The 57,671-nt window shown below is 56.2% G+C and carries 49 protein-coding genes (2 of these 49 cut by a window edge); 24 read left to right on the top strand and 25 right to left on the bottom strand.

The genetic code is table 11. From position 1 onward, the window contains the following. From V1587_RS00555 to V1587_RS00510, 10 genes are all read right to left on the bottom strand, one after another. Positions 1-225: the 5' portion of a carbonic anhydrase gene (locus V1587_RS00555; protein WP_371899222.1), read on the bottom strand. 516 nt of this gene lie to the left of the window's left edge; only the first 225 of its 741 coding nucleotides appear in the window; its start codon is at positions 223-225; the stop codon falls past the left edge of the window. 128 nt (positions 226-353) lie between these two features. After that, positions 354-1,235 carry a 50S ribosomal protein L11 methyltransferase gene (prmA, locus tag V1587_RS00550; RefSeq protein ID WP_032639765.1) on the bottom strand — a complete coding sequence of 294 codons (882 nt, stop codon included), beginning with the start codon at positions 1,233-1,235 and terminating at the stop codon, positions 354-356. Positions 1,236-1,246: 11 nt separating this feature from the next. Continuing rightward, the gene (gene panF / locus V1587_RS00545; RefSeq protein ID WP_371899213.1) at positions 1,247-2,698 is read right to left on the bottom strand and encodes a sodium/pantothenate symporter; all 1,452 of its coding nucleotides are present in this window, start codon (positions 2,696-2,698) and stop codon (positions 1,247-1,249) included. Then, entirely contained in the window at positions 2,688-2,930 is a 243-nt protein-coding gene (locus tag V1587_RS00540) for a YhdT family protein (protein ID WP_032650447.1), read from the bottom strand. The genes panF and V1587_RS00540 overlap by 11 nt, the downstream gene beginning before the upstream one ends. Positions 2,931-3,036: 106 nt before the next feature. Then, positions 3,037-4,386 (bottom strand): acetyl-CoA carboxylase biotin carboxylase subunit, encoded by a 1,350-nt coding sequence (gene accC / locus V1587_RS00535; protein WP_023333644.1) that lies wholly within the window; start codon positions 4,384-4,386, stop codon positions 3,037-3,039. A 10-nt stretch (positions 4,387-4,396) separates the two neighbouring features. After that, the gene (gene accB / locus V1587_RS00530; protein ID WP_010436174.1) at positions 4,397-4,858 is read right to left on the bottom strand and encodes an acetyl-CoA carboxylase biotin carboxyl carrier protein; all 462 of its coding nucleotides are present in this window, start codon (positions 4,856-4,858) and stop codon (positions 4,397-4,399) included. A 21-nt stretch (positions 4,859-4,879) separates the two neighbouring features. Next, the gene (aroQ, locus tag V1587_RS00525; protein WP_024906320.1) at positions 4,880-5,332 is read right to left on the bottom strand and encodes a type II 3-dehydroquinate dehydratase; all 453 of its coding nucleotides are present in this window, start codon (positions 5,330-5,332) and stop codon (positions 4,880-4,882) included. Between the two features lie 234 nt (positions 5,333-5,566). Beyond that, complete coding sequence (msrQ, locus tag V1587_RS00520) at positions 5,567-6,166, bottom strand: protein-methionine-sulfoxide reductase heme-binding subunit MsrQ (protein ID WP_371899211.1); 600 nt, start codon at positions 6,164-6,166, stop codon at positions 5,567-5,569. Continuing rightward, positions 6,167-7,168, bottom strand: a complete 1,002-nt coding sequence (gene msrP, locus V1587_RS00515; protein WP_371899210.1) for a protein-methionine-sulfoxide reductase catalytic subunit MsrP — start codon at positions 7,166-7,168, stop codon at positions 6,167-6,169. A gap of 77 nt (positions 7,169-7,245) precedes the next feature. Beyond that, a complete protein-coding gene (locus V1587_RS00510) occupies positions 7,246-8,220 on the bottom strand; it encodes an MDR family oxidoreductase (RefSeq protein WP_371899209.1) in 975 nt (324 codons plus the stop codon). Positions 8,221-8,402: 182 nt separating this feature from the next. Between V1587_RS00510 and csrD the strand changes: the two genes are divergently transcribed. The 8 genes from csrD to tldD all read left to right on the top strand — a co-directional run bounded on the left by csrD (position 8,403) and on the right by tldD (position 20,673). After that, entirely contained in the window at positions 8,403-10,343 is a 1,941-nt protein-coding gene (gene csrD, locus V1587_RS00505; RefSeq protein WP_371899208.1) for an RNase E specificity factor CsrD, read from the top strand. A 281-nt stretch (positions 10,344-10,624) separates the two neighbouring features. Continuing rightward, positions 10,625-11,668 carry a rod shape-determining protein MreB gene (gene mreB, locus V1587_RS00500; protein WP_000913396.1) on the top strand — a complete coding sequence of 348 codons (1,044 nt, stop codon included), beginning with the start codon at positions 10,625-10,627 and terminating at the stop codon, positions 11,666-11,668. A 62-nt stretch (positions 11,669-11,730) separates the two neighbouring features. Next, entirely contained in the window at positions 11,731-12,747 is a 1,017-nt protein-coding gene (mreC, locus tag V1587_RS00495) for a rod shape-determining protein MreC (RefSeq protein WP_032650442.1), read from the top strand. Continuing rightward, positions 12,747-13,235 carry a rod shape-determining protein MreD gene (mreD, locus tag V1587_RS00490; protein ID WP_028016994.1) on the top strand — a complete coding sequence of 163 codons (489 nt, stop codon included), beginning with the start codon at positions 12,747-12,749 and terminating at the stop codon, positions 13,233-13,235. Before mreC ends, mreD begins: the two co-directional genes overlap by 1 nt. Before the next feature lie 9 nt (positions 13,236-13,244). Then, the gene (locus V1587_RS00485; protein WP_371899207.1) at positions 13,245-13,838 is read left to right on the top strand and encodes a nucleoside triphosphate pyrophosphatase; all 594 of its coding nucleotides are present in this window, start codon (positions 13,245-13,247) and stop codon (positions 13,836-13,838) included. Further along, complete coding sequence (gene rng, locus V1587_RS00480; RefSeq protein WP_010436156.1) at positions 13,828-15,297, top strand: ribonuclease G; 1,470 nt, start codon at positions 13,828-13,830, stop codon at positions 15,295-15,297. The genes V1587_RS00485 and rng overlap by 11 nt, the downstream gene beginning before the upstream one ends. Before the next feature lie 42 nt (positions 15,298-15,339). Next, complete coding sequence (gene yhdP / locus V1587_RS00475) at positions 15,340-19,143, top strand: AsmA2 domain-containing protein YhdP (RefSeq protein ID WP_371899206.1); 3,804 nt, start codon at positions 15,340-15,342, stop codon at positions 19,141-19,143. A gap of 84 nt (positions 19,144-19,227) precedes the next feature. Next, positions 19,228-20,673: a metalloprotease TldD gene (tldD, locus tag V1587_RS00470; RefSeq protein WP_371899205.1), complete on the top strand. Its 1,446-nt coding sequence runs from the start codon at positions 19,228-19,230 to the stop codon at positions 20,671-20,673. Positions 20,674-20,762: 89 nt separating this feature from the next. On the opposite strand, the gene aaeR is transcribed toward tldD, so the two are convergent. Beyond that, entirely contained in the window at positions 20,763-21,689 is a 927-nt protein-coding gene (aaeR, locus tag V1587_RS00465) for an HTH-type transcriptional activator AaeR (RefSeq protein ID WP_371899204.1), read from the bottom strand. 179 nt (positions 21,690-21,868) lie between these two features. Between aaeR and aaeX the strand changes: the two genes are divergently transcribed. From aaeX to V1587_RS00440, 5 genes are all read left to right on the top strand, one after another. Beyond that, complete coding sequence (gene aaeX / locus V1587_RS00460) at positions 21,869-22,072, top strand: p-hydroxybenzoic acid efflux pump operon protein AaeX (RefSeq protein WP_003860416.1); 204 nt, start codon at positions 21,869-21,871, stop codon at positions 22,070-22,072. Between the two features lie 7 nt (positions 22,073-22,079). Beyond that, a complete protein-coding gene (aaeA, locus tag V1587_RS00455) occupies positions 22,080-23,012 on the top strand; it encodes a p-hydroxybenzoic acid efflux pump subunit AaeA (RefSeq protein WP_023309394.1) in 933 nt (310 codons plus the stop codon). A 5-nt stretch (positions 23,013-23,017) separates the two neighbouring features. Next, positions 23,018-24,985 carry a p-hydroxybenzoic acid efflux pump subunit AaeB gene (gene aaeB, locus V1587_RS00450; protein WP_371899203.1) on the top strand — a complete coding sequence of 656 codons (1,968 nt, stop codon included), beginning with the start codon at positions 23,018-23,020 and terminating at the stop codon, positions 24,983-24,985. Between the two features lie 90 nt (positions 24,986-25,075). After that, complete coding sequence (locus tag V1587_RS00445) at positions 25,076-26,530, top strand: NAD-dependent succinate-semialdehyde dehydrogenase (protein WP_371899202.1); 1,455 nt, start codon at positions 25,076-25,078, stop codon at positions 26,528-26,530. A gap of 45 nt (positions 26,531-26,575) precedes the next feature. Next, positions 26,576-26,848, top strand: coding sequence for a barstar family protein (locus V1587_RS00440; protein WP_063143598.1), 273 nt, complete (start codon positions 26,576-26,578; stop codon positions 26,846-26,848). Between the two features lie 62 nt (positions 26,849-26,910). Here the strand turns inward: V1587_RS00440 and yhcN (V1587_RS00435) are convergent, their stop codons facing one another. The 3 genes from yhcN (V1587_RS00435) to argR form a co-directional block, all read right to left on the bottom strand. Continuing rightward, on the bottom strand, positions 26,911-27,177 hold the full coding sequence (yhcN, locus tag V1587_RS00435) for a peroxide/acid stress response protein YhcN (RefSeq protein ID WP_008502838.1): 267 nt from the start codon (positions 27,175-27,177) through the stop codon (positions 26,911-26,913). 111 nt (positions 27,178-27,288) lie between these two features. Continuing rightward, positions 27,289-27,552, bottom strand: a complete 264-nt coding sequence (gene yhcN, locus V1587_RS00430) for a peroxide/acid stress response protein YhcN (protein ID WP_371899201.1) — start codon at positions 27,550-27,552, stop codon at positions 27,289-27,291. A 375-nt stretch (positions 27,553-27,927) separates the two neighbouring features. Then, positions 27,928-28,398 (bottom strand): transcriptional regulator ArgR, encoded by a 471-nt coding sequence (argR, locus tag V1587_RS00425; protein WP_008502836.1) that lies wholly within the window; start codon positions 28,396-28,398, stop codon positions 27,928-27,930. Positions 28,399-28,795: 397 nt separating this feature from the next. Between argR and mdh the strand changes: the two genes are divergently transcribed. Further along, positions 28,796-29,734, top strand: coding sequence for a malate dehydrogenase (gene mdh / locus V1587_RS00420; protein WP_023309387.1), 939 nt, complete (start codon positions 28,796-28,798; stop codon positions 29,732-29,734). Positions 29,735-29,791: 57 nt separating this feature from the next. Here the strand turns inward: mdh and degS are convergent, their stop codons facing one another. From degS to zapG, 3 genes are all read right to left on the bottom strand, one after another. Further along, a complete protein-coding gene (gene degS, locus V1587_RS00415; RefSeq protein WP_371899200.1) occupies positions 29,792-30,859 on the bottom strand; it encodes an outer membrane-stress sensor serine endopeptidase DegS in 1,068 nt (355 codons plus the stop codon). Between the two features lie 91 nt (positions 30,860-30,950). Further along, entirely contained in the window at positions 30,951-32,318 is a 1,368-nt protein-coding gene (gene degQ, locus V1587_RS00410) for a serine endoprotease DegQ (RefSeq protein ID WP_032653656.1), read from the bottom strand. Between the two features lie 171 nt (positions 32,319-32,489). After that, complete coding sequence (gene zapG, locus V1587_RS00405; protein ID WP_008502832.1) at positions 32,490-32,888, bottom strand: Z-ring associated protein ZapG; 399 nt, start codon at positions 32,886-32,888, stop codon at positions 32,490-32,492. A 189-nt stretch (positions 32,889-33,077) separates the two neighbouring features. On the opposite strand from zapG, the gene zapE reads away from it, so the two are divergent. The 5 genes from zapE (at position 33,078) to sspB (ending at position 36,778) form a co-directional block, all read left to right on the top strand. Next, a complete protein-coding gene (gene zapE, locus V1587_RS00400) occupies positions 33,078-34,202 on the top strand; it encodes a cell division protein ZapE (RefSeq protein ID WP_371899199.1) in 1,125 nt (374 codons plus the stop codon). A 289-nt stretch (positions 34,203-34,491) separates the two neighbouring features. Further along, positions 34,492-34,920 (top strand): 50S ribosomal protein L13, encoded by a 429-nt coding sequence (rplM, locus tag V1587_RS00395; protein WP_003860434.1) that lies wholly within the window; start codon positions 34,492-34,494, stop codon positions 34,918-34,920. 15 nt (positions 34,921-34,935) lie between these two features. Next, positions 34,936-35,328 carry a 30S ribosomal protein S9 gene (rpsI, locus tag V1587_RS00390; RefSeq protein ID WP_003860436.1) on the top strand — a complete coding sequence of 131 codons (393 nt, stop codon included), beginning with the start codon at positions 34,936-34,938 and terminating at the stop codon, positions 35,326-35,328. Between the two features lie 308 nt (positions 35,329-35,636). After that, positions 35,637-36,275 carry a stringent starvation protein SspA gene (gene sspA / locus V1587_RS00385; RefSeq protein WP_014885418.1) on the top strand — a complete coding sequence of 213 codons (639 nt, stop codon included), beginning with the start codon at positions 35,637-35,639 and terminating at the stop codon, positions 36,273-36,275. A gap of 5 nt (positions 36,276-36,280) precedes the next feature. Next, positions 36,281-36,778 carry a ClpXP protease specificity-enhancing factor gene (gene sspB, locus V1587_RS00380; RefSeq protein ID WP_024906337.1) on the top strand — a complete coding sequence of 166 codons (498 nt, stop codon included), beginning with the start codon at positions 36,281-36,283 and terminating at the stop codon, positions 36,776-36,778. A gap of 29 nt (positions 36,779-36,807) precedes the next feature. On the opposite strand, the gene gltD is transcribed toward sspB, so the two are convergent. Continuing rightward, positions 36,808-38,226, bottom strand: a complete 1,419-nt coding sequence (gene gltD, locus V1587_RS00375; protein WP_371899198.1) for a glutamate synthase subunit GltD — start codon at positions 38,224-38,226, stop codon at positions 36,808-36,810. A gap of 9 nt (positions 38,227-38,235) precedes the next feature. Next, entirely contained in the window at positions 38,236-42,696 is a 4,461-nt protein-coding gene (gene gltB / locus V1587_RS00370; protein WP_371899197.1) for a glutamate synthase large subunit, read from the bottom strand. A 687-nt stretch (positions 42,697-43,383) separates the two neighbouring features. Here gltB and V1587_RS00365 point away from each other — a divergent pair. Continuing rightward, a complete protein-coding gene (locus V1587_RS00365) occupies positions 43,384-44,325 on the top strand; it encodes a TIGR01212 family radical SAM protein (RefSeq protein WP_371899221.1) in 942 nt (313 codons plus the stop codon). On the opposite strand, the gene V1587_RS00360 is transcribed toward V1587_RS00365, so the two are convergent. After that, positions 44,305-45,807 carry a helicase HerA-like C-terminal domain-containing protein gene (locus V1587_RS00360; RefSeq protein ID WP_395314484.1) on the bottom strand — a complete coding sequence of 501 codons (1,503 nt, stop codon included), beginning with the start codon at positions 45,805-45,807 and terminating at the stop codon, positions 44,305-44,307. The two genes, V1587_RS00365 and V1587_RS00360, sit on opposite strands and share 21 nt — an antisense overlap. Positions 45,808-45,944: 137 nt before the next feature. On the opposite strand from V1587_RS00360, the gene V1587_RS00355 reads away from it, so the two are divergent. Beyond that, positions 45,945-47,591 carry a dihydroxyacetone kinase subunit DhaK gene (locus tag V1587_RS00355; protein ID WP_371899195.1) on the top strand — a complete coding sequence of 549 codons (1,647 nt, stop codon included), beginning with the start codon at positions 45,945-45,947 and terminating at the stop codon, positions 47,589-47,591. A 92-nt stretch (positions 47,592-47,683) separates the two neighbouring features. Here V1587_RS00355 and V1587_RS00350 read toward each other — a convergent pair whose 3' ends face one another. The 5 genes from V1587_RS00350 to pepA form a co-directional block, all read right to left on the bottom strand. Next, on the bottom strand, positions 47,684-48,703 hold the full coding sequence (locus V1587_RS00350) for an NAD(P)-dependent alcohol dehydrogenase (RefSeq protein ID WP_371899194.1): 1,020 nt from the start codon (positions 48,701-48,703) through the stop codon (positions 47,684-47,686). Positions 48,704-48,786: 83 nt separating this feature from the next. Beyond that, positions 48,787-49,290 (bottom strand): GNAT family N-acetyltransferase, encoded by a 504-nt coding sequence (locus V1587_RS00345; RefSeq protein WP_198886065.1) that lies wholly within the window; start codon positions 49,288-49,290, stop codon positions 48,787-48,789. 123 nt (positions 49,291-49,413) lie between these two features. Further along, positions 49,414-52,269: a valine--tRNA ligase gene (locus tag V1587_RS00340; protein ID WP_371899193.1), complete on the bottom strand. Its 2,856-nt coding sequence runs from the start codon at positions 52,267-52,269 to the stop codon at positions 49,414-49,416. Further along, positions 52,269-52,712, bottom strand: a complete 444-nt coding sequence (holC, locus tag V1587_RS00335; protein ID WP_008502815.1) for a DNA polymerase III subunit chi — start codon at positions 52,710-52,712, stop codon at positions 52,269-52,271. The genes V1587_RS00340 and holC overlap by 1 nt, the downstream gene beginning before the upstream one ends. 125 nt (positions 52,713-52,837) lie before the next feature. Next, positions 52,838-54,349, bottom strand: coding sequence for a leucyl aminopeptidase (pepA, locus tag V1587_RS00330; protein ID WP_371899192.1), 1,512 nt, complete (start codon positions 54,347-54,349; stop codon positions 52,838-52,840). A gap of 266 nt (positions 54,350-54,615) precedes the next feature. On the opposite strand from pepA, the gene lptF reads away from it, so the two are divergent. From lptF to arcB, 3 genes are all read left to right on the top strand, one after another. Then, complete coding sequence (gene lptF / locus V1587_RS00325; protein ID WP_213328852.1) at positions 54,616-55,716, top strand: LPS export ABC transporter permease LptF; 1,101 nt, start codon at positions 54,616-54,618, stop codon at positions 55,714-55,716. After that, on the top strand, positions 55,716-56,798 hold the full coding sequence (gene lptG / locus V1587_RS00320) for an LPS export ABC transporter permease LptG (RefSeq protein ID WP_371899191.1): 1,083 nt from the start codon (positions 55,716-55,718) through the stop codon (positions 56,796-56,798). Before lptF ends, lptG begins: the two co-directional genes overlap by 1 nt. Positions 56,799-56,933: 135 nt before the next feature. Further along, positions 56,934-57,671: the start of an aerobic respiration two-component sensor histidine kinase ArcB gene (gene arcB, locus V1587_RS00315; protein ID WP_371899190.1), read on the top strand. 1,596 nt of this gene lie beyond the right edge of the window; only the first 738 of its 2,334 coding nucleotides appear in the window; the start codon lies at positions 56,934-56,936; its stop codon lies off the right edge, out of view.

The raw sequence follows: 57,671 nt of genomic DNA, 5'->3' as shown, positions 1-57,671 counted from the left end.
GCCATCAATGTAGTGCGTTTTAAGCGGAGGGAGATGGGCGTGAGCGGTCGAATCAATATTAATCGGAGACTGGTTCATTCCGCTTTGACAGGTCTTGTATGCCTCGTCCAGCTCGCCCCAGTGTTCCGGAGAACCTTCCCCTTCGTAGCTCCAGTGTGATGCAAATGCTGAAGCCGAGATCATGCTCAGCGCCAGCAGCGCTGCCTTGCCTGTAATGTGTTTCATCATATTCTTCCGGTGAATTTTTATAATACAAATCAGCATGATTTGTAGGGTTATTTTACCGAGGAATGGCAGAGGAAGAGAGGATTATCAGCGGGAGAAAGGCGTGGTCAGATGACCACGCCAAATGCTTATTTTTTACGACCGGTAATACGGCACCACTCTTCTTTCTCCACCACCGGGTCGAGAGCGAAAAGATCGGCGTAGGCTTCGCACACGCTGTCCGCCTGGCTTGCCAGGATACCGGAAAGCCCCAGCAGACCGCCCTCAACGGGCAGCACGCTGATTAACGGGGCCAGCTCGCGCAGTGGGCCCGCCAGAATATTTGCGACCACCACATCGGCTTTCATGGCGTCTGGCTGTGCGTCAGGCAGATACAGCTCCAGACGATCGGAGACGCCGTTACGCTCGGCGTTATCGCGGCTGGCCTGAATCGCCTGCGGATCGATATCGATCCCGATGGCTTTTGCCGCGCCCAGTTTCAGGGCCGCAATCGCGAGGATCCCGGATCCGCAGCCGAAGTCGATCACTGTCTTACCGTCCAGATCCAGACCATCAAGCCACTGCAGGCACAGCGAGGTGGTTGGGTGAGTGCCGGTACCAAACGCCAGGCCCGGGTCAAGCATCACGTTGACTGCATTCTCGTCCGGGACGTCGCGCCAGCTTGGGCAGATCCACAGACGTTTGCCGAACTGCATCGGGTGGAAGTTATCCATCCACTCGCGTTCCCAGTCTTTGTCTTCCAGCTGTTCGATTTTGTGCACAAAGCCCGCGCCGAGCAGAGGATGATTCTCCAGAATCGCGACAACCTCTTTCATATCGGTTTCGGCATCAAACAGGCCAATAACGTCGGTATCACCCCACAGGCGGGTTTCGCCCGGCAGCGGTTCAAAGACCGGCGTGTCATGCGTGTCCTGGAAGGTGATAGAGACCGAGCCGGCCTCCATCAGCGCATCGCTCAGTTCCTCGGCGTTAGCGCCGGTTGTGTTCAGTTTTAGTTGGATCCACGGCATGGCAAAACTCTTTATTTATCAGTAGAAATCATAGCGGGTTGTGGGACAGGCTGACCGAAACGGTTCCCCACCACAAACGCCAGTAAACTTAGCAGTAGCGAAGGCACAATCGGATGGAAGCCCAGGTACTGAATCTTAAACGTTGCAAGGACGGCATACAGCACACCGCCGACGATCATGCCGCTCAGCGCGCCCGCCGCGTTTGCGCGTTCCCAGTAGAGCCCTAACACCAGCGGCCACAGGAATACAGCTTCCAGCCCACCAAATGCCAGCAGGTTCAGCCAGATGATCATCTCCGGCGGGCGCCATGCGGCTAACATCATCAGAATGCCGAGCACCAGCGTGGTCCAGGTCGAGATGCGTTTCAGCTTTTGCTCATTATGCATTTTAGCCGGACGCGCGCTAAGCCACAGATCTTTGATGATAGTGGCGGAAGCCTGAAGCAGGTGCGCGTTAACGTTGGACATGATGGCCGCCATCGGTGCAGCAAGGAACAGCCCGGCGGCCCACGGCGGCAGAACCTGCACCATCAGCGTAGGGATAACCTGATCTGGCACGGTCAGGTGAGGTAATACGGCCCGCCCCAGCGCGCCCGCCAGATGCATGCCCAGCATCAGAAGGGCGACAACGACGGTACCAATCACAATCCCACGGTGAACGGCTTTGCTGTCTTTATAAGAGATACAGCGCACGGCGGTGTGCGGTAGACCGATAACCCCGAAGCAGACCAGCACCCAGAAGGAGGTCATAAACGCGGGCGTCAGGATATCGTCAGCACCATGAGGGCTGACCAGTTTAGGATTGATCTGTTCCAGCGTTTGCACCGCATTGTGTAACCCACCGGCCGCGTAGATGACGCCGACCAGCAGAACAAGGGTGCCTATCAGCATCACCATGCCCTGCATGGTGTCGTTCAGCACGCTGGCGCGGAAACCGCCAAACGCGGTGTACAGCGCAATCGTGATCCCAAAGATGAGCAGCCCGGTCTCGTACTTAATACCCGCCGCCGTTTCCAGCAGGCGCGCGCCGCCAATAAACTGAACGGCAATGGCGCCGACGAAAGCGACAATCAGGCTGATACTGGCAATCCAGACCACCGCGCGGCTATGATAACGCGCCTGCAGCATATCGTTTAGCGTAATGGCGTTATAGCGGCGAGCGAGTATGGCAAATTTTTTGCCAAGAATACCCAGCGACAGCCAAATCGTGGGCACCTGGATCATGGCCAGTAGTACCCAGCCCAGCCCGTATTTATATGCCGCTCCCGGCCCGCCAATGAACGAACTGGCGCTCACGTACGTGGCGGTCAAGGTCATCGCCAGCACAAAACCGCCCATGGAACGGCTGCCGAGGAAATATTCGCTCAGAAACGATCCGCTACTACGTTTGCGCATGGCATAGAAAGAGAGGCCAAATACCACGATCAAATAGACAACCAGTACGGTGATGATTTCAGTTTGCATCACTATCCTCCAGCGGGAAATCGCGGAAGATAAAGCGCACCATCAGCCAGCTGAGCAAAATGAAAATCAACGGTACCAGCAGACACGCCATTTCAAACCAGTGCGGCAGGCCGGTTATACCGGAGGCTGAATTGGGTAAGTAAGCAGTTACTAACCACGCGGCGAGATAGAGAAGGGTCAGCCACAGCGCCCAGCGCGCTTCTTTATGGGCCTGAACAAAACGTTTGTCCATTTTTTGTCCCTTGTGGATGAAGAAAGCGGGGATTGTACATGATGAGGCTTTCCAGACCCCAGAAATAAAAAAGGCCGGATAATCCGGCCTTTTAGTGCGCGCAGTCTTACTTTTCGTTAAGACCGAGTTTCTTCTCGAGATAGTGGATGTTGGTTCCACCGTTCTGGAAGTGCTCGTCGCTCATGATACGCATCTGCAGATCAACGTTGGTTTTGATACCGTCGATGATCAGCTCCTGCAGGGCGTTCTTCATGCGGGCAATCGCCACGTCACGGTTTTCGCCGTAGCAGATGAGCTTGCCGATCATTGAGTCATAGTACGGCGGTACGGTGTAACCGGCGTAGATATGAGACTCCCAACGCACGCCAAAGCCACCCGGCGCGTGGAAACGCGTGATTTTACCCGGGCTTGGCAGGAAGGTGTTCGGGTCTTCGGCGTTGATACGGCACTCTACCGCATGGCCTTTCACCACAACTTCTTCCTGCTTGATGGACAGCGGCTGGCCTGCAGCGATACGCAGCTGTTCTTTGATCAGGTCAACGCCGGTGATCATTTCGGTAACCGGGTGTTCAACCTGAATACGGGTGTTCATTTCGATGAAATAGAACTCGCCGTTTTCGAACAGGAACTCAAATGTACCTGCACCGCGATAGCCGATATCGACACACGCTTTGGAGCAACGCTCGCCGATGTAGCGACGCAGTTCCGGAGTAATGCCCGGTGCTGGTGCTTCTTCGACCACTTTCTGGTGACGACGCTGCATGGAGCAGTCACGTTCTGCCAGATAAATCGCGTTACCCTGACCGTCAGCCAGCACCTGAATTTCGATGTGGCGTGGGTTTTCCAGGTATTTTTCCATGTACACCATGTCATTGCTGAAAGCGGCTTTCGCTTCTGCTTTGGTCATGGAGATGGACTGCGCCAGTTCAGCATCGCTGCGCACAACGCGCATACCGCGACCACCGCCGCCGCCGGACGCTTTGATGATAACCGGGTAGCCAATGCGTTTAGCATGAGCACGGTTAGCATCCATGTCGTCGGTCAGAGGGCCGTCAGAGCCTGGTACGGTTGGAACACCGGCTTTTTTCATCGCGGTGATTGCAGACACTTTGTCGCCCATCAGGCGGATAGTGTCGGCTTTCGGGCCGATGAAGATGAAGCCAGAGCGTTCAACCTGCTCAGCAAAATTGGCGTTCTCAGAGAGGAAGCCGTAACCCGGATGAATTGCCACCGCGCCGGTGATTTCAGCGGCGCTGATGATAGCCGGGATGTTCAGATAGCTTTTTACGGACGGAGCCGGGCCAATACAGACCGTCTCATCCGCCAGCAATACGTGTTTTAAATCGCGATCCGCGCTTGAGTGCACAGCGACGGTCTTAATGCCCAGTTCTTTACAGGCACGAAGAATACGCAGTGCGATCTCGCCGCGGTTGGCGATAACAATTTTATCCAGCATGTACGCCTCGTTACTCGATGACGACCAGCGGCTCGTCAAATTCAACCGGCTGACCACTTTCGACCAGAATCGCTTTCACAGTACCTGATTTGTCTGCTTCGATCTGGTTCATCATTTTCATCGCTTCAACGATGCACAGGGTATCGCCTACGTTGACTTTCTGACCCACTTCGATGAACGCCTTCGCGTCCGGGCTCGGGGTGCGGTAGAAAGTACCAACCATTGGGGAACGTACGATGTGACCACTGATTTCTGCTGCAGCGGCAGGTGCGGCTTCAGCTGCTGGCGCAACGGCTGCGGAGAGCGCAGGCTGCTGCACTGGCGCAGCATAAGCTTGCTGCATTACCGGGAAGCTAGCGGCTGGGGCTGCACGGCTGATGCGTACAGACTCTTCGCCTTCAGAAATTTCCAGTTCGGAGATGCCTGATTCTTCAACCAGCTCGATCAGTTTTTTAATCTTACGAATATCCATGAGTGGGTTCCGTACTCTTGTTTAGTGTGATTGTGACAAGCGTTTTACCGCTGTCTGTAAAGCGTATGAATAGCCGTCAGCGCCCAGTCCACAGATAACGCCAGCAGCGATATCTGACAGATACGAATGGTGGCGGAACGGCTCTCGGGCGTGCACATTACTCAGGTGGATCTCGATAAACGGGATACTCACCGCGAGCAGTGCGTCGCGGATAGCAACACTGGTGTGCGTAAACGCGGCCGGATTGATCAGGATATAGTCCACATTGTCTTTAGCCTGATGAATACGGTCGATGATTGCGTACTCCGCATTCGACTGAAAATGATCCAAATCCACATTCAGTGACGCTGCTTCCGTTCCCAGACGGTTAACAATTTCACTTAATGTCAGCGTGCCGTACTTCTCTGGCTCACGGGTTCCGAGCATGTTCAGGTTCGGTCCGTTCAAAACTAAGATATGGAATTTATCTGTCATTATGCCGCTATCTCCTGCGATTTTCGGGTAAAAAACAAAATATACCTTCGAAACGCAAATGTCACCTTTTCAGAGGCTTAAAACCGCTGTCAGGTGAACCAAGGTCGCACATTATAACGATTTCGTAGCATTTAGCAGCTAAATACTGGTCTTATCAGGGAAGATTATCAACCGCTATCCGAAAAAGATTTGCGGTTGACGGGGAATATGCGGGAAAACGCACAGTTTCGCGAACTATCGCAACCACTGGCGGAACTTCTTGTAACGCCATGCTAAAAGCGCCACGGCGGCCAGTGCATAAAGGATTGGCTGCGGCGAGAGGATCTTCACCGACCACAGGTAATGAATGGGGGCGAGGATCGCGACAAGATAGACGAAGTTGTGCAGCAACTGCCAGCGCTTGCCCAGCTTTCGCTGCGCATATTGCGTGGAGGTCAGCGCTAACGCCAGTAAAACCACCCAGCTCACGATACCCAACGTCAGATAAGGACGTGTCACCAGTTCGCGGCCAAGCAGCGCCAGATTGTTAATTCCCAGCTCCAGCAGGGCGTAGCTGGTCAGATGCAGCGTCGCCCAGGCAAAACACCATAGCCCTAAAAGCCGACGGGTGCGTATCAATAAGGGCTGTTTAGCGTAGCGCGCCAGCGGCGAGACGAGCAAGGTGGCCAGCAAAAATTTCAGAGCCATCCGACCGGTAAAATGCTGGATATCCTTGGCCGGATCGGCGCTAAAAAGACCCTGACTGGCGGCCCAGAACAGCCATATAAAAGGAAGCAGCCCGGCCAGGTGCAGCAGCACTTTCAGCCAGGTAATCTGTTTTGCCGTTAAACGCACTCAGAAGTTCTCCCGTAAGTTGAGGCCACGGTACAGCGAGGCCACTTCATCCGCATAGCCGTTAAACAGCAGCGTCGGCTGGCGCTTCACGTCCAGCGCACCGCCGGAACCGATAAACCGCTCGGTTGCCTGCGACCAGCGCGGATGATCCACGTGCGGGTTCACGTTGGCGAAGAAACCGTATTCGTCCGGGGCCGCCAGATTCCAGGTGGTTGGCGGCCGCTCGCGGGTGAGCTTAATGCTGACGATAGATTTAATCCCTTTGAAGCCATATTTCCACGGTACGGTTAAACGAATGGGGGCACCGTTCTGCGGCGGAAGCGCTTTGCCATAAACGCCGACGGTCAGCAGGGTGAGCGGGTGCATCGCCTCGTCGAGACGTAACCCTTCCACATACGGATACTCAAGCCCGCCGCCGATAAACCGATCTTTCTGCCCGGGCATCTCGTCCGGCGCATAGCGCGTCTGGAAAGCGACATATTTTGCGTTGCTGGTGGGCTCAACCATCGCCAGCAATTTATGCAGCGGGAAGCCGATCCAGGGCACCACCATCGACCAGGCTTCCACACAGCGCATACGGTAGATACGCTCTTCAAGCGGGAAACGGGTGGTGAGATCGTGGTGGTCCAGCGTCAGGGGTTTCGCCACTTCGCCATCAATCTTTAGCGTCCACGGATCGGTTTTGAGGCTACCGGCGTTGGCGGCAGGATCGGCCTTATCGAGACCAAATTCGTAGAAGTTGTTGTAGCCGGTGACTTTATCTTCCGGCGTAAGCGCGAGTTTGTTCTGCCATTGGGCGGGTTTCGTAAAGGTGAGCGGGGCGCCGGAAGGGGCCTTCGGCCGATCGTTGCCTTTAAACCAGTCGAGCAGGTCGGCGTGTGCAGCCGGAGAGAGCGTCAGGGCTGTGGCGCTGATGCCGAGCATTTTCAGGATCTGGCGGCGCTGTAACATAAAGACAGACTCAGACGTTACGTCGGCTTCCGTCAGTTTTCGGTTTTTCATGGCATCCTCCGTCATGCGTTTTCCTAAGCATGACGGAGGAGAGGGATTCGCGCGAATATGTCACGAAAATTTGAAGATTAGGCGATTTTCACCAGCGCGCGACCGTGGAACTGGTTGTCCATGATCTTACTGGCATACTCCGGTGCCTGGCTGAGCGTGATCTCCGTGGCGCTCTGAGTGTAGAAGGATTCCGGCAGGTCGCGTACCAGACGTTCCCATGCCTGCGTACGGCGAGCCGCTGGAGTCATCACGGAATCCACACCCTGCAGGCGGACGTTACGCAAAATAAATGGCATCACGGTGGTGGGCAGGGCAAATCCGCCCGCCAGTCCGCAGGCTGCCACGCAGCCGCCGTAGTTCATCTGCGCCAGAACTTTTGCCAGCACCTTATCACCGACGGTATCCACCGCGCCTGTCCAGACCTGTTTTTCCAGCGGACGGGTTTCGGCGAATTCGTCACGGCTGAGAATGCGGTTTGCACCGAGCTGGCGCAGGTAATCATGGGTGCTTTCGCGGCCCGACACCGCAGCGACCTGATAGCCCAGTTTGTGCAGAAGCGTCACAGCCGTGCTGCCCACGCCGCCGCTGGCGCCGGTGACGACAATTTCGCCAGATTCAGGGCGGATACCCGCATCTTCCAGCGCCATTACGCACAGCATGGCGGTAAAACCTGCCGTGCCGACGATCATCGCCTTACGGCCATCCATGCCTTTCGGCATCGGCACCAGCCAGTCGCCCTTCACGCGCGCCTGCGTGGCTAGCCCGCCCCAGTGATTTTCACCTACGCCCCAGCCGGTGAGCAGCACCTGCTGCCCCGGGTGGAAGCGCGGATCCTCGCTGGTATGAACCCGGCCCGCGAAATCAATACCCGGCACCATAGGGAAATTTCGGATGATTTTACCCTTACCGGTAATCGCCAGCGCATCTTTATAATTTAAACTAGACCAGTCGATGTCGACGGTTACTTCGCCTTCCGGCAGGCGACTCTCTTCTACCGCCTGCACTGAGGCAAGCGTTTTGCCGTCCTGCTGTTCTAAGATCAAAGCCTGCATACGGGGTCCTCTCGACTCATATGATTGGAAAATAATTTCTGAAGACTATACTCGCTCAGGGAAACGCGGTGCCGATTTAACGCAATAAATTGCCAGATACACTCGATTTGGTAGTATGCCGCATTCGAAATGCAAGTTAGTGCTTACTCGCTACCCCATCAACCCACGGAGTAATCTCAAGGATGCGATTAACGACGAAGTTCTCAGCTTTTATCACCTTGCTGACGGGGCTTACCATTTTTGTCACGCTTATGGGCTGCTCCCTGAGCTTTTACACCGCCATTCAGGACAAGCTGGTTAACCGGGTACAGTCTGTTGCATCGGTGATTGATACGCGTCTGCTGACGACGCCGCTGCCGGAGCTCTCCCGTGAGCTCGATGAGTTGATGGTACCTGTTGATATTGTTCGGATCGACATTCAGCAGGGAAAGCACCGTGTTTTAAGCCACGAACGGCCGGGAAGTTATCTGCCCGCGGGGGTGGTGAGCCAGTATCGTGAAGTGACGGTGCATTCCCTGAAAAACCCGGGGATGACCATACACATGGTCTACCTCGATCCGATGGCGAGCTATTTCCGTTCCATGATGACCACCGCGCCGCTCACCGTTGCGGTGGCGTTTATCGTCCTGCTGATCTTTCTCGCGGTCCGCTGGCTGCGCCGCCAGCTCTCCGGCCAGGAGCTGCTGGAGATGCGCTCCGTGCGTATCCTTAACGGTGAGCGCGGTCCGCAGGTGCGTGGCTCAGTCCATGAGTGGCCGTCACGCACCAGCAGCGCGCTGGATACGCTGCTCTCGGAAATCCAGTTTGCCAGCGACCAGCGCAGCCGTATGGATACGCTGATCCGTTCCTATGCCGCCCAGGATAATAAAACCGGCCTGAATAACCGCCTTTTCTTTGATAATCAGCTCGCTACGCTGCTCGACGATTCGGAAAAAGTGGGAACGCACGGGGTGGTGATGATGATTCGCCTGCCTGACTTTGATCTCCTGCGCGATACCTGGGGACAGCGGGCCGCGGAAGAAAATCTCTTTACGCTGATTAACCTGCTCTCCACCTTTATTATGCGCTACCCGGGGGCGCTGCTGGCCCGCTATCACCGCAGCGACTTTGCCGTGTTGCTGCCGCACCGAACGCTGAAAGAGTCAGAAAGCATCGCCAGCCAGCTGCTGAAGGCGGTGGATGCGCTGCCGCAGAGCAAAATGCTCGACAGGGACGATATGGTCCACATGGGTATCTGCGCCTGGCGTGGCGGGCAATCGACAGAACAGGTAATGGAACATGCGGAAGCGGCCACCCGCAACGCCGTGTTGCAGGGCGCGAACGGATGGGCGGTTTATGATGACTCCCTGCCGGAAAAAGGGCGCGGCAACGTACGCTGGCGGACGCTGATTGAGCAAATGCTTAGCCGCGGCGGACCGCGTATTTATCAAAAACCCGCGGTCATGAAAAACGGTAACGTTCATCACCGTGAACTGATGTGTCGTATTTTTGACGGTTCGGAAGAAGTTATCTCGGCGGAATATCTGCCGATGGTCCTGCAATTTGGTCTGTCCGAAGAGTATGACCGCCAGCAAATAACCCGGTTAATTCCGTTTTTATCTTTCTGGCCGGAAGAAAACCTGGCGCTGCAGGTCACCGTGGAGTCGTTAATACGTCCACGTTTTCAGCGCTGGCTACGTGATACATTAATGCAATGCGAAAAATCGCAACGCAAACACATTATTTTTGAACTTGCTGAGGCCGATGTAGGTCAACACATCAGCCGGTTACGTCCGGTGGTACGTTTGATCAATGCGCTCGGTGCGCGTGTCGCGGTGACGCAGGCAGGTTTAACGCTGGTCAGTACCGACTGGATTAAGGCGCTGGATGTGGAGTTATTAAAGCTACATCCAGGGCTGGTAAGGAATATTGAGAAGCGTACGGAAAACCAGCTGCTGGTACAGAGTCTGGTAGAAGCATGCAAGGGAACGCGAACGCAAGTATTTGCTGCGGGCGTGCGCTCCAGAGGCGAATGGCAGATGTTAACAGAGCGCGGTGTAATGGGTGGTCAGGGGGATTTTTTTGCTGCCTCTCAACCGCTTGACACCAACGTGAAAAAATATTTGCAAAGATACTCTGTTTGACCTGCCGTTTACGCTGTTTTCACGTAGAATATCGCGCCTGTAGCTTTGAGTATGTCGAGCAAAAAGCCAGTGAACGACCTTTAACGGTTACAAACGTCAGTGGGGAACGCTACTGTTTACTCAGCCCTGAGGGAGTCAGGGGATGATTTTGTAACATCAGGAAACGTACTGCACAAATTTTCACCGTTGCAGATGATTTTTGCGCCTTGTCGCTGCTGCGTGTGGTTGGTAAAGTAAGCGGATTTTGTTTTCCGCCCCAGCTTTCAGGATTATCCCTTAGTATGTTGAAAAAATTTCGTGGCATGTTTTCCAATGACCTGTCCATTGACCTGGGTACCGCGAATACCCTTATTTATGTAAAAGGACAAGGCATCGTATTGAATGAGCCTTCCGTTGTGGCCATTCGTCAGGATCGTGCAGGCTCGCCGAAAAGCGTGGCCGCTGTGGGTCATGACGCGAAGCAGATGCTGGGTCGTACCCCTGGCAACATCGCCGCTATTCGCCCAATGAAAGACGGCGTTATCGCCGACTTCTTCGTGACTGAAAAAATGCTTCAGCACTTCATCAAGCAGGTTCACAGCAACAGCTTCATGCGTCCAAGCCCGCGTGTTCTGGTGTGTGTGCCGGTTGGCGCAACCCAGGTAGAACGTCGCGCAATCCGTGAATCTGCCCAGGGTGCAGGTGCACGTGAAGTGTTCCTGATTGAAGAGCCAATGGCGGCGGCAATCGGTGCAGGTCTGCCTGTGTCTGAAGCGACCGGTTCCATGGTGGTGGATATCGGTGGCGGTACCACTGAAGTGGCCGTTATCTCTCTGAACGGCGTGGTGTACTCCTCTTCCGTACGTATCGGTGGTGACCGCTTCGACGAAGCCATCATTAATTATGTGCGCCGTAACTACGGCTCTCTGATCGGTGAAGCCACCGCAGAGCGTATCAAACATGAAATCGGCTCTGCGTATCCGGGCGATGAAGTGCGTGAGATCGAAGTACGTGGCCGTAACCTTGCTGAAGGTGTCCCACGCGGTTTCACCCTGAACTCCAACGAAATTCTGGAAGCTCTGCAGGAACCACTGACGGGCATCGTGAGCGCGGTAATGGTTGCGCTGGAACAGTGCCCACCAGAGCTGGCGTCCGATATCTCCGAGCGCGGTATGGTTCTGACCGGTGGTGGTGCGCTGCTGCGTAACCTCGACCGCCTGTTAATGGAAGAGACAGGTATTCCTGTCGTAGTTGCAGAAGATCCACTGACTTGCGTCGCCCGTGGTGGTGGCAAGGCGCTGGAAATGATCGACATGCACGGCGGCGATTTGTTCAGCGAAGAGTAGTCGAGTTTGAGAGGGTAGCAATTTGCTACCCTTTCTCTCTGACGCGAGAATACGCATAGCCTATGAAGCCAATTTTTAGCCGTGGCCCATCGCTACAGTTTCGCCTCATTCTGGCGGTTCTGGTTGCGCTTGGGGTCATTATTGCCGATAGCCGCCTCGGTACGTTCAGCCAGATCCGAACGTACATGGATACCGCCGTCAGTCCTTTCTACTTTATATCCAATGGTCCCCGTGAACTGCTCGACTCCGTTTCTCAAACGCTGTCTTCACGTGACCAACTCGAACTCGAAAACCGGGCATTACGTCAGGAACTGTTGCTGAAAAACAGCGAACTGCTGATGCTGGGGCAATATAAGCAGGAGAACGCGCGTCTGCGTGAACTGCTCGGCTCGCCGCTGCGTCAGGATGAGCAGAAAATGGTCACTCAGGTGATCTCCACGGTGAACGACCCTTATAGCGATCAGGTTGTGATCGACAAGGGGAGCGTGAACGGGGTGTATGAAGGTCAGCCTGTTATCAGTGATAAAGGCGTTGTGGGCCAGGTTGTTGCCGTGGCCAAACTGACCAGCCGCGTGCTGCTGATTTGCGATGCCACGCATGCCCTGCCGATCCAGGTTCTGCGCAACGATATCCGCGTGATTGCGGCCGGTAACGGCTGTACGGACGACCTGCAGCTGGAACATCTGCCTGCTAACACGGATATTCGCGTGGGCGACGTGCTGGTGACCTCCGGCCTGGGTGGCCGCTTCCCTGAAGGCTATCCGGTTGCGGTGGTCTCTTCGGTCAAGCTGGATACCCAGCGTGCCTATACCGTGATTCAGGCGCGTCCAACCGCCGGTCTGCAGCGTCTGCGCTATCTGCTGCTGCTGTGGGGCGCCGATCGTAACGGTGCTAATCCGATGACGCCTGAAGAGGTGCATCGAGTAGCAAACGAGCGCCTGATGCAGATGATGCCGCAGGTTCTCCCGCCTGCGGATTCCATGGGGCCGCCTGCGCCTGTTCCGGCGCCGGCAACAGGGTTAACGCAGCCGCTTCCGGATGCGCCGCCACCGCCTAAACTCTCTTCGGGAGGGCAGTAGTGGCAAGCTATCGTAGCCAGGGACGCTGGGTCATCTGGCTCTCGTTTCTCATTGCACTGTTGCTGCAAGTGATGCCCTGGCCGGATGACATTCTCGTTTTCCGGCCAAACTGGGTATTGCTCATTTTGCTCTACTGGATCCTTGCCCTGCCGCATCGCGTAAATGTCGGCACAGGTTTCGTGATGGGTGCCATACTGGATCTCATTAGCGGCTCTACGCTTGGCGTGCGCGCCTTGTCCATGAGCATTATTGCGTACCTCGTCGCACTCAAATTCCAGCTCTTTCGTAACCTTGCGCTCTGGCAACAGGCCCTGGTTGTGATGTTGTTGTCGCTCGCTGCGGATATCGTTGTTTTCTGGGCAGAGTTTTTAGTGATCAACGTCTCTTTCCGACCGGAAGTGTTCTGGAGTAGTGTAGTAAACGGTGTGCTCTGGCCATGGCTGTTCCTGCTGATGCGTAAGATTCGCCAGCAGTTTGCTGTGCAATAAAAGGTTTCTATGACGTCTTTGTATCTCGCTTCCGGCTCCCCACGCCGTCAGGAACTCCTGACGCAGCTAGGGGTCTCTTTTGAACGCATCGTGACCGGCATTGAAGAAAAACGTGCTGAGGGCGAAAGCGCTCAACAGTACGTGTCACGTCTGGCGAGGGAGAAAGCGCAGGCGGGCGTGGCCAGTGTGCCACGCGATCTACCCGTGCTGGGAGCAGATACCATCGTTATCCTGAACGGTGAAGTGCTGGAAAAACCGCGCGACGCCGATCATGCGGCGCGCATGCTACGCAAGCTGTCCGGACAAACGCATCAGGTGATGACCGCCGTCGCGCTGGCCGATCGCCAGCACGTGCTGGACTGCCTGGTGGTGACGGAAGTGACCTTCAGAGTACTTACCGACGACGACATCGCCGCTTATATTGCCAGCGGTGAACCGATGGATAAAGCAGGTGCATACGGTATTCAGGGGCTGGGTGGCTGTTTTGTCAGGAAGATTAATGGCAGCTATCACGCCGTAGTCGGCTTACCGCTGGTGGAAACGTATGAGTTGCTGAGCAATTTTAACTCACTGCGTGAGGGAAGGGATAATTATGACGGCTGAATTGTTGGTAAACGTAACGCCATCGGAAACCCGTGTGGCCTATATTGATGGTGGCATTCTTCAGGAAATTCATATTGAGCGTGAAGCGCGGCGCGGAATAGTAGGCAATATCTACAAAGGTCGTGTCAGTCGTGTACTACCGGGTATGCAGGCGGCTTTTGTAGATATTGGACTGGATAAGGCGGCATTTTTACATGCTTCCGATATCATGCCGCACACCGAGTGCGTCGCGGGCGAAGAGCAAAAGCAGTTTGCCGTGCGCGATATTTCTGAACTTGTGCGTCAGGGACAGGATCTGATGGTGCAGGTGGTGAAAGATCCACTCGGAACCAAAGGCGCCCGTCTAACCACCGACATCACCTTACCTTCCCGCTATCTGGTCTTTATGCCCGGCGCGTCGCACGTGGGCGTCTCACAGCGTATTGAGAGCGAAACCGAGCGCGAACGTCTGAAAAAAGTGGTCAGCGCCTACTGCGATGAACAGGGCGGATTTATCATCCGTACCGCTGCGGAAGGGATCAGCGAAGAAGACCTGGCATCGGATGCGGCATACCTGAAGCGCGTCTGGACAAAAGTGATGGAGCGTAAAAAACGCAACCAGACCCGCTACCAGCTCTACGGTGAACTGGCGCTTGCTCAGCGCGTTCTGCGTGACTTTGCTGACGCGCAGCTCGACCGGATTCGCGTGGACTCGCGCCTGACCTATGAAGCGCTGCTGGAATTTACCGCTGAGTACATCCCGGAGATGCCTGGCCTGCTGGAGCATTATTCAGGACGTCAGCCGATCTTCGATCTCTATGATGTCGAAAACGAGATCCAGCGTGCCCTGGAGCGTAAGGTTGAGCTGAAGTCCGGCGGCTATCTGATCATCGATCAGACCGAGGCGATGACCACCGTCGATATTAACACCGGCGCGTTCGTCGGCCATCGCAACCTGGATGACACCATCTTCAACACCAACATCGAAGCCACGCAGGCGATTGCGCGCCAGCTTCGTCTGCGCAATCTGGGCGGCATTATCATCATCGACTTTATCGATATGAGTAATGAAGACCATCGTCGCCGCGTGCTGCACTCGCTTGAGCAGGCGCTGAGTAAAGATCGCGTGAAAACCAGCATCAACGGCTTCTCACAGCTGGGGCTGGTGGAAATGACGCGTAAGCGTACCCGTGAGAGCGTGGAGCATGTGCTATGTAATGAATGCCCAACCTGCCATGGACGCGGAACGGTAAAGACGGTTGAGACCGTCTGCTACGAAATTATGCGTGAAATCGTCCGTGTTCATCATGCCTACGACTCCGATCGTTTTCTGGTCTATGCTTCCCCTGCGGTGGCTGAAGCGCTGAAAGGCGAAGAGTCACACGCGCTGGCGGAAGTGGAAATCTTTGTCGGCAAACAGGTAAAAGTACAAATTGAACCGCTCTATAACCAGGAGCAGTTTGACGTCGTGATGATGTAAGACGCAGTACGCTGCGTGACGAATGCTGACAAGGAGAGATGCGTGAGGCGATTGCCGGGGATTTTATTGCTTACAGGGGCAACGCTGGTCGTGATTGTCGCGTTGCTCGTGAGCGGGCTACGTCTCGTATTACCGCATCTGGACAGCTGGCGTCCGCAGCTGCTGGCGAAAATCGAATCCACCACCGGCGTGCCGGTGAATGTCAGCCAGATTAGCGCTAACTGGCAGAATTTTGGCCCGACGCTCGATGTCCGGGATATCAACGCCAGCCTGAAAGATGGCGGCTACCTGAAAATCAAACGCGTGACCCTGGCGCTGGACGTCTGGCAAAGCCTGCTGCATCTGCGCTGGCAGTTTCGCGATCTCACCTTTTATCAACTCCAGTTTCTGACCAATACACCGCTGTCTGGCGGTGATAGCGGTCAGGGTCTTGAAGCCAACCGCTTCAGCGATCTTTTCCTCCGCCAGTTCGATCATTTCGATCTGCGCGACAGCGAAGTGAGCTTCATAACCCTTTCCGGCCAGCGCGCCGAGCTGGCGATCCCGCAGTTGACCTGGCTCAACGGCAAGGATCGGCACCGCGCCGAGGGGCAGGTCAATCTCTCAAGCCTGAACGGCCAGCACGGCGTGATGCAGGTGCGTATGGATCTGCGCGACGATGACGGCCTGTTAAACAACGGCAAAGTCTGGCTGCAGGCCGACGATGTGGACGTCAAGCCGTGGCTGGGCGACTGGATCCAACAAAATATGCAGCTGGAAACGGCCCGCTTCAGCCTTGAAGGCTGGCTGACCCTGACCAAAGGCGAATTTGCCAGCGGCGATATCTGGCTGAAGCAGGGTGGCGCAAGCTGGAAAGGCGAAAAACAGCAGCATCAGCTTTCCGTCGATAACCTCACCGCGCACGTGACGCAGGAGAAAGAGGGCTGGCAGTTTGCCATTCCGGATACGCGCATCACCATGGACGGCAAGCCCTGGCCGCGCGGTGCGCTGACGCTGGCCTGGATGCCGGAGCAGGACGTTGGCGGCACGGCCAGTAAACGCAGCGACGAGCTGCGCATCCGCGCCAGCAACCTGGATTTGGCAGCCATTGAAGGCCTTCGCTCGATGGCGGCAAAGCTCTCTCCGGACCTGGGCGAGATCTGGCTGGCTACGCAGCCGAGCGGAAAGATTGATTCTCTGGCGCTGGATATCCCGCTTCAGGCGACGGAAAAAACCCGCTTCCAGGCAACGTGGAAAGATCTGGCCTGGAAGCAGTGGAAGCTGCTGCCGGGAGCGGAGCATTTTAGCGGCAAGCTCGAAGGCAGCGTGGAAAACGGCAGGCTGACGGTTGATATGCACGACGCCAAAATGCCTTACGAGACGGTCTTCCGCGCGCCGCTGGAAATTGAACAGGGCAGCGCGGTGCTGAACTGGCTCCGTAACGACAAGGGTTTCCAGCTTGATGGCCGCCATATTGATGTGAAAGCCAAAGCGGTGCACGCGCGCGGCGATTTCCGCTATATGCAGCCTGAAGGTGATGAGCCTTGGCTGGGCATTCTGGCCGGGATCAGCACCGATGACGGTTCTCAGGCCTGGCGCTACTTCCCGGAAAACCTGATGGGAAAAGCCCTGGTAGACTATCTCAGCGGCGCGATTCAGGGCGGTCAGGCGGACAATGCCACGCTGGTCTACGGCGGTAACCCGCATCTTTTCCCGTACAAACATAATGAAGGCCAGTTCCAGGTGCTGGTGCCGCTGCATAACGCGACCTTCGCGTTCCAGCCTGGCTGGCCCGCGCTGAAAGACCTGAATATTGAACTCAACTTCCTCAATGATGGACTATGGATGAAGTCCGACAGCGTGGCGCTGGGCGGCGTGACGGCCAGTAACCTGACGGCCAATATTCCGGATTACTCAAAAGAGAAGCTGCTGATTGACGCCGACATCAACGGTCCCGGCAAGGCGGTGGGGCCTTACTTTGAGGAGACGCCGCTGAAAGAGTCGCTGGCGGCGACGCTTCAGCAGCTGCAGCTTGATGGCGATGTGAATGCTCGCTTACATCTTGATATCCCGCTGGACGGTGAGATGACCACCGCGAAAGGCGACGTCCGTCTGAAGAACAACAGTCTGTACATAAAACCCCTTGAAAGCACCCTGAAAAACCTCAGCGGGCAGTTCAGCTTTGACAACGGTAACCTGAAGAGCGAGCCGCTTACGGCCAGCTGGTTTAATCAGCCCGTTAACATTGACTTTACGACCACCGAAGGTGAAAAGGCTTATCAGGTGGCCGTCAATCTGGACGGTAACTGGCAGCCAGCGCGCATGGACGTCCTGCCGAAGCCTGTTGAGGCGTCAGTGCAGGGCGCAGTTGCCTGGCAGGGTAAAGTGGCAATCGACCTGCCTTATCACGCGGGGGCGCAGTATAAGGTCGACATCACGGGCGATCTGAAAAATCTTCACAGCCAGCTGCCTGCGCCGCTGGATAAACAGGCCGGACAGCCGCTGCCGGTAAAGCTGAACGTCGATGGCAACCTTAACAGCTTCGCGCTGACCGGCAGCGCGGGTGGGACAAACCACTTCAACAGCCGCTGGCTGCTTAACCGCAAGCTCACCCTCGACAAAGCCATCTGGACGACGGATAGCCGCTCCACGCCGCCGCTGCCGGAGCAGCCGGGCATTGAGCTGAATCTTCCGCCGATGGACGGTGCAGAGTGGCTGGCGCTGTTCCAGAAAGGCGTTGGGCAAAACGTTGATGAAACCGCCCAGTTCCCGCAGGCCATTACCGTACGCACGCCGTCGCTGATGCTGGGCGGGCAGCAGTGGAACAACCTGAGTATTGTCTCGCAGCCTGGCGCTAACGGTACGAAGGTGGAGGCCCAGGGAAGGGAGATCAACGGTACGCTGACCATGCGCAATCACGCGCCGTGGCAGGCGGCGATCCGCTACCTCTACTACAACCCGGCAAGCGCCGCGAGCGGAAAAGATAAACCGGCTGAGACGTCGCCATTGAGTAATGTCTCCCGCGTCGATTTTAGCGGCTGGCCCGATCTCCAGCTGCGCTGTGCGGAGTGCTGGCTGTGGGGGCAGAAATATGGCCGCATCGACGGTGATTTTGCCATCCAGGGAAACACGCTTAAGCTCTCCGGCGGCCTGGTTGATACCGGTTTTGGCCGTATGACGGCCGCAGGGGAATGGGTAAATAACCCTGGCGAGCAGCGAACATCCCTTAAGGGCGACATTAAAGGCAACAAGCTGGACGCGGCAGCCAATTTCTTTGGCATCAGCACGCCGCTGCGCGGCTCGTCATTTGACGTCGACTACGATCTTCACTGGCGTGACGCCCCGTGGAAACCGGATGAGGCCTCGCTGAACGGTATTCTGAAAACCCGCTTCGGCAAAGGTGAAATTGCCGACGTGAGCACGGGGCGCGCCGGGCAGATCCTGCGCTTGCTGAGTTTTGATGCGCTGCTGCGCAAGCTGCGCTTCGATTTCAGCGATACCTTCAGCGAAGGTTTCTACTACGATTCCATCCGCAGCACGGCGTGGATCAAGGACGGCGTTCTGCATACGGACGACACGCTGGTGGATGGCCTGGAAGCTGATATCGCCATGAAAGGCTCCGTTAACCTCGTGCGCCGCGAACTGGATATGGAAGCCGTCGTGGCACCGGAAATTTCCGCGAGCGTGGGCGTGGCGGCCGCCTTTGTGGTCAACCCGATTGTCGGAGCGGCGGTGTTTGCCGCCAGCAAAGTGCTGGGTCCACTCTGGAGCAAGGTCTCCATTCTGCGCTACCGCATTACCGGACCGGTAGACAAACCGCAGATTAACGAGGTGCTGCGCCAGCCGCGCAAAGAAGCACAGCAATGATTTGACGTGGGCAGGTAATTGCCTCACTCTCAATAAATACGATCTTTATACCGCCACGGGCGGCAACGAACGAGTAGCAATACGATGAGTCTGAACCTGGTAAGTGAACATTTGCTCGCAGCGAACGGCCTGAGCCATCAGGACCTGTTCTCCATTCTTGGTCAACTGACCGAACGCCGTCTCGACTACGGCGACCTTTATTTCCAGTCGAGCTATCACGAATCCTGGGTTTTAGAAGACAGCATCATCAAGGATGGCTCCTACAACATCGACCAGGGCGTTGGCGTCCGTGCCGTCAGCGGCGAGAAAACCGGTTTTGCCTATGCCGATCAGATTAGCCTTACCGCACTTGAGCAGAGCGCGCAGGCCGCGCGTACCATTGTGCGTGATACCGGCGATGGTCGCGTGAAAACCCTGGGAGAAGTGCAGCACTCTGCGCTCTATACCAGCATCGATCCGCTGCAGAGCATGAGCCGTGAAGAGAAGCTGGATATCCTGCGTCGCGTGGACAAAGTCGCCCGTGCGGCGGACAAACGCGTGCAGGAAGTTTCTGCCAGCCTGAGCGGTGTGTATGAGCTGATTCTGGTTGCGGCAACCGACGGCACCCTGGCGGCAGATGTCCGTCCGCTGGTGCGTCTCTCCATTAGCGTGCAGGTCGATGAAGACGGTAAACGCGAGCGCGGCTCAAGCGGCGGCGGCGGTCGTTTCGGCTATGACTGGTTCCTGGGCGACGTTGACGGTGAAGCACGCGCTGACGCGTGGGCAAAAGAAGCCGTGCGCATGGCGCTGGTGAATCTGAATGCTGTCGCGGCGCCGGCGGGCTCATTCCCGGTGGTGCTGGGTGCCGGCTGGCCGGGCGTATTGTTGCATGAGGCGGTAGGCCACGGTCTGGAAGGTGACTTTAACCGTCGCGGTACGTCCGTGTTCAGCGGTCAGATTGGGCAACTTGTCTCCTCGGAGCTGTGCACCGTGGTGGATGACGGCACCATGCTCGATCGCCGCGGCTCGGTGGCTATCGACGATGAAGGTACGCCTGGCCAGTACAATGTGCTGATCGAAAACGGCGTGCTGAAAGGCTACATGCAGGACAAACTCAACGCGCGCCTGATGGGCGTTGCGCCGACGGGCAACGGACGCCGTGAATCCTACGCGCACCTGCCGATGCCGCGCATGACCAACACCTACATGCTGCCGGGCAAATCCACGCCGCAGGAGATTATCGAGTCCGTTGATTACGGTATCTTTGCGCCTAACTTTGGCGGCGGCCAGGTGGACATCACCTCCGGTAAGTTTGTTTTCTCCACGTCAGAAGCGTATCTGATCGAGAAAGGCAAAGTGACCAAAGCGGTGAAGGGGGCGACGCTGATTGGCTCCGGTATTGAAGCCATGCAGCAGATCTCCATGGTCGGCAACGATCTGAAGCTGGATAACGGCGTGGGCGTCTGCGGTAAAGAGGGTCAGAGCCTGCCGGTTGGCGTGGGCCAGCCGACGCTGAAAGTGGACAACCTGACGGTAGGCGGCACGGCGTAATTTTCTTCCCCTCACCCTAACCCTCTCCCAAAAGGGGAGAGGGGATTGCTCTGCGCTGTCTTTTCTCCCTCGCCCTTCTGGGGAAAGGCTTACTCTTTCCTTCTCCCCCGCATCCCCTGAAATAGCTCCGCCACGTCCACAAAGTACTCGGTCAGATAGTTAATACACACCTGTACCTTGAGCGGGAGTTTGTCTTTTTCGGTATACAGGGCGTACACCGGACGCGGATCGGACTGGTAGCGCGGGAAGAGGATCTCCAGCACGCCGCTGTTGATCTCGTTGATCACCCACATTAACGGCACGTAGGCGATCCCGGCGCCGGCCACCAGCCAGCGTGAAATGGTCATCGGATCGTTGGTGACAAACCGCCCTTCCGGCAGCAGCCTGGTGGAGATCCCTTCCGGGGCAATCAGCTCAAATTCATTATCGGGCCGCACGCTGTACTCCAGCCACGAGTGGTTGATGAGATCGGCGGGTTTCTCCGGCACACCGTACTGCGCCAGATAGCTCTTCGAAGCGCAGACGACCATCGGCATGCTGCCCAGCCGTCGCGAGAACAGGCTGGAATCCTGCAGCGCCCCGACGCGGATCACCACGTCCAGCCCGTCGGCAATCAGATCCGGCGCCGGGATACCTGTCACCAGATTGACGGTAAGCCCGGGGTACTCTTTCAGCATATCCGCCGTCATGGCAGCGAGAACATTTTGTGCCATAGTTGAAGAACACCCGATGCGCAGCGTGCCGATAGGTGTGTTGTTGAAGGCGTAGAGCTGTTCGTGAACATCCTGCACTTCAAGCAGCATGCGGCGACAGCCCTGATAGTAAATTTTGCCCGCTTCCGTCAGCCCAATGCTGCGGGTACTGCGGTTGAGCAGCTTGACCTGAAGCTCATCTTCCAGTTTGGACACCGTCTGGCTGATGGATGAGACGCTCATCTGAAGCTGGCGGGCAGCGGCGGTAAAGGAGCCCAGTTCAACCACTTTGGCGAAGACTGACATGCGTTTTAAACGTTCCATTGTTCACTCTGGCTTAAAAGTGATTTAGATCACATATTATAGATAACAGCATAACAGTTACGTTAATATATTATTTATTACATAACGGCTGCGCCATTCTCGCCCGGCGTTTCTTGCTCTCCTGCGATGGCGTGCGCTAAAAAATTCTGAAGCCTGCACTCTCTCTTATCAAGGTCAACATGAGTCTGTTTCCCGTTATCGTGGTGTTCGGTCTGTCGTTCCCACCGATATTTTTCGAGCTTCTTTTATCACTGGCGATCTTCTGGCTGGTGCGCAAGGTGCTGGTTCCTACCGGGATCTACGATTTCGTCTGGCACCCTGCATTGTTCAATACCGCGCTGTATTGCTGCCTGTTTTACCTGATATCGCGCATGTTTGTCTGAGGTTGATGTGAAAACGCTAACAAGAAAAATCTCCCGCACTGCCATCACGATGGCGCTGGTTATCCTCGCCTTCATCGCTATTTTCCGCGCCTGGGTCTATTACACCGAATCACCGTGGACGCGTGATGCACGCTTCAGCGCCGATGTGGTGGCGATCGCCCCTGACGTGGCCGGTCTTATCACGGCGGTCAACGTTCACGATAACCAACTGGTGAAAAAAGATCAGGTTCTGTTCACCATCGACCAGCCTCGTTACCAGAAAGCACTGGAAGAGGCGGAAGCGGACGTGGCCTATTACCAGGCGCTGGCTGCGGAAAAACGCCGCGAGGCTGGCCGCCGTAACCAGCTTGGCGTTCAGGCAATGTCCCGTGAAGAGATTGACCAGTCCAACAACGTGCTGCAAACCGTACTGCACCAGCTGGCGAAAGCACAGGCAACGCGGGATCTGGCGAAGCTCGATCTGGAACGCACCGTGATCCGTGCGCCGTCTGATGGCTGGGTGACCAACCTTAACGTCTACGCCGGGGAATTCATTACCCGTGGCTCGACCGCCGTGGCGCTGGTGAAACAGAACTCCTTCTACGTGCTCGCCTATATGGAAGAGACCAAGCTGGAAGGCGTACGTCCCGGCTACCGCGCAGAAATCACGCCGCTGGGCAGCAACCGCGTGTTTAAAGGTACCGTCGACAGCGTCGCCGCAGGGGTGACCAACTCCAGCAGTTCGAACGATGCAAAAGGGATGGCGACGGTAGATTCCAACCTTGAGTGGGTGCGTCTGGCCCAGCGCGTGCCGGTCCGTATCCATCTGGACGAACAGCAGGGCAACCTGTGGCCTGCGGGTACCACGGCGACGGTGGTGATTACCGGTGAAAAAGATCGGGATGCCAGCCAGGACTCGTTCTTCCGTAAAATCGCCCACCGTCTGCGCGAGTTTGGTTAATCGCTATGGGCATCTTTTCCATCGCCAGCCAGCACATTCGCTTCGCCGTGAAGCTGGCGTGTGCCATTGTGCTGGCGCTGTTTGTAGGCTTCCACTTCCAGCTTGAAACCCCTCGCTGGGCAGTGCTGACGGCCGCGATTGTCGCGGCGGGCCCGGCCTTTGCTGCGGGTGGGGAACCCTATTCAGGTGCGATCCGCTATCGCGGGATGCTGCGTATCATCGGGACGTTTATCGGCTGTTTTGCGGCGCTGACCATTATTATTCTGATGATCCGCACGCCGCTGCTGATGCTGATGGTGTGCTGTATCTGGGCAGGTTTCTGCACCTGGATCTCGTCTCTGGTGAAAGTGGAGAACTCCTACGCCTGGGGACTGGCGGGCTATACCGCGCTGATTATTGTCATCACCATTCAGTCTGAACCGCTGCTCGCCCCGCAGTTTGCGGTGGAGCGATGCAGCGAGATTGTGATTGGTATTGTCTGTGCGATTATTGCGGACCTGCTGTTCTCCCCGCGCTCCATCAAGCAGGAAGTTGACCGTGAGCTTGACGCGCTGATTGTCGCTCAGTACCAGCTGATGCAGCTCTGCATCAAGCACGGCGACAGCGAAGAGGTGGATAAAGCCTGGAGCGGGCTGGTTCGCCGCACGCAGGCGCTGGAAGGGATGCGCAGCAATCTCAATATGGAGTCGTCACGCTGGGCTCGCGCAAACCGTCGTCTGAAAGCCCTTAATACGGTCTCGTTAACGCTGATTACCCAGGCATGCGAAACCTATCTGATACAGAACACCCGGCCGGAAGCGGTCACCGATACCTTCCGCGAGCTGTTCGCCGAGCCGGTGGAAACGGTGCAGGACGTGCACAAGCAGCTTAAGCGTATGCGCAGGGTTATCGCCTGGACAGGGGAGCGCGACACGCCGGTAACCATCTATACCTGGGTCGGCGCCGCGACGCGCTACCTGCTGCTGAAACGCGGCGTGATCGGGAATACAAAAATCAGCGCGGCGGAAGAAGAAGTGCTGCAGGGCGAAGTGGTGATCAAGGCGGAATCAGCCGAACGCCATCACGCGATGGTTAACTTCTGGCGTACGACGCTTGCCTGTATGCTCGGCACGCTGTTCTGGCTGTGGACGGGCTGGACGTCCGGCAGCGGCGCGATGGTGATGATTGCCGTCGTGACCGCACTGGCGATGCGTCTGCCTAATCCGCGTATGGTCGCCATCGATTTCCTGTACGGCACCATTGCCGCCCTGCCGATAGGTGCGCTCTACTTTCTGGTCATCATCCCGTCGACGCAGCAGAGCATGCTGCTGCTCTGTATTAGCCTGGCGGTGATGGCGTTCTTTATCGGCATTGAAGTGCAAAAGCGGCGTCTGGGATCGCTGGGGGCGCTGGCGAGTACGATTAACATCATTGTGCTCGATAACCCGATGACCTTCCACTTTAGTCAGTTCCTCGACAGCGCGTTAGGTCAGCTGGTGGGCTGTTTCCTGGCTATGATGGTGATACTGCTGGTGCGGGATAACTCGCAGGCAAGAACGGGCCGCGTACTGTTGAACCAGTTTGTGTCGGCCGCCGTGTCGTCGATGACAACCAACACCGCGCGCCGTAAAGAGAACCATCTGCCCGCGCTCTACCAGCAGCTGTTTTTACTGCTGAACAAGTTCCCGGGCGATATCGCCAAGTTCCGCCTGGCGTTAACCATGATCATCGCGCACCAGCGTCTGCGTAACGCACCGGTGCCTATCAACGACGATCTGTCGGCCTGGCACCGCCAGCTGCGTCGTACCGCTGACCACGTGCTTTCCGCCAGCAGTGATGACAAACGACGTCGCTACTTTACGCAACTGCTTGAAGAGCTGGATATCTACCAGGAGAAGCTTAAAACCTGGGAAGCGCCGCCTCAGGTGACCGAGCCGGTAGGACGGCTGGTGTTTATGCTGCATCGCTACCAGAACGCTCTCACGGATAGCTGACTGAAGTAAAAAAACCGACGCCAAAAGCGTCGGTTTTTTTGTGGCTATACTTATTCCAGCACGTTCTTACATTTCAGGAAGGGAGGACACATGACGACCCAGGCGCTTCAGGATCACATCCTTTTTCAGACCGGTTATCTGGTCAACGGAATCTGGAAAACGCTGGACACGACCTTCGATGTGCTTAACCCCGCGACCGGGGAAGTCATCGCGAAAGTCGCCAAAGCGGGTAAAGCACAAACCGAAGAGGCTATTGCAGCGGCCACCAAAGCCTTCCCGGCCTGGCGTGCCAAAACCGCGAAAGAGCGCTCGGCGATTCTTTATCGCTGGTACGAACTGATTATTGAGAATAAAAGCTGGCTCGGGCGGTTAATGACCACCGAACAGGGCAAGCCGCTGAAAGAAGCGGAAGGCGAAGTCGAGTACGCCGCCAGCTTTATCCAGTGGTTTGCCGAAGAAGCCAAACGCGCGAACGGTGAAATTATTCCGCCGATCAAACCCGGCTCACGCATTCTGGCGACCCGTGAACCCATTGGCGTGGTCGCGGCGATTACGCCGTGGAACTTCCCGATGGCCATGCTCACCCGCAAGTTAGGCCCGGCGCTGGCTGCAGGGTGCACCGGGGTGATAAAACCGGCCAATAACACACCGCTCAGCGCCTTTGCGCTGCTTACCCTGGCGAAACAGGCCGGTGTGCCCGACGGCGTGCTTAACGCCGTAGCCGGGAATACGCATGAAATCAGCGATGCGATCATGGCAAGCCGCGACGTGCGTAAAATCTCCTTTACCGGTTCAACCTCCGTCGGCAAAACGCTGGTGCGTAACGCCGCAGAAACCATGAAAAAAGTTTCGATGGAGCTGGGGGGAAATGCCCCGTATATCGTTTTTGAGGATGCAGATATCGACGCGGCGGTGAAGGGGGCGATTGCCAACAAGTTCCGCAATGCCGGGCAGGTCTGCGTCAGCGTGAACCGTTTTTATATTCAGGAAACCGTCTACGACAAATTTGTGAATAAACTCGCCGATGCGGTGAATGCGCTGAAAGTGGGGAATGGTCTTGACGAGGGCGTTGTTGTCGGGCCGCTGATTGAATCGGCTGCGGTCGACAAGGTGCGTGAGCATGTCGACGATGCCGTTGCCCGGGGCGCAACCGTACTGGCTGGGGGTAAGCCCCATCCGCTTGGCGGGAATTTCTGGATGCCAACCGTACTGGGCGACTGCCATGAAGGCATGAAGCTGGCAGAAGAAGAGACGTTTGGGCCGGTTGCGGCGTGCTTCCGTTTCACCTCGGAAGATGAAGTTATCCAGCGCGCCAACAACACGCCCTATGGGCTGGCGGCTTACTTCTATACCCAGAATCTCTCACGTGTTTTCCGCGTTTCGCAGGCGATCGAGAGTGGGATGATCGGCATTAACGAGTGTGCTGTTTCCACGGAACTGGGGCCTTTTGGCGGCGTAAAAGAGTCAGGTCTTGGACGAGAGGGCTCCGTGCTGGGCCTGGAAGAGTACCTGGAAGTGAAAACCCTGCATATTGGGGGATTATAATAGACAGGGCGGCATCTGCCGCTCGCCTGGACTGGGTGGCTGGCAATGAAAACCTATACGTTTGATTTTGACGAGATCGACAGTCAGGAAGACTTCTACCGTGAATTTATCCGGGCATTTGATCTTGAACGGGAAAGCGTGACGAATCTGGATACGCTGTGGGACGTGGTCACCGGCAGTCTGTTGCCGCTCCCGCTGGAAATTGAGTTCATCCATTTGCCCGATAAGCTTCGAAGACGTTTTGGCGCGCTGATATTGCTGTTCGATGAAGCGGAAGAAGAGCTGGAAGGGCAGCTGCGTTTTAACGCGCGACACTGAATGAAAAAAAGCCCCTGACCATGAGGCCAGGGGCAAGTCGTATGATGAGATACGACGAGGGTTTATTTATACAGTTCTGCCGTTGCATGCCAGTGGTCACCCTGATTCAGTTCGGTGACGCGATAGCTGCTGGCGCCTGCTTTTTCAGCTTTGGCAGCCAGTTCGTGACGGATATCCATCGGAGAGCCGGTGACAGACGTCACGGAGATGCTGCCCATAGGCTGCAGATTTTGTGCCTGGTCGGCATTCACCTGCTGTACGGCTGCGCTTGCGCCGAAAGAGAGAACAGATGCCAGACCGAGGGTTGCGATGATCAATTTGGTTTTCATAGTCTTTACTCCTGAATAGGTTTTTTTACTCAACGGCGAGAAGGGTTGAACCGCTATTTTTATGCCTGGTGCCGTTGAGTGGAGATTTACGTGTTCAGCTATTACTAAAACTTATTTGTACAGCTCTGCGGTGGCGTGCCACTGGTCACCAGATCGCGCTTCGATGATGCGATAGGCTGACGCACCCTGTTCTTCCGCTTTTTTGTTCAGCATCTCATGCATGTCCATTGGAGACGTGCCGACCGCACCGACAGAAACCGTACCGATGGCCTGGCGGGATTGCGCCTGGTCAGCATTGATAGAGTCAGCCGCGAAAGCACCGAATGACAGGACAGACAGGACGCTCAGCGCCGCTACAGTAGATTTGATTTTCATGATTCTTACCTCGTCGAATTTTTTAGTGGGGTCTTGTTTCGTGACCCTCATCACAAAATCAAGTATACACTAATAACGGTAAAAATTAATACCAGACTAATGGTTTCTCTTGTTATTACGTGTTAACCAGTCTGTTTTTTATAACCAAATTGCATAATATTGGGTGTTTTTTGTCCACTTCTGACGGTCATATCTAATTAAATCATATGGATATCCGCTTTTGATTTTTTGTGCGATTTTTTGATTTAGCATTCACCAGATGAATGTTAATGGGTGGTAAAAAGCACTATTTGTCAAAGTGAAGGGCAGTTGAAAAGAGGGGGAAACGCAGCGGAAGCAGAACGATCCCCGCAGCGGCGCTACGGGGAGAGGGGATTAGAGTTCCTGTTCGAACAGAACCAGAATCGCTTCGTGGAGGTCCTTCACGGAGAAACCGCTAGCCGGTGTGGTAAAGATGGTGTCATCGCCGGCGATAGTCCCGAGGATGCCTTCCGTTTTACCCAACGAGTCCAGCATGCGGGCAATCAGCTGTGCGGCACCCGGGCTTGTGTGGATCACCACAACGGCGTCGTTATAATCGATATCCAGAACCAGATTCTTGAGCGGGCTGGAGGTGGTCGGCACGCCAAGTTCTGCCGGCAGGCAATAGACCATCTCCATCTTGGCGTTACGGGTACGCACCGCGCCAAACTTCGTTAACATGCGGGAGACTTTCGACTGGTTGATGTTATCGAAGCCTTGTTCCTGCAGCGCCTGAACAATTTCTCCCTGAGAACTGAATTTCTCTTCTTTAAGTAGCGCCTTAAACGCCTTTACTAATTCTTCTTGCTTAGACGAGCTTCGCATAAGTCACCCGGAATATGACGATAGAAACAACATTATTATGCATGTGGATGAATTTTTATGCAAATTATCTACTCAGCGCCAGGCTGAAATAATGTTATGAAAGGGAGTAATTTTATCAGATTTCGTTATCAGAAAACATGCCTGGGTCACGCCGCGCAAATAAGCTTAAAAGTAAATTAAATGTTATCAAAATGATGTTGTTTTGGTGGCGGGGCAGGGTGTATTGTAACCACCTCTTAAAGCGTTGCCCTCTGTCGTCAGATAGTCTTCTGATGAGAGATAAAGTCGCGTGACCTCAAATTCTTTAGCTACGAAAATTGTAATTATTTACTTGCTGAATTATGGTCGCCGCAACGGATTTACAGATACTTAAGTTAACCATAATAAGGAGTTTAGGATGAAAGTCGCAGTCCTCGGCGCTGCTGGTGGTATCGGCCAGGCGCTTGCCCTACTACTGAAAACCCAACTGCCTTCAGGCTCAGAACTCTCCCTGTACGATATTGCCCCGGTAACCCCAGGTGTGGCGGTTGACCTGAGCCACATCCCGACTGCTGTAAAAATCAAAGGCTTCTCCGGTGAAGATGCACGTCCTGCACTGCAGGGTGCCGACGTGGTGCTGATTTCTGCAGGCGTGGCGCGTAAGCCAGGCATGGATCGTTCAGACCTGTTCAACGTCAACGCGGGCATCGTGAAAAACCTGGTGCAGCAGATTGCAGAAATCTGCCCGAAAGCATGCATCGGGATTATCACTAACCCGGTGAACACCACCGTGGCTATCGCGGCAGAAGTGCTGAAGAAAGCGGGTGTCTACGACAAAAATAAACTGTTCGGCGTGACCACGCTGGATATCATCCGTTCCAACACCTTTGTTGCTGAGCTGAAAGGCAAACAGCCAACAGAAGTGGAAGTTCCGGTCATCGGCGGTCACTCTGGCGTCACCATCCTGCCTCTGCTGTCGCAGATCCCAGGCGTGAGCTTCACCGAGCAGGAAGTGGCTGACCTGACTAAACGCATCCAGAACGCGGGCACCGAAGTGGTGGAAGCGAAGGCGGGTGGCGGTTCTGCAACCCTGTCTATGGGCCAGGCGGCTGCGCGTTTTGGTCTGTCACTGGTTCGCGCTCTGCAGGGCGAGAAAGGTGTTGTTGAATGCGCTTACGTTGAAGGCGATGGCGAACACGCTCGCTTCTTCTCTCAGCCGCTGCTGCTGGGTAAAAACGGTATCGAAGAGCGTAAATCCATTGGTACGCTGAGCGCGTTTGAACAACACGCGATGGAAGGCATGCTGGATACGCTGAAGAAAGATATCACCCTGGGCGAAGAGTTCGTTAACAAGTAATACGAATCGTCTCCCGGCAAAAAAAACGGAGCTTATCGCTCCGTTTTTTTATGCCTGTCAGTTCGTTGCCGGGTATTCCTGAATGGTGACTTGCAGCGTCAGTTTCTTATCGTTGCGCATGACTTCGACCGGGATGATAGAGCCCGGGCGAATTTCTGCCACCTGGTCCATCGTCTCCAGCGCAGAAATCGCAGGCGTGCCGTTGACCGACACAATGACGTCATTGACCTGAATCCCCGCGTTAGCCGCCGGACCACCCGGTGCCACCTCGTTCACCACGATGCCCTGGATCTGATCGATACCGCCACCCTGGGTATGCATCGGCGCAATTTCACGGCCACCGATACCGATATAGCCGCGGATCACGCGTCCGTCGCGGATCAGCTTATCCATAATTTTGGTTGCCAGCTGGAACGGAATGGCAAAGCCGATCCCTTCCGGCGTCTCACCGTCGTTACTCTTATCGAACGAGAGGGTGTTGATGCCCATCAGTTCGCCCAGCGAGTTGACCAGCGCCCCGCCGGAGTTACCGTGGTTGATGGAGGCATCGGTTTGCAGGAAGTTCTGCCGCCCGGAGGGGTTCAAACCGATACGACCGGTCGCGCTGATAATCCCCTGAGTGATGGTCTGGCCCAGGTTGTAAGGGTTACCAATCGCCAGGACGACGTCACCAATATGCGGGGTACGTTTACGGTTGATCGGGATGACCGGCAAACCGCCCGTGGCGTTAATCTTCAGGACGGCGAGGTCGGTCAGGCTGTCAGAGCCAACGAGTAATGCCTCAAACACGCGGCCATCCTGCAGGGCGACGATAATCTGGTCGGCATCGTTTATCACGTGCTTGTTGGTAATAATGTAGCCGCGCTCGTCCATGATCACGCCGGAGCCGAGGGTGCGGATCTCCAGCTGGTTGTGGGCTGAGGTATTCAGGCCACGGTTATAGACGTTAACCACGGCAGGTGCGGCTCGGCGGACGGCCTGGTTATAGGTGGCCGGCGTTTCATCCGTGCTATCGAACTGGGGAGCCGACAGTTTATTGAACTGACGTAAAGACGGCAGCGCCAGCAGCAGCAGGCCAGCGACAATCAAACCGATGACAATAGAACGTAAGAGCTTTGAAAGCATGATGCGCGTGTCGTTAAAAAAGGAACGATTTGCAGCATAACATGAGTTATCCGGACATCACACGCAGCGGTGATGTCCGGGTCGCAAATGCTTAGCGCAACAGAATATAGATTGACTCATTGCCACGCATGACCTGCAGGGCAATAACCGCCGGTTTACTTTCCAGCACCTTGCGCAGTTCGGCAATGGACTGCACGCGATTGCGGTTAACGCCAATGATCACATCTTCCTGATGCAATCCGGCCTGTGCGGCAGGGCTGCTCTTCTCAACGGTGTCGATGCGAATGCCTTTCGTACCGTCTTTCAGCTGTCCATCGCTCAGCGTCGCACCCTGCAGCGCCGGGGCGATCAGCTCCGCACTGGCAGAGGACGAGGTGCTCTTATCCAGCGTTACTTCAACGTCCAGCGGCTTACCGTCACGGATCAGACCCAGCTTCACTTTGGCGCCGGGTTCGGTGGTGGCTATCCGCGAGCGCAGCTCGGCAAAGCTGCTCAGCGGCTTGTCGTTGAGGCTGACGATCACATCGCCCGATTTGATACCTGCTTTTGCCGAGCCGGAGTTAGGCAGCACTTCACTGACAAACGCCCCGCGCTGTACGTTGATGTTAAACGCTTTTGCGATATCCGCGCTCATCTCCATACCTTTAATTCCCAGAAGCCCGCGTTTGATTTCACCGAACTGAATGAGCTGCTGTGCCAGCGTTTTGGCCATATTGCTGGGAATTGCAAAACCGATCCCAATGCTGCCGCCGCCCGGGGCAAGAATCGCCGTGTTAATCCCAATCAGCTCACCGTTAAGGTTGAGCAATGCCCCGCCGGAGTTCCCGCGGTTGATTGAGGCATCGGTCTGGATAAAGTTTTCCAGCCCTTCCAGATTGAGGCCGCTGCGCCCGAGCGCGGAGACGATCCCGGAGGTGGCGGTTTGCCCTAAGCCAAAGGGGTTGCCCACGGCGACGGCAAAGTCGCCGACGCGCAGTTTATCGGAATCCGCGATGGCAATCTGGGTCAGGTTGCTTGGGTTTTGCACCTGCAGCAGCGCGATGTCGCTCTGGTCATCGCCGCCAATCAGTTTGGCATCAAATTCGCGGCCATCGTTTAGCTGGACGCTGATTTTATCGGCCTGGCTGATGACATGATTGTTAGTCAGAATATAGCCTTTTGCCGCATCAATAATGACGCCAGAACCCAGGCCTTCAAAAGGCTGAGCCTGCTGGTCGGGAGACTCATCGCCAAAATATTTCTTCAGTTCTTCAGGGACGCGTTGGCTTTGTACCGCCGTGCCTTCAACCTGAACGCTGACCACCGCAGGCAACACTTTTTCCAGCATCGGAGCAAGGCTTGGAATGGCCGCCTGGCCAGGCACCTGGGAGGGAAGGGCGGCAAATACAGGAACGGACGCCGAGAGAGATAACCCGACACTTAACGCGATAGCGCTCAACAGCTGGTTTTTTTTCTTCATCGATGTTGACTCTCGTAACCTGGAATAAAGGAAAAACGGCCCCAAAAACACGTTGATGTTATTGAATTTTAAACCGCTGAACAATGAGGTGTTTAACTAAATGATAGCTGGGGTCATGAAGAAAGGACGGGCGCAATCGCTGCGCCCGTAAAATAAATTCAGGTTGTGCGATTAATCGCGTTTTACACCGCCGCGCAGCAGGCCGGACGCGCCGTCTGAATAGTCGCGAGGCATCTGAACGGGCGCCTGATCGTTACCGGCTTCAGAGTCAGCCAGACGGTTGCGGAACGGGTTGGTTTCCGCCGTCATTTCCGGCAGCAGGCTGCTGGAGCTTTTGGCCATATGCTGATACAGCTGACGATAGTCGGTCGCCATGTTGTCCAGCAGCTCGGCGCTACGGGCAAAATGGCTGACCAGCTCTTCACGATACTCTTCCAGCTCGGCTTTGTTCTTTTCCAGTTCGTATTGCAGTGACTGCTGCTGACGCAATTTGCGATTACCGAAACGCATGGCCACAGCACCAATGACGATGCCGACGACTAAACCGATTAGCGCATATTCCCAGGTCATGAACTTCTCCCGTTGTCTTGTTGTTCCGTAGGGTGTTGGCTCGGCTCCTGCCTGTGCCTGATAATGCCACTATAACCGCTATTTCTGCAGAAGTGGAATCCTGACGTATCATCGCGTAGTGTAGAACGGCCTTTTTTTCATCAGTCACGTCTGCTGGTGAGCGTTAATTGAAGGAATAACAATAAGATTATGCAAAACCTGTCCCCTGCATCCCGATATCAACTGGCCCTTAACGAGGGCACTCATCAGCCTGATGACGTTCAACGTGAGGCGGTAAACCGTCTGGAGATGATTTACCAGGAGCTCACGGCAAAACCCGCTGAAACCGAGCAGAATGGCGGGCTAAAGGCGGCATTTGGGCGGCTGCTTGGTAAAAAAGCGCCACAGGCTCACGCGCCGGTGCGCGGTTTATATATGTGGGGCGGGGTCGGTCGCGGAAAAACCTGGCTGATGGATCTGTTCTACCAGAGCCTGCCTGGGGAGCGAAAACAGCGTCTGCACTTCCACCGCTTTATGCTGCGGGTGCATGAAGAGCTGACTGCGCTGCAGGGTAAAAGCGATCCGCTGGAGATTGTGGCCGACCGGTTCAAGGCGGAAACGGACGTGCTCTGCTTCGATGAGTTTTTTGTGTCTGACATCACCGATGCCATGCTGCTAGGCGGCCTGATGAAGGCGTTATTTACCCGCGGGATTACGCTGGTGGCCACGTCGAATATCCCGCCGGACGAGCTGTACCGCAACGGCCTGCAGCGCGCACGTTTCCTGCCTGCCATCGACGCCATCAAGCAGCACTGCGACATCATGAACGTCGATGCCGGTGTCGATTATCGTCTGCGCACGTTAACCCAGGCGCACCTGTGGCTCTCGCCGTTAAATGCAGAGACCACCCGCGAGATGGATACGCTCTGGCTGGCGCTGGCGGGGGCAAAACGCGAGCACGCCCCGGAACTCGAAATTAACCATCGCCCGCTGCCTACGCTCGGCGTTGAAAACCAAACGCTGGCGGTCTCCTTTACGACGCTCTGCGTTGATGCCCGCAGCCAGCACGACTACATCGCGCTTTCGCGTCTGTTCCACACCGTGATGGTGCTGGATGTGCCGGTGATGACGCGGCTGATGGAGAGCGAGGCGCGGCGCTTCATAGCGCTGGTAGACGAGTTTTATGAGCGCCACGTCAAGCTGGTGGTCAGCGCCGAAGTCCCTTTATATGAGATCTACCAGAGCGAGCGGCTGAAGTTTGAGTTCCAGCGCTGCCTGTCTCGCCTGCAGGAGATGCAGAGCGAGGAGTATCTGAAGCTGGAGCATATGCCATAAATGCCACCCTCTCCCCGTGGGAGAGGGGCTGGGGGTGAGGGCACCAGACCGCACAATACTCACCCCCGAAAAACCCATTCCAAATCACATTTAAGGGTCGATCTTTGACCTCAACTTCTCTATAATCTTGCGACCCCACGTTACGAGAAGGTTTTTTTCCCGAAACTTTCTATGTGTCGGCATGTGCTATTCGAAGGGGTAGGTTTGCCGGACTTTGTCGTGTGAACCTCAACTGACTAAACGTTTGGGTGTTCACCAACGTGTAACTTATTATTTGGGTAAGCTTTTAATGAAAACTTTTACAGCTAAACCAGAAACCGTACAGCGCGACTGGTATGTTGTTGACGCGACCGGTAAAACTCTGGGCCGTCTGGCTACTGAACTGGCTCGTCGCCTGCGCGGTAAGCATAAAGCGGAATACACTCCGCACGTTGATACCGGTGATTACATCATCGTTCTGAACGCTGATAAAGTTGCTGTAACCGGCAACAAGCGTACTGACAAAATGTATTACCACCACACCGGCCACATCGGTGGTATCAAAGAAGCGACCTTTGAAGAGATGATTGCCCGCCGTCCTGAGCGTGTGATTGAAATCGCGGTTAAAGGCATGCTGCCAAAAGGCCCGCTGGGTCGTGCTATGTTCCGTAAACTGAAAGTTTACGCAGGCAACGAGCACAACCACGCGGCACAGCAACCGCAAGTTCTTGACATCTAATCGGGATTATAGGCAATGGCTGAAAATCAATACTACGGCACTGGTCGCCGCAAAAGTTCCGCAGCTCGCGTTTTCATCAAACCGGGCAGTGGTAAAATCGTAATCAACCAGCGTTCTCTGGAACAATACTTCGGTCGCGAAACTGCCCGCATGGTAGTTCGCCAGCCGCTGGAACTGGTTGACATGGTAGAAAAACTGGATCTGTACATCACCGTTAAAGGTGGTGGTATCTCCGGTCAGGCAGGTGCGATCCGTCACGGTATCACCCGCGCTCTGATGGAGTACGACGAATCCCTGCGTTCTGAACTGCGTAAAGCTGGCTTCGTTACTCGTGACGCGCGTCAGGTTGAACGTAAGAAAGTGGGTCTGCGTAAAGCACGTCGTCGTCCACAGTTCTCCAAACGTTAATCCATTCTGCTTACGCAGAACGATTGGCGAAAAACCCGCTTCGGCGGGTTTTTTTATGGATAATGCGCAGGTTATCCACAATCTCCGTGCATATATCTTCTCTTTTTCCACATTTCCAGAATCCCCTCACCACAAAGCCATCAAAATCTGGTAAACTATCATCCAATTTTCTGCCCAAATATCGGTGAATACTCGATTTTTGTTCGATTCTTGAACAATGTGTTTTCTCTGGGATGGGCGATACAACATCTGGCTGGCCCCTGTTGGGCTGGTAGCAGTAAAAATTCTGAATATACCTGGAGGTTTTCATGGCTGTCGCTGCCAACAAACGTTCGGTAATGACGCTGTTTTCTGGTCCTACTGACATTTATAGCCATCAGGTTCGTATCGTGCTGGCCGAGAAGGGTGTCAGTTTTGAGATCGAGCATGTGGAAAAGGATAACCCGCCTCAGGATCTGATCGATCTCAACCCGAGCCAAAGCGTACCGACGCTGGTGGATCGCGAGCTGACCCTGTGGGAATCCCGTATCATTATGGAATATCTGGATGAGCGTTTCCCGCATCCGCCACTGATGCCTGTTTACCCTGTCGCGCGTGGTGAAAGCCGCCTGTACATGCAGCGTATCGAAAAAGACTGGTACTCGCTGATGAACGTGATTACCAGCGGTTCCGCTTCTGAAGCTGACGCTGCACGTAAGCAACTGCGTGAAGAGCTGCTGGCAATCGCCCCTGTGTTTGGTCAGAAACCATTCTTCCTGAGCGATGAGTTCAGCCTGGTGGACTGCTACCTGGCACCGCTGCTGTGGCGTCTGCCAACCCTGGGCGTAGAGTTCAGCGGTCCTGGCGCGAAAGAACTGAAAGGCTATATGACTCGCGTATTTGAACGCGACTCTTTCCTGGCATCTTTAACTGAACCGGAACGTGAAATGCGTCTCGGCCGAGGCTAATGACTGTGGAAATGTCACAACTTACCCCACGCCGTCCGTATCTGCTGCGCGCCTTCTATGAATGGCTGCTGGATAACCAGCTCACGCCGCACCTGGTTGTGGATGTGACGTTGCCGGGCGTGCTGGTTCCGATGGAATACGCGCGTGACGGACAGATCGTACTGAACATTGCGCCGCGTGCGGTAGGTAATCTGGAGCTGGCAAACGATGAAGTGCGCTTCAACGCGCGTTTCGGCGGCGTGCCGCGTCAGGTTTCCGTACCTCTGGCAGCCGTGCTGGCTATCTACGCGCGTGAAAACGGTGCGGGTACCATGTTCGAGCCGGAAGCGGCGTATGATGAAGATGTTGCCAGCCTGAATGATGACAACGCATCTGATGAGCGCGAAAGCGACACGGTGATGTCACTTATCGATGGCGATAAACCCGATCATCACGACGACAATGACCCTGATGACGATCCGCCTCCGCGCGGTGGTCGTCCGGCTCTTCGCGTCGTGAAATAAAAAAACAGGCCCAATCGGGCCTGTTTTTTTTACACTTCCAGGTAGTTCAGGATCCCTTCAGCCGCCTTGCGGCCTTCGGCAATCGCCGTCACCACCAGGTCAGAACCGCGAACGATATCGCCACCGGCGAATATTTTCGGGTTACTGGTCTGGAACGCATTATCGCTGCCTTCTGGCGCGATTACGCGGCCCTGCGAATCCAGCTCAACGCTGTGCTTCGCCAGCCACTCCATGCTGTGAGGACGGAAACCGAACGCCATCACCACGGCGTCGGCTGGGATCACGTGTTCAGAGCCCGCCACGATTTCCGCACGACGACGGCCTTTCGCATCCGGTGCGCCCATCTCGGTACGCGCCATCTTCACGCCGCTCACTTTACCGTTGGCATTCACTTCAATACCCAGAGGCTGGATGTTGAACTGGAACTCCACGCCCTCTTCACGCGCGTTTTTCACTTCGCGCTTAGAGCCCGGCATGTTCTCTTCGTCACGACGGTAGGCGCAGATCACGTGTGCCGCATTCTGACGAATGGAGGTACGCACGCAGTCCATCGCGGTATCACCGCCGCCCAGCACCACCACGCGTTTGCCTTCCATGCTGACGAACGGCTCATCGGCGGTTTCACCGTAGCCCATGATCTGCTTGGTGTTAGCGATCAGGAACGGCAGCGCGTCGTATACGCCCGGCGCGTCTTCGTTCTCCAGACCACCGCGCATGGACTGATAGGTGCCCACGCCCAGGAACACGGCATCGTAATCCTTCAGCAGGTCGTCGAGCTGCACGTCGCGGCCCACTTCCACGTTCAGTTTGAACTCAATGCCCATGCCGGTGAAGATTTCACGGCGACGGGTCATGACCTCTTTTTCCAGCTTGAAGGCCGGGATACCGAAGGTCAGCAGACCGCCGATCTCCGGATGACGGTCAAAGACCACCGCCTTTACGCCGTTGCGTGTCAGCACGTCCGCACAGGCCAGGCCCGCCGGACCCGCGCCGATAATCGCCACGCGCTTGTCGGTTTGCTTCACGCCGGTCATGTCCGGACGCCAGCCCATCTCAAACGCTTTATCGTTGATGTAGCGCTCGATGTTGCCGATGGTCACCGCGCCAAACTCGTCGTTCAGCGTACAGGAACCTTCGCACAGACGGTCCTGAGGACACACGCGGCCGCACACTTCCGGCAGGGTGTTGGTCTGGTGAGAGAGCTCGGCGGCTTCAAAAATACGTCCTTCGTTGGCCAGCTTCAGCCAGTTCGGGATGTAGTTGTGTACCGGACATTTCCATTCGCAGTAAGGGTTACCGCAGGACAGGCAGCGGTCCGCCTGTGCTTTGGCCTGGCCTTCTGAAAACGGCTCGTAGATTTCAACAAATTCAATTTTGCGGATCTTCAGCGGTTTCTTTGGCGGATCAACACGCTGCAGGTCGATAAACTGGTATACGTTCTGGCTCATCTGAATTCCTTACTGCGCCTGCACGCGCAGCTCTGCTGCGCTACGACTACGGTGACCCAACAGGGCTTTAACATCGCTGGACTTCGGCTTAACCAGCGCGAATTTCGCAGAGAACGCTGGCCAGTTCGCCAGGATCTCTTCGCCGCGCGAAGAACCGGTATGCTGCACGTGTTCGGTAATCAAACCGCGCAGGTGTTCTTCGTGAATGGCCAGCGTATCAACGTCCAGCACTTCCACCAGCTCCGGGTTCACGCGTTTGCGGAACTCACCGTCTTCATCCAGGACGTAGGCAAAACCGCCCGTCATGCCTGCGCCGAAGTTCACGCCGGTTTTACCCAGAACGCAAACAATCCCGCCCGTCATGTATTCACAACCGTTATCGCCAATGCCTTCCACCACGGTGATAGCACCGGAGTTACGCACCGCAAAACGCTCGCCCGCACGGCCTGCTGCGAACAGACGACCGCCGGTCGCGCCGTACAGGCAGGTGTTACCGATGATGCTGGCTTCATGGCTGCGGAAGGCTGAGCCGACCGGAGGACGCACCGCCAGCAGACCGCCCGCCATGCCTTTGCCGACGTAGTCGTTGGCATCGCCGGTCAGGTACAGCTCAACGCCGCCTGCGTTCCACACGCCGAAGCTCTGACCCGCGGTACCGCTGAAGTGCGCGGTGATCGGATCCGCTGCCAGCCCCTGGTCACCGTGCGTTTGCGCGATATAACCGGAGAGGGAGGCACCCACGGAGCGGTCAGTGTTGCGGATATCAAACCAGAACGTTTTGCTCTGCTTGTCATCCACGTACGGCTTCGCCTGCTGCAGCAGCTGCGCGTTCAGCACGCCGTTATCGAACGGCGGGTTGTTCTCGGTGCAGTAGACCGCTTTGCCAGGATGCGGCTGCGCGGTTTCCAGCAGCTTGCTCAACTCCAGCTTCTGCTGCTTGGCGGTGAAGCCTTCCAGCTCTTTCAGCAGGTCGGTTCGGCCAATCAGGTCTACCAGACGCTTCACGCCCAGCTGCGCCATCAGCTCGCGGGTTTCACGGGCGATGAACTCAAAGTAGTTAGTTACTTTGAACGGCAGGCCGTGATAGTGGTTCTTACGCAGCTTCTCGTCCTGGGTTGCAACGCCGGTTGCGCAGTTGTTCAGGTGGCAAATACGCAGGTATTTACAGCCCAGCGCGACCATTGGACCGGTACCGAAGCCGAAGCTTTCCGCGCCGAGGATCGCCGCCTTGATGATGTCGAGGCCGGTTTTCAGGCCACCGTCCACCTGCAGGCGGATCTTGTGGCGCAGACCGTTAGCCACCAGCGCCTGCTGGGTTTCCACCAGGCCAAGCTCCCACGGACAGCCCGCATATTTCACGGAGGAGAGCGGGCTTGCACCGGTACCGCCGTCGTAGCCTGCGATGGTGATAAGGTCCGCATAGGCCTTCGCCACGCCGGTCGCGATGGTGCCGACGCCCGGTTCGGAAACCAGCTTCACGGAGATCATCGCCTTCGGGTTGACCTGCTTCAGGTCGAAAATCAGCTGCGCCAGGTCCTCGATAGAGTAGATATCGTGGTGCGGTGGCGGGGAGATCAGCGTCACGCCAGGTACCGAGTAGCGCAGTTTGGCGATGTACGGCGTGACTTTATCACCCGGTAACTGACCGCCTTCGCCCGGTTTCGCACCCTGAGCGACCTTAATCTGAATCACGTCGGCGTTGACCAGGTACGCTGGCGTTACGCCAAAGCGGCCGGATGCCACCTGCTTGATACGGGACACCTTGTTGGTGCCGTAGCGCGCCGGATCTTCACCGCCTTCGCCGGAGTTAGAGTTGCCGCCGATGCTGTTCATGGCTTCCGCCAGCGCTTCGTGGGCTTCAGGGCTCAGCGCACCGATGGACATCGCCGCGGTATCGAAGCGTTTGAACAGTTCGGATGCCGGTTCAACTTCGTCAATGCTGACCGCTTCATCACCCGGATTCAGGGCAATGAGGTCGCGCAGCGTTGCCGCCGGACGGTTGTTCACCAGCTCAGCATACTGCTGATAATCACGGTATTCGCCGCTCTGAACCGCCTGCTGCAGCGTGCGCACCACGTCCGGGTTGTAGGCATGATACTCGCCGCCGTGAACGTATTTCAGCAGACCGCCCTGATCCAGCGGCTTACGTGCCAGCCAGGCGCGTTTGGACAGGTTCACCAGATCCTGCTGGAAGTCAGCAAAACCGGCGCCGCCGATGCGGCTGACCACGCCCTGGAAGCAGAGGTTGGCGACCTCGTCATGCAGGCCGACCGCTTCAAACAGCTTCGAGCAGCGGTAGGAGGCAATGGTCGAGATGCCCATTTTGGACATGATCTTGTACAGACCTTTGTTGATGCCGTTGCGGTAGTTCAGCATCACCGCGCGGTAATCTTTGTCGATCGCGCGGGTATCCACCAGACGGGCCAGCGTTTCGTAGGCCAGGTACGGGTAGATCGCCGTCGCACCGAAGCCCAGCAGCACGGCAAAGTGGTGCGGATCGCGGGCGCTGGCGGTTTCAACAATGATGTTGGCGTCGCAGCGCAGGCTCTTATCGACCAGACGCGTCTGGATAGCGCCAACCGCCATCGGGGCAGGTACCGGCAGACGGTTTTTCGCGATATTGCGGTCGGACAGCACCAGCAGAACGGTACCGTTACGCACCATCTGCTCGGCTTTGTCGCACAGCGCATTCACCGTCTCTTCAAGACTCGCTTCGTTCACGTCGAAAGTAATATCGAGCGTATCGGCGCGGTAGTGCTCCTCTTTCATGGTGGTGAGCTGTTTGAAATCGGAGTACAGCAGGATCGGCGATTTAAAGGTCAGACGGTGCGCCTGGCCTTCGGCCTCGCAGAAGACGTTCATCTCGCGACCGATGCTGGTGGCCAGCGACATCACGTGCGCTTCACGCAGCGGATCGATTGGCGGGTTAGTTACCTGCGCGAACTGCTGGCGGAAGTAGTCGTAAATGATGCGCGGCTGGCTGGAGAGCACGGCAAACGGGGTATCGTCACCCATCGAGCCGACCGCTTCCTGGCCGTTTTCACCGAGCACGCGGATGACAGAGTCCAGCTCTTCCGCGCTGTAGTTAAACTGCTTCTGGTAGCTTGCGAGGGTATCGTCGTCCAGCTCGCGGCTGCCCACTTCTTCGTCCGACAAATCTTCAAACGGCACCAGACGACGCACGTTCTTCTCCATCCACTCTTTGTACGGATGGCGGCTTTTCAGATCGTTGTCGGTTTCGGCGGAGTGCAGAATGCGCCCACCGCGGGTGTCGATAACCATCAGCTCGCCCGGACCGACGCGGCCTTTCTCGACCACTTCATCTGGCTGGTAATCCCAGATGCCGACTTCAGAGGCGCAGGTGATGAGTTTGTCTTTGGTGATGACGTAGCGCGCCGGACGCAGACCGTTACGGTCCAGGTTACAGGCGGCAAAACGGCCGTCGGACATGACGATGCCCGCCGGACCGTCCCACGGCTCCATGTGCATGGAGTTAAAGTCGAAGAACGCGCGCAGCTCAGGGTCCATATCCGGGTTGTTCTGCCAGGCCGGCGGCACGAGCAGACGCATAGCGCGCACGATATCCATCCCGCCCGCCAGCAGCAGTTCCAGCATGTTATCCATTGAGCTGGAGTCAGAGCCGGTTTCGTTCACGAACGGCGCGGCATCGTGCAGATCGGGGATCAGCGGGGTCTGGAATTTATAGGTACGGGCGCGGGCCCACTGCCGGTTACCGGTGATGGTGTTGATCTCGCCGTTGTGCGCCAGATAGCGGAACGGCTGAGCCAGCGGCCAGCGTGGAACGGTGTTGGTGGAGAAGCGCTGGTGGAACAGGCAAATGGCCGATTCCAGACGCAGGTCCGCCAGGTCCAGGTAGAAGCGCGGCAGGTCAGCCGGCATACACAGACCTTTATAGATGTTCACCAGGTTAGAGAGGCTACAGACGTAGAACTCTTTATCGTCCTGGAGACGTTTTTCAATGCGGCGGCGGGCAATAAACAGACGGCGTTCCATATCACGCGGACGCCAGCCCGCAGGCGCGTTGACGAAAATCTGTTCAATGCGAGGCAGCGAGGAGAGGGCGATTTCACCGAGCACCCCTTCGTTGGTTGGCACATCGCGCCAGCCGACAATCGATAGGGTTTCACGCTGAAGTTCTTCTTCGACGATGCGGCGTGAGGCGGCAGCCTTTTCAGGATCCTGATTCAGGAACAGCATGCCGACAGCGTAGTTTTTGGCTAAACGCCAGCCGCGCTCTTCCGCCACGATGCGGAAGAAACGATCCGGTTTTTGCAGCAGCAGGCCGCAACCGTCGCCGGTTTTACCATCGGCAAGGATGGCGCCACGGTGCTGCATACGGGCCAGTGCGTGAATAGCAGTACGCACTACCTTGTGGCTAGGTTCGCCTTCTATGTGGGCGATCAGGCCGAAACCACAGTTATCCTTCTCAAGGGATTTATCGTACAACATATCAGTGAACCTCCCCAGGCTCGTCGGGCTTCCCACTGAACTTTACCGTGGCGCACAGGCACAGAAAGAGCATGGCGACGGGGTTTGCGTTTCATACGCGGACCTCGCATTCGCCCTCTTTTTCATCCTTTCGCGCAGGTAAACAAGTTTGAGGACTTGCTTCAGAGGGAATCTCAATTACTGCATAAATATGATGAGCAGGCCGCTCATCCAGAAAGCTTCCAGCGGATTTCCAACTTATCGGGAATTGGTACACAGGTCAAATGGCAATCTTATTTATACAAAAATGTGCTAAAGAGAGATTATCTGGTTGTATTTAAAGGGGATTTAACTAATTTTACATTGATTGAATGCCCTGGCAGGACGCAGCGGAGTGTGATCTGACTCACTATATGAAAGCGGTATTATCAATGCAGCGTGCTGAATAGCAGTTTTATAGCAGAACAATAATCTGGCATTGACTTCAAACCCGTATAAAGACACTGTTTTTCAGTGGTGGCGCTATAAATGAAAAAAACAATCAGAACATAAGGAAAAGTAATCACATGTGGCGTGAATGAAATTGCAGTAATCCTGAGTATTTATTCATATAGATAAAGGCCGTCCAGGGCGATTGATCCAGGTCATCGCCGACAGAGGCTAAAAATGGCAGGCTTGTCCCCTTTCTCCGGGACGGTCTATCAGATTATGCAGTTACAGAAATTAGTCAATATGTTTGGTGGGGATCTTTTGCAGCGGTACGGGCAAAAGGTTCATAAGCTGACGCTGCACGGCGGGTTTAGCTGCCCGAATCGCGACGGCACCATCGGGCGCGGCGGCTGCACCTTCTGTAACGTCGCGTCGTTTGCCGATGAAGCGCAGCAGCACCATTCTATCGCTGAGCAGCTTGCCCGTCAGGCCAGTCTGGTGAACCGTGCGAAGCAGTATCTGGCCTATTTTCAGGCTTACACCAGCACGTGGGCGGAGGTACAGGTATTGCGTTCGATGTATCAGCAGGCCGTCAGCCAGGCCAACATCGTTGGGCTGTGCGTAGGAACCCGCCCGGACTGCGTGCCGGACGCGGTGCTGGACCTGCTCTGCGAGTACAAAGAACAAGGCTACGAGATCTGGCTGGAGCTGGGCTTGCAAACCGCACACGACAAAACGCTGCACCGTATTAATCGTGGGCATGATTTCGCCTGCTACCAGCGCACCACGCGGCTGGCCCGCGAGCGCGGGCTGAAGGTCTGTTCACATCTGATTGTCGGTCTGCCCGGAGAAGGTCAACAGCATGGCCTTGAAACGCTGGAAAGGGTAGTTGAAACCGGGGTGGACGGTATCAAGCTGCATCCGCTGCATATCGTGCAGGGCAGCATTATGGCGAAAGCCTGGGAGGCCGGGCGGTTAAGCGGTATCGATCTTGAGGACTATACGGTGACGGCGGGGGAGATGATTCGCCACACGCCGCCGGATATTGTCTTCCACCGCATCTCGGCCAGCGCCCGCCGTCCAACGCTTCTGGCACCGCTGTGGTGTGAGAACCGCTGGACGGGGATGGTGGAAATTGACCGCTATCTGCAGGAGAACGGCGTACAGGGTTCGGCGCTGGGCTGCCCGTGGGTTCCGCGTCTAGCGGCGACGGCCGCCTAACAAGCTCCCCAGCATGCCCCGCACGATCTGATTGGTGACCTGCCGGGCTGCGCTTTTCGCCATGGTCTGCACTACGCCGTCGCGCTTGCCGCCGCGCGGCCCGGTGCTGCCGAATAGAATGTCTTTGAGCCCACCGAGAATGCCGTCATCCACGGCGACAGATTGCCCTTTAGCGGCAGGCGCATCCTGCGATTCCGTTGTCGACTGGACCCCTTTTTGCAGCATCTCGAACGCGGACTCGCGATCCACCTCGTCTTCGTATTTCCCGTAAACCGGAGAGTGGTTAATCAGGCCGTTGCGCTCATCGTCGGTCACCGGCCCCATACGCGAGCAAGGCGCGATCACCATGGCGCGTTCCACCACGGACGGGCTGCCCTTCGCATCCAGGAACGAGATCAGCGCTTCACCGGTGCCTAACGCCTGAATCGCCGCTTCGGTATCAAAGGCAGGATTGGCGCGCATGGTTTGCGCGGCGGCTTTCACCGCTTTCTGGTCTTTCGGCGTAAAGGCGCGCAGGGCATGCTGCACGCGGTTGCCGAGCTGCCCGAGCACGTTGTCGGGGATATCCGACGGGTTTTGCGAGACAAACCAGACGCCGACGCCTTTGGAGCGGATCAGGCGGATAACCTGTTCGATCTTATCCAGCAGGACCTGCGGCGCATCGTTAAACAGCAGATGCGCTTCGTCAAAGAAAAATACCAGCTTCGGTTTTTCCAGATCGCCCGCTTCGGGTAATTGTTCATAGAGCTCGGAGAGCATCCACAGCAGGCTGGCGGCGTAGAGTTTCGGCATCTGGTAGAGCTTCTCTGAGCTCAGGATATTAATAATGCCTTTGCCGCTGCTGTCGGTGCGCATCCAGTCTTTGATATCCAGCATCGGCTCGCCGAAGAAATGTTCAGCGCCCTGTTGCTCAAGCGTCAGCAGCCCGCGCTGAATAGCGCCCACCGAGGCGCTGCTGATGTTGCCGTACTGGTTCTGGAAGGATTTGGCGTTATCGCCGATGTACTGCGTAATGGCGCGCAGATCTTTGAAATCAAGGAGCAGTAGCCCCTGGTCATCGGCAATGCGGAAGATAATATTCAGCACGCCGGACTGCACGTCGTTGAGGTTAAGCAGACGGGCCAGCAGCAGCGGGCCGAGATCGGAGACGGTGGCGCGTACCGGATGGCCTTTTTCACCAAAGATATCCCACACCACCACCGGATTGCTATGCGGCGTCCAGTCCGTGATGCCAATATTCTTCAGCCGTTCGAGCAGTTTTTCAGAGGCCGTCCCTTCCTGAGCCACACCGGTTAAATCGCCTTTTACGTCAGCCATAAAGACCGGTACGCCAATCTCCGAAAGCGACTCCGCCAGCTTTTGCAGGGTGACGGTTTTCCCCGTCCCGGTCGCGCCGGTGATCAGACCGTGGCGGTTCGCCATCGCGGGCAGTAAATAGAGCTCTTTTTCCAGCGTCCGGGCAATTAACAATGGTGTACTCATGATGCGCTTCCTCTCTTAGTCCTGGGTGGAGTATAGGCAACCTGATAGCAATTTGGTTGAGTAAATTCCTGACTTTGCGGCGCATTATCCAGCGCGGACTATGCTTTTGCATACGGTTCACAAAATAGTGGGAAACTATGTCCAGATTCTTCTTTAACGATCGCAAACAGCTGGTCAACGATGCCATTGAAGGCATACTGCTTTCTGCGCCACATGCCAATCTCGTCAAGCTTGATATCGATCCGGCCATCAGGATCGTCGCACGCGGCGACTGGGACAAAAGCCGCGTGGCGGTGATTTCCGGCGGCGGCTCAGGCCACGAACCTGCGCACGCCGGGTTTGTCGGCAAAGGGATGCTGACGGCGGCCGTGTGCGGCGATCTGTTTGCTTCGCCGAGCGTGGATGCGGTGCTGAATGCCATTGTGGCGGTCACGGGCGATCGCGGCTGTCTGCTGATCGTCAAAAACTATACCGGCGACCGCCTGAACTTTGGCCTGGCGGCCGAAAAGGCCAAGCGCTACGGCCTGAAGGTAGAGATGGTGATTGTGGCAGACGATATCGCGCTGCCGGACAACAAGCAGCCGCGCGGTATTGCCGGCACGGCACTGGTGCACAAGATTGCGGGCTATGCGGCAGAGCAGGGGAAATCGCTGAGCGAGGTGCGGGATATTGCGCAACAGGCCTGCGATAACCTCTGGAGCCTGGGCGTGGCGATGCAAACGTGCAACCTGCCGGGCAGCGACGATGAAGAGGGGCGGATTAAGCAAGGCCATGTCGAGCTGGGCCTGGGCATTCACGGCGAGCCCGGGGCTTCCGTGGTGGATACGCAAAACAGCAAAGCCATTATCGACACCCTGGTGACGTCGTTAAGCGCGCAGGCGGGTGAGGGGCGTTTTGCGGTGCTGATTAACAATCTTGGCGGCGTATCGGCACTGGAGATGGCGCTGCTGACCAAAGAGCTGGCGCACTCGGCGCTGAAAGAGAATATCGCGTACCTGATTGGCCCTGCGCCGCTGGTCAGCGCGCTGGATATGAAAGGCTTTTCTCTGACGCTGCTGAAGCTAAACGATTTCTTCGAAAAGGCGATTCATGCCGACGTTGAGACGCTCGGCTGGCAGAAGCCCGTCGCATTTGCGCCACTGCGCACCGTGGCGCATAGCGCCATTCATGACCGTGTGGAGTATACCCCCTCTGACAATCCGCAGGTGCGTGCGTTTGTCTCCGCAGTGTCGGCAACGCTGATCCAGCTGGAAAACCGCCTGAACGCGCTGGATGCCAAAGTGGGTGATGGCGATACCGGCTCCACCTTTGCGCAAGGGGCGCGGGATATTGCGCAGCGCCTGGAGCAGAACACGCTCCCGCTTAATGACGTGCCTAAGCTGCTGCTGCTGGTTGGCGAGCGGTTGGCTACGGTGATGGGCGGGTCGAGCGGGGTACTGATGTCGATCTTCTTCACCGCGGCCGGGCAAAAGCTTCACGATGGTCAGATGCTCCCGGAGGCCTTGCTCAGCGGACTTGCGCAGATGAAGCAGTACGGCGGAGCGGATCTCGGCGATCGCACGCTGATCGATGCGCTGCAACCGGCGCTGCAGGCGTTGCAGAAAGGCGATATTCAGGCGGCAGCGCAGGCCGCGCAGCAGGGAGCAGAGGCAACGGCAAAAATGGCGAAAGCCGGCGCGGGACGCTCGTCGTATGTCAATAAAGAGAACCTGGATGGGGTGATGGATCCGGGAGCCGTGGCGGTGGCAGAGGTGTTTAAAGCCCTGGTAGAAGCAAAACGGTAACAACCGTTACCGTTTTTAGTTTTTACGCCCTCTCCCCGTGGGAGAGGGTTGGGGTGAAGGCATCAGGCCGTACATTCCCCGGAAATGTCACATCAAAAATCCGCTTTCAACACCACGCGGTAGCGGGCTTTGCCGTCGCGCACGTGCTGGATCGCTTCGTTGATTTTCGACATCGGATACAGTTCGGTGGTCGGCGCCACTTTGGTGCGTCCGGCGAATTTCATCAATTTGCGCAGCTCGAACGGCGTACCGGTTGCAGAACCGGATATGCTGCGATCCCCACCGATCAGGGTAAACGCCGGAACCGGCAGCGGCTTCATCACCGCACCCACGGTGTGGAAGTTACCGCCGTAGGCCAGCGCTTCAAAGTACGGCTGCCAGTCGAGATCGACGTTAACGGTGTTGATGATCAGGTCAAACTGGCCCGCCAGCGCGTTCAGCGCTTGCGGATCGCGGCTGTTCACCACTTTATCCGCCCCCATCGCCAGCACTTCTTTTTCTTTCGCCGGGTTCGAGCTGAACGCCGTGACTTCACAGCCCATCGCGTGCAGCAGCTTAATGGCAATATGCCCCAGTCCGCCGATACCGATGACGCCTACGCGGCTGGTGGCGGTGATATGGTGCATCAGCAGCGGTTTGAAGACGGTGATACCGCCGCACAGCAGCGGACCGGCGGACTCGATATCAATGCTGTCCGGCAGCGGGATGACCCATTGCCAGTCGGCGCGCAGTTTATCGGCAAAGCCGCCTTTGTTCAGAATGGTGGGAACGGCGCCTTCGAGGCAGTTGATCTGATTGCCGCTGATACAGGCATCGCAGTGACCACAGCTGCGTGCTGTCCAGCCAATGCCCACGCGCTGGCCCACTTTCAGCCCTTTGTCCTGCGCGGCACTACCGAGCGCCACGACGCGGCCAATGACTTCGTGCCCGGCAACCAGCGGATAGCTGGAGAAGCCCCATTCGTTATCGATCATCGAGAGATCCGAGTGGCAGATCCCGCAGTAATCAACCTGTACTTCGACGTCTTCTGCTTTTAGTTCGCCCGCATCGTACTCGTACAGCTCAAGTTCTGCACCCGCCTGCGGTGCGGCGTAGCTTTTTATCTTCGACATCGTGTTTCCCCCGTTATGGTGTGAACTGAGAGTGTAGAGCATTCAGTTTACAGCCGCTTAACAGAAGAGGGCAGGAACGAAAGTTACAGACTTTTCAGCATTCTGACTTCGCAATCAACGTGGCCGGTACAGCCCAGCGGCGCATCGATATGCTCAAAGCCCAGATGCTCATACAGGCCAATGGCCTCTTTGAGGAAGGCGGTCGTTTCAAGGTAGCAGCGGGTAAAACCCTGTTTGCGCGCGTGGTCCAGCGCAATCAGCGCCAGCTTTTTCGCCAGCCCTTGCCCGCGCGCCGTTGGCAGGAAATACATTTTCTGTAGTTCGCAGATATCAGGCTCGCTGCAGCTGAGGGGCGCGACACCGCCACCGCCCACAACCTGGCCGTTCTGCTCGATTACCCAGTAGGCATGCCCAGGCTGGCTGTAGAGCTGGAAAAGCTCGTCCAGATTCGGGTCGGCAACCGTGTAGCCTTTGTCAGCCGTCAGGCCATATTCAGCAGAAACGGTGCGAATAACGGCGGCGATAGCCGGGTTATCCTGCTCAGTGATCCGACGCATCGTCGTCGCGACGGGGGTAATCACGCTCATAGCATTACTCATTACAAAAATTGACACATAACTGCTGTTAATAGCACCGCAGAAGGGGGAGTGCAAGCGAGGAGTTTTCAGGAAGGTTACCCCTTACGCCCTGAAGCGTAAGGGGTAAAAGCATTACAGAGCGGCGATAACCGCCTGCTGCTCAATCAGCTTGGTCTTCGCATCGGCGAAAGCAACCAGACGCTCACGCTCTTTCGCGATGACCGCTTCCGGCGCGCGGGCAACAAAGCCTTCGTTCGCCAGTTTACTTTCGATTTTGCCAATTTCCACGTCGATTTTGGCCACTTCTTTCGCCAGACGAGCCAGCTCAGCGTCTTTGTCGATCAGGCCAGCCATCGGGATCAGCAGCTCGGCGCCGTCGATGATTTTGGTCACGGAAACCGGACCTTTGTCATCCGCAGGCAGCACGGTGATGCTTTCCAGACGCGCCATGGTTTTCAGGAATGTGTTGTTCTCGGTGACGCGACGAACAGCCGCTTCGCTGCAGCCACGCAGCAGCAACTCCAGCGGTTTGCCAGGGGCGATGTTCATTTCAGCACGGATGTTACGTACTGCAACGATCGCCTGCTTCAGCCACTCGGTATCCGCAGAGGCCGCTTCATCAACCTTAGCCGCATCGAATTCCGGGAACGGCTGCAGCATGATGGTATCGGCGTTGATGCCTGCAATCACCTTCACGCGCTGCCAGATGGTTTCGGTGATAAATGGAATAACCGGGTGCGCCAGGCGCAGCAGGCCTTCCAGAACGGTAATCAGCGTGTTGCGCGTGCCGCGCAGTTCCGCCTCAGTACCGCCGTTCATCACCGGCTTCGCCAGCTCAAGATACCAGTCGCAGAACTGGTTCCAGGTGAATTCATACAGGATGCCCGCCGCGATATCGAAGCGGTAGCTGTCCAGCGCCTCGCGGAACGCTTTCACGGTCTGGTTGAATTCCGCCAGGATCCAGCGGTCTGCCAGAGACAGCGTCATTTCGCCGCCGTTGAAGCCGCAGTCCTGATCTTCGGTGTTCATCAGCACGAAGCGGCTGGCGTTCCACAGCTTGTTACAGAAGTTACGGTAACCTTCCAGACGCTTCATATCCCAGTTGATGTCACGACCGGTTGAGGCCAGTGCCGCCAGGGTGAAGCGCAGGGCGTCGGTACCGTGGGACTCGATCCCGTTCGGGAACTGCTTCTCGGTACGCTTGCGGATTTTCTCCGCCAACTGCGGCTGCATCATGTTGCCGGTGCGTTTTTCCAGCAGATCTTCCAGAGAGATACCGTCAACCATGTCCAGCGGATCAATCACGTTCCCCTTGGACTTGGACATCTTCTGGCCTTCGTCGTCGCGGATCAGACCGGTCATATAGACGGTATGGAACGGAACCTGCGGCTTGCCGTCTTCGTCTTTGATGAAGTGCATGGTCATCATGATCATGCGGGCAATCCAGAAGAAGATAATGTCGAAGCCGGACACCATCACGCTGGTTGGGTGGAACTGACGCAGCGCGTCGGTGTTCTCAGGCCAGCCGAGGGTGGAGAAGGTCCACAGCGCGGAGGAGAACCAGGTGTCCAGCACGTCTTCGTCCTGACGCAGCGCAACGTCCGCGCTCAGGTTGTTTTCCTGACGCACTTCATCTTCGCTGCGGCCAACGTACACGTTGCCTTCGTTGTCGTACCATGCCGGGATACGGTGACCCCACCACAGCTGACGGGAGATACACCAGTCCTGAATATCGCGCATCCAGGAGAAGTACATGTTTTCGTACTGCTTCGGTACGAACTGGATGCTGCCGTTTTCAACCGCTTCCACAGCCGGTTTCGCCAGCACGTCGGCACGTACGTACCACTGGTCGGTCAGCATTGGCTCGATAACTACGCCACCACGGTCGCCGTACGGCACGGTCAGATCGTGAGGTTTGATCTCTTCCAGCAGGCCCAGTGCGTCAACGGCAGCCACAATCGCTTTACGCGCGGCAAAGCGTTCCAGCTTCTGGAACTCGGCCGGGATGTCGCTGGAATAAACGTCGGATTCGTTACCTTTGGTGTCGTACACTTCTGCGCTTTCGCGGATATCGCCGTCGAAGGTCAGAATGTTGATCATCGGCAGGGCGTGACGACGACCCACTTCATAGTCGTTGAAGTCGTGCGCCGGGGTGATTTTCACGCAGCCGGTGCCTTTTTCCATGTCGGCGTGTTCGTCGCCCACAATCGGAATACGGCGGTTTACCAGCGGCAGCACCACGAATTTGCCGATCAGATCTTTATAACGCGGATCTTCCGGGTTAACGGCCACGCCGGTATCGCCCAGCAGGGTTTCCGGACGGGTGGTAGCAACCACCAGGTAATCTTTACCGTCGGCGGTTTTTGCGCCATCGGCCAGCGGATAGCGGATGTGCCACATGGAGCCTTTAGACTCGCGGTTTTCCACTTCCAGGTCAGAGATGGCGGTACGCAGTTTCGGATCCCAGTTGACCAGGCGTTTGCCGCGGTAAATAAGGTCTTCTTTGTACAGGCGGACGAAGACTTCTTTCACGGCGTTGGAGAGGCCTTCATCCATGGTGAAGCGCTCGCGCTCCCAGTCCACGGAGTTGCCGAGACGGCGCATCTGACGGGTAATTGTGCCGCCGGATTCCGCTTTCCACTGCCAGATTTTGTCGATGAACGCGTCGCGACCGTAGTCGTGGCGGGTTTTTCCTTCTTCAGCGGCAATTTTACGCTCAACCACCATCTGGGTCGCGATACCCGCGTGGTCAGTCCCCGCCTGCCACAGAGTGTTTTTACCCTGCATGCGCTGGTAGCGGATCATGGTGTCCATGATGGTCTGCTGGAAAGCATGACCCATATGCAAACTGCCGGTGACGTTCGGCGGCGGGATCATGATGCAGAAGGACTCTTTGCTTTCGTCGCCGTTAGGCTTGAAATAGCCCTGCTGTTCCCAGTGCTCGTAAAGCGGCTGTTCGATATCGCGTGGGTTATATGTCTTTTCCATTATTTCCAGGTTGCCGTATTCAGGTTAAAACCAGCCAGGCGGTACGCTTTATAGCGTTCGCGCGCCAGTTGTTTCAAAGATTCTTCGTAAGGGACAAAGTCTACCACTTCTGTGAAAGCGGTGGCAAAATCTGCAAAATCTATCCGCAGGCTAATCAGAATATCGCGCGCGCTGCTGTTGCGCTTTTGCGGCCAGGCAATTTCAACCGGTGCTCCACCGCGCGGGCCTTCGCCCGACAGGTTATGCGGCACAAAACTCTCCGGCGGGCGCGCCCACAGCGCTTCATCAAGGCGAATGGCCTGCTGTTCATCTTCACAGGCAATCAGAACGCGTTTACCTGCGCGCCAACGTTCTGCGGCAATTTCACACACCAGCTGTTCGACGGCGCTGAGGCCATCCTGATGGGTGTCGTTGTCCAGAAGGTAGAACGTTGCATTCTTCATATATGGGGCTTCTTGTGCTCACTTTAAATGCTTAAGCCGGGTGGCGGCTTCGCCTTACCCGGCCTACAAAGGGGACCTTTCCCGTAGGCCCGGTAAGCGTAGCGCCACCGGGCAACAGACGGCAATTATTCGTCGCCGTTAAAACCCGCACGATTGAGCAGGAACTGCGACAGCAGCGCCACTGGACGACCGGTTGCGCCTTTGGCCTTGCCGGAGCGCCATGCGGTACCCGCGATATCAAGGTGCGCCCAGTTGTACTTACGGGTGAAGCGCGCCAGGAAGCAGCCCGCGGTGATCGCCCCGCCAGGACGTCCGCCGATGTTCGCCATATCCGCGAAGTTAGACTCCAGCTGCTCCTGATATTCGTCACCCAGCGGCAGACGCCATGCGCGGTCACCGGCCTGCTCCGAGGCACCAATCAGCTCGTGCGCCAGCGGATTGTGGTTCGACATCAGGCCGGTGATGTGGTGGCCCAGCGCAATCACACAGGCGCCGGTGAGAGTGGCGACGTCAATCACCGCTTCAGGCTCGAAGCGCTCAACGTAGGTCAGCACGTCACACAGCACCAGACGGCCTTCGGCGTCGGTGTTCAGCACTTCAACGGTCTGGCCGGACATGGTGGTCAGAACGTCACCTGGACGATAGGCGCGCCCGCCAGGCATGTTTTCGCAGCCCGCCAGTACGCCGATCACGTTGATAGGCAACTGAAGTTCCGCAACCATGCGCATCACGCCGTAAACCGCCGCCGCGCCGCACATGTCGTACTTCATCTCATCCATGCCTTCGGCAGGCTTGATGGAGATACCGCCGGAGTCGAAGGTCAGGCCTTTACCGACCAGCACGACAGGACGCGCGTCTTCGGACGGATTGCCTTTGTACTCGATGACGGACATCAGGGATTCATTCTGCGAGCCGTTACCGACCGCCAGATAAGAGTGCATTCCCAGCTCTTTCATCTGCTGTTCGCCGATGACGCGGGTAATGACGTTTTTGCTGTAGGCGTCGGCCAGCTGACGTGCCTGAGAGGCCAAATACGCCGCGTTACAGATGTTAGGCGGCATGTTGCCGAGATCTTTGGCCGCTTTAATGCCGGCAGCAATCGCCAGACCGTGCTGGATAGCGCGTTCGCCGCTGGTCAGTTCGCGACGGGTTGGCACGTTAAAGACCATTTTACGCAGCGGACGACGCGGCTCGCTTTTGTTGGTCTTCAGCTGATCGAAGCTGTACAGGCTCTCTTTTGCCGTTTCAACCGCCTGACGCACTTTCCAGTAGGTGTTACGTCCTTTGACGTGCAGCTCGGTCAGGAAGCAGACGGCTTCCATTGATCCAGTATCATTCAGCGTATTGATTGTTTTCTGAATCACCTGCTTATACTGACGTTCATCCAGCTCGCGTTCTTTGCCGCAGCCAATCAGCAGAATACGTTCTGACAGTACGTTCGGAACATGGTGCAGTAACAGCGTCTGCCCAGGTTTGCCTTCCAGTTCGCCACGGCGCAGCAGGGCGCTAATATAGCCGTCACTGATTTTATCGAGTTGCTCGGCGATCGGGGAGAGTCGGCGTGGTTCAAAGACGCCCACAACGATGCAGGCACTCCGCTGTTTCTCCGGGCTACCACTTTTTACACTGAACTCCATGCACTACGCTCCTGAATCTTAAAGACAACGGCGGCTGCTACGGATAGAATTGAAACCTTTCGTAACTCATGTCCGCTGTTGTGGTGACTTCGTGTTAATCTTACGTTACTACGGTTTCGACACGTCAGAAAAAGTCCTGAAGCGTGAATCCGCTGGATGTTTTAATCTTAGCGATGATTTCGACGACTCAAGAGAATAAATGACGTTTAAGCCATGAAACAAGCGAAATTCCTGCAAAGAGACGGGTTTTTACGGGCGTATTTAAAGTGATAATCATAAGATATCTGGTGCGGGAGACGCTCAAAAGCCAACTGGCGATCCTCTTCATCCTGCTGCTGATTTTTTTCTGTCAGAAGCTGGTTAAGATCCTCGGTGCGGCCGTTGACGGCGAAATTCCAACAAATCTGGTGCTTTCCCTGCTTGGTTTAGGGATCCCGGAAATGGCGCAGCTCATCCTGCCGCTAAGTCTTTTCCTTGGCCTGCTCATGACGCTTGGGAAACTCTACACCGAGAGTGAAATCACGGTGATGCATGCCTGTGGCCTGAGCAAAGCGGTACTGGTGAAAGCGGCGATGATACTGGCGCTGTTCACGGGTATTGTTGCTGCGGTGAACGTGATGTGGGCGGGCCCCATGTCTTCCCGCCATCAGGACGAAGTGCTGGCCGAAGCGAAAGCCAACCCCGGCATGGCGGCGTTAGCCCAGGGGCAGTTCCAGCAGGCAACCGACGGCAACTCCGTACTGTTTATTGAGAGCGTTGACGGCAGTAAATTCAACGATGTCTTCCTGGCGCAGCTGCGTCCCAAAGGTAACGCGCGTCCGTCCGTGGTGGTTGCAGACTCCGGTCAGCTTGCTCAGCGCAAAGATGGTTCTCAGGTCGTGACGCTGAACAAAGGCACCCGTTTTGAAGGCACCGCGATGCTGCGCGACTTCCGTATCACGGATTTCCAGAACTATCAGGCCATTATCGGCCATCAGGCGGTGGCGCTCGATCCAACGGATACCGAGCAAATGGACATGCGGACCCTCTGGAATACCGATACCGACCGAGCGCGCGCTGAGTTCCACTGGCGTATTACGCTCGTCTTCACCGTGTTTATGATGGCGCTGATTGTCGTTCCGCTGAGCGTGGTGAACCCTCGCCAGGGACGCGTGCTCTCTATGCTGCCGGCGATGCTGCTTTACCTGATCTATTTCCTGCTGCAAACCTCGATTCGTTCTAACGGCGCGAAGGGAAAGCTGGACCCTATGGTCTGGACATGGTTCGTCAACAGCCTGTACATCTTACTGGCGCTTGGGTTAAACCTGTGGGATACGGTGCCTGTGCGCCGCATACGTGCCCGATTCTCGCGTAAAGGAGCCATCTAATGCAGGCGTTTGGCGTTCTTGATCGCTATATCGGTAAAACCATTTTTACCACCATCATGATGACCTTGTTCATGCTGGTGTCGCTCTCCGGCATTATCAAATTTGTCGATCAGCTGAAAAAAGCCGGGCAGGGGAGCTATGACGCGATGGGCGCGGGGATGTATACCCTGCTCAGCGTGCCGAAAGATGTGCAGATCTTCTTCCCGATGGCGGCCCTGCTGGGCGCGCTGCTGGGGCTGGGGATGCTGGCGCAGCGCAGTGAACTGGTCGTTATGCAGGCCTCTGGGTTTACCCGCATGCAGGTCGCACTGTCGGTGATGAAAACCGCGATCCCTCTGGTGCTGTTGACCATGGCGATTGGCGAGTGGGTCGCGCCGCAGGGCGAACAGATGGCGCGTAACTACCGTGCTCAGGCGATGTACGGCGGCTCACTGCTCTCGACTCAGCAAGGTTTATGGGCGAAAGACGGTAAAAACTTCGTCTACATCGAACGGGTAAAAGGGAATGATGAACTGGGTGGGGTGAGCATCTACGCTTTTGATGACCAGCGCCGTCTGCAGTCAGTCCGCCACGCCTCTTCGGCGAAATTTGACGCCGAGCATAAACAGTGGCGTTTATCCCAGGTCGATGAGTCTGACCTGACCGATCCGAAACAGATCGCAGGTTCTCAGACGGTAACCGGGACGTGGAAGACCAACCTGACGCCCGACAAGCTCGGGGTCGTGGCGCTGGATCCTGACGCGCTCTCCATCAGCGGTTTACATAACTATGTGAAATACCTGAAGTCGAGCGGGCAGGATGCAGGGCGTTATCAGCTCAACATGTGGAGCAAAATCTTCCAGCCGATGTCCGTGGCGGTGATGATGCTGATGGCGCTGTCGTTTATCTTCGGTCCGTTACGCAGCGTGCCGATGGGGGTGCGCGTCGTGACCGGTATCAGCTTCGGCTTTGTGTTCTACGTGCTCGACCAGATCTTCGGTCCGCTGACGCTCGTTTATGGCATTCCGCCGATTATCGGTGCGCTGCTGCCAAGCGCCAGTTTCCTCCTGATCAGCCTCTGGCTGTTGTTAAAACGCTCCTGAGTGACCTCTCCTCGCTTCCGGTTACCCGGGAGCGAGGCTAATCTCCTGTTTCACCCCGCACTTTTTCTCACAACCTTCAACGCCTCGCCGCGAATTTGAGTATTATTGAGCGATAACGTCGTGAAGGGATCCTCTATGAAGCAAATTCGAATGCTTGCCCAGTATTACGTCGACCTGATGATGAAGCTTGGGCTGGTGCGTTTTTCCATGCTGCTTGCGCTGGCGCTGGTCGTTCTGGCCATTGTTGTGCAAATGGCCGTTACCATGGTTCTGCATGGTCAGGTCGAGAGTATCGACGTCATTCGCTCCATCTTCTTTGGCTTGCTCATTACGCCCTGGGCGGTCTATTTCCTTTCCGTAGTGGTTGAACAGCTGGAAGAGTCCCGTCAGCGCCTGTCTAAGCTGGTTGATAAACTGGAAGAGATGCGCGAGCGTGACCTGAAGCTCAACGTCCAGCTTAAGGACAACATTGCGCAGCTGAATCAGGAGATTTCAGATCGTGAGAAGGCGGAGGCCGAGCGTCAGGCCACCCTGGAGCAGCTGAAAATTGAAATGAAAGAGCGCGAGGTCACGCAGATCCAGCTTGAGCAGCAATCCTCTTTTCTGCGGTCGTTCCTGGATGCATCGCCGGATCTGGTGTTCTACCGTAATGAAGATAAAGAATTTTCCGGCTGTAACCGGGCGATGGAATTGCTTACCGGAAAAAGCGAGAAGCAGCTGATTCACCTGAAGCCGCAGGACGTTTACTCTGAAGAGGCGGCGGCCAAGGTCATGGAGACCGACGAAAAAGTCTTCCGTCATAACGTCTCGCTGACCTATGAGCAGTGGCTGGATTACCCGGACGGACGCAAAGCCTGCTTTGAGATCCGTAAG

This window comes from Enterobacter sp. ECC-249, from assembly GCF_043965265.1.
Taxonomy (GTDB): domain Bacteria; phylum Pseudomonadota; class Gammaproteobacteria; order Enterobacterales; family Enterobacteriaceae; genus Enterobacter; species Enterobacter quasiroggenkampii.
The sequence above is the reverse complement of the archived record's forward strand: the minus strand, read 5'-3'. Positions and strand labels throughout refer to the sequence as shown.

Bases quoted from the DNA above. Each gene is read 5' to 3' on its own strand.
- prmA (WP_032639765.1), bottom strand. From the start codon at position 1,235: ATGCCGTGGATCCAACTAAAACTGAACACAACCGGCGCTAACGCCGAG.
- yhcN (WP_371899201.1), bottom strand. From the start codon at position 27,552: ATGAAAATCAAATCTACTGTAGCGGCGCTGAGCGTCCTGTCTGTCCTG.
- V1587_RS00485 (WP_371899207.1), top strand. From the start codon at position 13,245: ATGACGTCTTTGTATCTCGCTTCCGGCTCCCCACGCCGTCAGGAACTC.
- mreB (WP_000913396.1), top strand. From the start codon at position 10,625: ATGTTGAAAAAATTTCGTGGCATGTTTTCCAATGACCTGTCCATTGAC.
- degQ (WP_032653656.1), bottom strand. From the start codon at position 32,318: ATGAAGAAAAAAAACCAGCTGTTGAGCGCTATCGCGTTAAGTGTCGGG.
- sspA (WP_014885418.1), top strand. From the start codon at position 35,637: ATGGCTGTCGCTGCCAACAAACGTTCGGTAATGACGCTGTTTTCTGGT.
- V1587_RS00440 (WP_063143598.1), top strand. From the start codon at position 26,576: ATGAAAACCTATACGTTTGATTTTGACGAGATCGACAGTCAGGAAGAC.
- V1587_RS00360 (WP_395314484.1), bottom strand. From the start codon at position 45,807: ATGAGTACACCATTGTTAATTGCCCGGACGCTGGAAAAAGAGCTCTAT.
- gltD (WP_371899198.1), bottom strand. From the start codon at position 38,226: ATGAGCCAGAACGTATACCAGTTTATCGACCTGCAGCGTGTTGATCCG.
- aaeR (WP_371899204.1), bottom strand. From the start codon at position 21,689: ATGGAACGTTTAAAACGCATGTCAGTCTTCGCCAAAGTGGTTGAACTG.
- zapE (WP_371899199.1), top strand. From the start codon at position 33,078: ATGCAAAACCTGTCCCCTGCATCCCGATATCAACTGGCCCTTAACGAG.
- V1587_RS00445 (WP_371899202.1), top strand. From the start codon at position 25,076: ATGACGACCCAGGCGCTTCAGGATCACATCCTTTTTCAGACCGGTTAT.
- V1587_RS00355 (WP_371899195.1), top strand. From the start codon at position 45,945: ATGTCCAGATTCTTCTTTAACGATCGCAAACAGCTGGTCAACGATGCC.
- yhcN (WP_008502838.1), bottom strand. From the start codon at position 27,177: ATGAAAACCAAATTGATCATCGCAACCCTCGGTCTGGCATCTGTTCTC.
- rplM (WP_003860434.1), top strand. From the start codon at position 34,492: ATGAAAACTTTTACAGCTAAACCAGAAACCGTACAGCGCGACTGGTAT.
- V1587_RS00540 (WP_032650447.1), bottom strand. From the start codon at position 2,930: ATGGACAAACGTTTTGTTCAGGCCCATAAAGAAGCGCGCTGGGCGCTG.
- rng (WP_010436156.1), top strand. From the start codon at position 13,828: ATGACGGCTGAATTGTTGGTAAACGTAACGCCATCGGAAACCCGTGTG.
- accC (WP_023333644.1), bottom strand. From the start codon at position 4,386: ATGCTGGATAAAATTGTTATCGCCAACCGCGGCGAGATCGCACTGCGT.
- V1587_RS00345 (WP_198886065.1), bottom strand. From the start codon at position 49,290: ATGAGCGTGATTACCCCCGTCGCGACGACGATGCGTCGGATCACTGAG.
- panF (WP_371899213.1), bottom strand. From the start codon at position 2,698: ATGCAAACTGAAATCATCACCGTACTGGTTGTCTATTTGATCGTGGTA.
- accB (WP_010436174.1), bottom strand. From the start codon at position 4,858: ATGGATATTCGTAAGATTAAAAAACTGATCGAGCTGGTTGAAGAATCA.
- pepA (WP_371899192.1), bottom strand. From the start codon at position 54,349: ATGGAGTTCAGTGTAAAAAGTGGTAGCCCGGAGAAACAGCGGAGTGCC.
- gltB (WP_371899197.1), bottom strand. From the start codon at position 42,696: ATGTTGTACGATAAATCCCTTGAGAAGGATAACTGTGGTTTCGGCCTG.
- mreC (WP_032650442.1), top strand. From the start codon at position 11,731: ATGAAGCCAATTTTTAGCCGTGGCCCATCGCTACAGTTTCGCCTCATT.
- V1587_RS00350 (WP_371899194.1), bottom strand. From the start codon at position 48,703: ATGTCGAAGATAAAAAGCTACGCCGCACCGCAGGCGGGTGCAGAACTT.
- msrP (WP_371899210.1), bottom strand. From the start codon at position 7,168: ATGAAAAACCGAAAACTGACGGAAGCCGACGTAACGTCTGAGTCTGTC.
- tldD (WP_371899205.1), top strand. From the start codon at position 19,228: ATGAGTCTGAACCTGGTAAGTGAACATTTGCTCGCAGCGAACGGCCTG.
- holC (WP_008502815.1), bottom strand. From the start codon at position 52,712: ATGAAGAATGCAACGTTCTACCTTCTGGACAACGACACCCATCAGGAT.
- lptG (WP_371899191.1), top strand. From the start codon at position 55,716: ATGCAGGCGTTTGGCGTTCTTGATCGCTATATCGGTAAAACCATTTTT.
- V1587_RS00340 (WP_371899193.1), bottom strand. From the start codon at position 52,269: ATGGAAAAGACATATAACCCACGCGATATCGAACAGCCGCTTTACGAG.
- V1587_RS00365 (WP_371899221.1), top strand. From the start codon at position 43,384: ATGCAGTTACAGAAATTAGTCAATATGTTTGGTGGGGATCTTTTGCAG.
- V1587_RS00510 (WP_371899209.1), bottom strand. From the start codon at position 8,220: ATGCAGGCTTTGATCTTAGAACAGCAGGACGGCAAAACGCTTGCCTCA.
- aroQ (WP_024906320.1), bottom strand. From the start codon at position 5,332: ATGACAGATAAATTCCATATCTTAGTTTTGAACGGACCGAACCTGAAC.
- degS (WP_371899200.1), bottom strand. From the start codon at position 30,859: ATGCTTTCAAAGCTCTTACGTTCTATTGTCATCGGTTTGATTGTCGCT.
- aaeB (WP_371899203.1), top strand. From the start codon at position 23,018: ATGGGCATCTTTTCCATCGCCAGCCAGCACATTCGCTTCGCCGTGAAG.
- rpsI (WP_003860436.1), top strand. From the start codon at position 34,936: ATGGCTGAAAATCAATACTACGGCACTGGTCGCCGCAAAAGTTCCGCA.
- aaeX (WP_003860416.1), top strand. From the start codon at position 21,869: ATGAGTCTGTTTCCCGTTATCGTGGTGTTCGGTCTGTCGTTCCCACCG.
- argR (WP_008502836.1), bottom strand. From the start codon at position 28,398: ATGCGAAGCTCGTCTAAGCAAGAAGAATTAGTAAAGGCGTTTAAGGCG.
- mdh (WP_023309387.1), top strand. From the start codon at position 28,796: ATGAAAGTCGCAGTCCTCGGCGCTGCTGGTGGTATCGGCCAGGCGCTT.
- zapG (WP_008502832.1), bottom strand. From the start codon at position 32,888: ATGACCTGGGAATATGCGCTAATCGGTTTAGTCGTCGGCATCGTCATT.
- csrD (WP_371899208.1), top strand. From the start codon at position 8,403: ATGCGATTAACGACGAAGTTCTCAGCTTTTATCACCTTGCTGACGGGG.